The sequence below is a fragment of the Faecalimonas canis genome (assembly GCF_054601575.1).
This window is the reverse complement of record NZ_BAAHSI010000007.1, coordinates 1-56,720: the sequence shown is the minus strand read 5'-3', so window position 1 is coordinate 56,720 and position 56,720 is coordinate 1. Positions and strand designations below refer to the sequence as shown.

Annotated in this window: 59 protein-coding genes, 8 tRNA genes and 1 other annotated feature (1 of these 68 running past the window's edge); of the genes, 49 read left to right on the top strand and 18 right to left on the bottom strand. The window is 37.7% G+C overall.

Features of this window, described 5'->3' with window-relative positions:
* The 18 genes from ACYPXO_RS02240 to ACYPXO_RS02155 all read left to right on the top strand — a co-directional run.
* A protein-coding gene (locus ACYPXO_RS02240; protein WP_459639065.1) for a diacylglycerol/lipid kinase family protein crosses the window boundary here: on the top strand, window positions 1-620 show its 3' portion. The gene continues 310 nt to the left of window position 1, outside the view; the window shows 620 of its 930 coding nt (coding positions 311-930); its start codon lies off the left edge, out of view; its stop codon occupies window positions 618-620.
* 19 nt (window positions 621-639) lie between these two features.
* Window positions 640-2,010, top strand: coding sequence for a sodium-dependent transporter (locus ACYPXO_RS02235; RefSeq protein WP_459639064.1), 1,371 nt, complete (start codon window positions 640-642; stop codon window positions 2,008-2,010).
* 104 nt (window positions 2,011-2,114) lie between these two features.
* Window positions 2,115-2,186 (top strand) — tRNA-Glu (locus ACYPXO_RS02230).
* 240 nt (window positions 2,187-2,426) lie between these two features.
* Window positions 2,427-8,066 (top strand): NPCBM/NEW2 domain-containing protein, encoded by a 5,640-nt coding sequence (locus tag ACYPXO_RS02225; RefSeq protein ID WP_459639063.1) that lies wholly within the window; start codon window positions 2,427-2,429, stop codon window positions 8,064-8,066.
* A 111-nt stretch (window positions 8,067-8,177) separates the two neighbouring features.
* A complete protein-coding gene (gene fba, locus ACYPXO_RS02220) occupies window positions 8,178-9,041 on the top strand; it encodes a class II fructose-1,6-bisphosphate aldolase (protein WP_459639062.1) in 864 nt (287 codons plus the stop codon).
* 142 nt (window positions 9,042-9,183) lie between these two features.
* Window positions 9,184-11,295 carry a glutamine synthetase III family protein gene (locus ACYPXO_RS02215; RefSeq protein ID WP_459639061.1) on the top strand — a complete coding sequence of 704 codons (2,112 nt, stop codon included), beginning with the start codon at window positions 9,184-9,186 and terminating at the stop codon, window positions 11,293-11,295.
* An 18-nt stretch (window positions 11,296-11,313) separates the two neighbouring features.
* Window positions 11,314-11,751: a DUF1700 domain-containing protein gene (locus ACYPXO_RS02210; protein WP_459639060.1), complete on the top strand. Its 438-nt coding sequence runs from the start codon at window positions 11,314-11,316 to the stop codon at window positions 11,749-11,751.
* Between the two features lie 332 nt (window positions 11,752-12,083).
* Entirely contained in the window at window positions 12,084-12,239 is a 156-nt protein-coding gene (locus ACYPXO_RS02205; protein WP_459639059.1) for a hypothetical protein, read from the top strand.
* Between the two features lie 93 nt (window positions 12,240-12,332).
* The gene (locus ACYPXO_RS02200) at window positions 12,333-13,496 is read left to right on the top strand and encodes a THUMP domain-containing class I SAM-dependent RNA methyltransferase (protein WP_459639058.1); all 1,164 of its coding nucleotides are present in this window, start codon (window positions 12,333-12,335) and stop codon (window positions 13,494-13,496) included.
* Window positions 13,489-14,088 (top strand): XTP/dITP diphosphatase, encoded by a 600-nt coding sequence (locus ACYPXO_RS02195; RefSeq protein ID WP_459639057.1) that lies wholly within the window; start codon window positions 13,489-13,491, stop codon window positions 14,086-14,088. Before ACYPXO_RS02200 ends, ACYPXO_RS02195 begins: the two co-directional genes overlap by 8 nt.
* 4 nt (window positions 14,089-14,092) lie before the next feature.
* On the top strand, window positions 14,093-14,572 hold the full coding sequence (locus ACYPXO_RS02190) for a metallophosphoesterase family protein (RefSeq protein WP_459639056.1): 480 nt from the start codon (window positions 14,093-14,095) through the stop codon (window positions 14,570-14,572).
* Between the two features lie 200 nt (window positions 14,573-14,772).
* Window positions 14,773-14,847: transfer RNA gene (locus ACYPXO_RS02185), tRNA-Pro, on the top strand.
* 4 nt (window positions 14,848-14,851) lie between these two features.
* Window positions 14,852-14,922: transfer RNA gene (locus ACYPXO_RS02180), tRNA-Gly, on the top strand.
* 49 nt (window positions 14,923-14,971) lie between these two features.
* Window positions 14,972-15,045: transfer RNA gene (locus ACYPXO_RS02175), tRNA-Arg, on the top strand.
* A 7-nt stretch (window positions 15,046-15,052) separates the two neighbouring features.
* Window positions 15,053-15,126: transfer RNA gene (locus ACYPXO_RS02170), tRNA-His, on the top strand.
* Between the two features lie 11 nt (window positions 15,127-15,137).
* Window positions 15,138-15,209, top strand: a tRNA-Gln gene (locus tag ACYPXO_RS02165).
* 9 nt (window positions 15,210-15,218) lie between these two features.
* Window positions 15,219-15,291, top strand: a tRNA-Lys gene (locus tag ACYPXO_RS02160).
* A gap of 64 nt (window positions 15,292-15,355) precedes the next feature.
* A tRNA-Leu gene (locus ACYPXO_RS02155) sits at window positions 15,356-15,435 on the top strand.
* A 100-nt stretch (window positions 15,436-15,535) separates the two neighbouring features.
* On the opposite strand, the gene ACYPXO_RS02150 is transcribed toward ACYPXO_RS02155, so the two are convergent.
* Window positions 15,536-15,775 (bottom strand): helix-turn-helix domain-containing protein, encoded by a 240-nt coding sequence (locus tag ACYPXO_RS02150; RefSeq protein WP_459639055.1) that lies wholly within the window; start codon window positions 15,773-15,775, stop codon window positions 15,536-15,538.
* A 114-nt stretch (window positions 15,776-15,889) separates the two neighbouring features.
* On the opposite strand from ACYPXO_RS02150, the gene ACYPXO_RS02145 reads away from it, so the two are divergent.
* Window positions 15,890-16,048 carry a hypothetical protein gene (locus tag ACYPXO_RS02145; RefSeq protein WP_459639054.1) on the top strand — a complete coding sequence of 53 codons (159 nt, stop codon included), beginning with the start codon at window positions 15,890-15,892 and terminating at the stop codon, window positions 16,046-16,048.
* Between the two features lie 44 nt (window positions 16,049-16,092).
* Window positions 16,093-16,527, top strand: coding sequence for an NfeD family protein (locus ACYPXO_RS02140; RefSeq protein WP_459639053.1), 435 nt, complete (start codon window positions 16,093-16,095; stop codon window positions 16,525-16,527).
* An 18-nt stretch (window positions 16,528-16,545) separates the two neighbouring features.
* Here ACYPXO_RS02140 and ACYPXO_RS02135 read toward each other — a convergent pair whose 3' ends face one another.
* On the bottom strand, window positions 16,546-17,538 hold the full coding sequence (locus ACYPXO_RS02135; RefSeq protein WP_459639052.1) for an aromatic acid exporter family protein: 993 nt from the start codon (window positions 17,536-17,538) through the stop codon (window positions 16,546-16,548).
* 167 nt (window positions 17,539-17,705) lie between these two features.
* Between ACYPXO_RS02135 and ACYPXO_RS02130 the strand changes: the two genes are divergently transcribed.
* The 12 genes from ACYPXO_RS02130 (at window position 17,706) to ACYPXO_RS02075 (ending at window position 28,273) form a co-directional block, all read left to right on the top strand.
* The gene (locus ACYPXO_RS02130) at window positions 17,706-18,629 is read left to right on the top strand and encodes a beta-ketoacyl-ACP synthase III (protein ID WP_459639051.1); all 924 of its coding nucleotides are present in this window, start codon (window positions 17,706-17,708) and stop codon (window positions 18,627-18,629) included.
* 48 nt (window positions 18,630-18,677) lie between these two features.
* On the top strand, window positions 18,678-18,896 hold the full coding sequence (acpP, locus tag ACYPXO_RS02125; RefSeq protein WP_459639050.1) for an acyl carrier protein: 219 nt from the start codon (window positions 18,678-18,680) through the stop codon (window positions 18,894-18,896).
* A 107-nt stretch (window positions 18,897-19,003) separates the two neighbouring features.
* Window positions 19,004-19,942 (top strand): enoyl-[acyl-carrier-protein] reductase FabK, encoded by a 939-nt coding sequence (gene fabK / locus ACYPXO_RS02120; RefSeq protein ID WP_459639049.1) that lies wholly within the window; start codon window positions 19,004-19,006, stop codon window positions 19,940-19,942.
* Window positions 19,935-20,870, top strand: a complete 936-nt coding sequence (gene fabD / locus ACYPXO_RS02115; RefSeq protein ID WP_459639048.1) for an ACP S-malonyltransferase — start codon at window positions 19,935-19,937, stop codon at window positions 20,868-20,870. Before fabK ends, fabD begins: the two co-directional genes overlap by 8 nt.
* Window positions 20,864-21,604: a 3-oxoacyl-[acyl-carrier-protein] reductase gene (gene fabG, locus ACYPXO_RS02110; RefSeq protein ID WP_459639047.1), complete on the top strand. Its 741-nt coding sequence runs from the start codon at window positions 20,864-20,866 to the stop codon at window positions 21,602-21,604. Before fabD ends, fabG begins: the two co-directional genes overlap by 7 nt.
* A gap of 12 nt (window positions 21,605-21,616) precedes the next feature.
* The gene (fabF, locus tag ACYPXO_RS02105; protein ID WP_459639046.1) at window positions 21,617-22,861 is read left to right on the top strand and encodes a beta-ketoacyl-ACP synthase II; all 1,245 of its coding nucleotides are present in this window, start codon (window positions 21,617-21,619) and stop codon (window positions 22,859-22,861) included.
* Window positions 22,862-22,863: 2 nt separating this feature from the next.
* Complete coding sequence (gene accB / locus ACYPXO_RS02100; protein ID WP_459639045.1) at window positions 22,864-23,292, top strand: acetyl-CoA carboxylase biotin carboxyl carrier protein; 429 nt, start codon at window positions 22,864-22,866, stop codon at window positions 23,290-23,292.
* Window positions 23,293-23,307: 15 nt separating this feature from the next.
* Entirely contained in the window at window positions 23,308-23,736 is a 429-nt protein-coding gene (fabZ, locus tag ACYPXO_RS02095; RefSeq protein ID WP_459639044.1) for a 3-hydroxyacyl-ACP dehydratase FabZ, read from the top strand.
* 9 nt (window positions 23,737-23,745) lie between these two features.
* Entirely contained in the window at window positions 23,746-25,011 is a 1,266-nt protein-coding gene (gene accC / locus ACYPXO_RS02090) for an acetyl-CoA carboxylase biotin carboxylase subunit (protein ID WP_459639043.1), read from the top strand.
* Between the two features lie 5 nt (window positions 25,012-25,016).
* Window positions 25,017-26,708: an acetyl-CoA carboxylase carboxyltransferase subunit alpha gene (locus tag ACYPXO_RS02085; protein ID WP_459639042.1), complete on the top strand. Its 1,692-nt coding sequence runs from the start codon at window positions 25,017-25,019 to the stop codon at window positions 26,706-26,708.
* Between the two features lie 12 nt (window positions 26,709-26,720).
* Window positions 26,721-27,788 carry an NAD(P)H-dependent flavin oxidoreductase gene (locus tag ACYPXO_RS02080; RefSeq protein WP_459639041.1) on the top strand — a complete coding sequence of 356 codons (1,068 nt, stop codon included), beginning with the start codon at window positions 26,721-26,723 and terminating at the stop codon, window positions 27,786-27,788.
* Between the two features lie 47 nt (window positions 27,789-27,835).
* Window positions 27,836-28,273, top strand: a complete 438-nt coding sequence (locus ACYPXO_RS02075) for a MarR family winged helix-turn-helix transcriptional regulator (RefSeq protein WP_459639040.1) — start codon at window positions 27,836-27,838, stop codon at window positions 28,271-28,273.
* A gap of 71 nt (window positions 28,274-28,344) precedes the next feature.
* Here ACYPXO_RS02075 and ACYPXO_RS02070 read toward each other — a convergent pair whose 3' ends face one another.
* Window positions 28,345-28,758, bottom strand: coding sequence for an EamA family transporter (locus tag ACYPXO_RS02070; protein WP_459639039.1), 414 nt, complete (start codon window positions 28,756-28,758; stop codon window positions 28,345-28,347).
* Between the two features lie 134 nt (window positions 28,759-28,892).
* Here ACYPXO_RS02070 and ACYPXO_RS02065 point away from each other — a divergent pair, with 134 nt between their 5' ends.
* From ACYPXO_RS02065 to ACYPXO_RS02045, 5 genes are all read left to right on the top strand, one after another.
* On the top strand, window positions 28,893-29,450 hold the full coding sequence (locus ACYPXO_RS02065) for a GNAT family N-acetyltransferase (protein WP_459639038.1): 558 nt from the start codon (window positions 28,893-28,895) through the stop codon (window positions 29,448-29,450).
* 23 nt (window positions 29,451-29,473) lie between these two features.
* A complete protein-coding gene (locus ACYPXO_RS02060; RefSeq protein WP_459639037.1) occupies window positions 29,474-29,899 on the top strand; it encodes an N-acetyltransferase in 426 nt (141 codons plus the stop codon).
* Between the two features lie 368 nt (window positions 29,900-30,267).
* Window positions 30,268-30,810: a phosphodiesterase gene (yfcE, locus tag ACYPXO_RS02055; protein WP_459639036.1), complete on the top strand. Its 543-nt coding sequence runs from the start codon at window positions 30,268-30,270 to the stop codon at window positions 30,808-30,810.
* Entirely contained in the window at window positions 30,810-31,529 is a 720-nt protein-coding gene (locus ACYPXO_RS02050) for an NAD-dependent protein deacylase (protein WP_459639035.1), read from the top strand. Before yfcE ends, ACYPXO_RS02050 begins: the two co-directional genes overlap by 1 nt.
* Window positions 31,526-32,356, top strand: coding sequence for a hypothetical protein (locus ACYPXO_RS02045; protein WP_459639034.1), 831 nt, complete (start codon window positions 31,526-31,528; stop codon window positions 32,354-32,356). Before ACYPXO_RS02050 ends, ACYPXO_RS02045 begins: the two co-directional genes overlap by 4 nt.
* Window positions 32,357-32,392: 36 nt before the next feature.
* Here the strand turns inward: ACYPXO_RS02045 and sdaAA are convergent, their stop codons facing one another.
* Both sdaAA and sdaAB read right to left on the bottom strand, forming a co-directional pair.
* On the bottom strand, window positions 32,393-33,265 hold the full coding sequence (gene sdaAA / locus ACYPXO_RS02040) for an L-serine ammonia-lyase, iron-sulfur-dependent, subunit alpha (RefSeq protein WP_459639033.1): 873 nt from the start codon (window positions 33,263-33,265) through the stop codon (window positions 32,393-32,395).
* A 12-nt stretch (window positions 33,266-33,277) separates the two neighbouring features.
* Window positions 33,278-33,946: an L-serine ammonia-lyase, iron-sulfur-dependent subunit beta gene (gene sdaAB, locus ACYPXO_RS02035; RefSeq protein WP_459639032.1), complete on the bottom strand. Its 669-nt coding sequence runs from the start codon at window positions 33,944-33,946 to the stop codon at window positions 33,278-33,280.
* Window positions 33,947-34,029: 83 nt separating this feature from the next.
* On the opposite strand from sdaAB, the gene ACYPXO_RS02030 reads away from it, so the two are divergent.
* Window positions 34,030-34,287 (top strand): DUF1294 domain-containing protein, encoded by a 258-nt coding sequence (locus ACYPXO_RS02030; RefSeq protein ID WP_459639031.1) that lies wholly within the window; start codon window positions 34,030-34,032, stop codon window positions 34,285-34,287.
* A gap of 59 nt (window positions 34,288-34,346) precedes the next feature.
* Here ACYPXO_RS02030 and hydF read toward each other — a convergent pair whose 3' ends face one another.
* The 4 genes from hydF to ACYPXO_RS02010 are packed head-to-tail and all read right to left on the bottom strand — an operon-like array spanning window position 34,347 to window position 38,288.
* Window positions 34,347-35,534 carry a [FeFe] hydrogenase H-cluster maturation GTPase HydF gene (hydF, locus tag ACYPXO_RS02025; protein ID WP_459639030.1) on the bottom strand — a complete coding sequence of 396 codons (1,188 nt, stop codon included), beginning with the start codon at window positions 35,532-35,534 and terminating at the stop codon, window positions 34,347-34,349.
* A 10-nt stretch (window positions 35,535-35,544) separates the two neighbouring features.
* Window positions 35,545-36,966 (bottom strand): [FeFe] hydrogenase H-cluster radical SAM maturase HydG, encoded by a 1,422-nt coding sequence (gene hydG, locus ACYPXO_RS02020; RefSeq protein ID WP_459639029.1) that lies wholly within the window; start codon window positions 36,964-36,966, stop codon window positions 35,545-35,547.
* A 23-nt stretch (window positions 36,967-36,989) separates the two neighbouring features.
* Entirely contained in the window at window positions 36,990-38,027 is a 1,038-nt protein-coding gene (gene hydE / locus ACYPXO_RS02015) for a [FeFe] hydrogenase H-cluster radical SAM maturase HydE (protein WP_459639028.1), read from the bottom strand.
* A gap of 9 nt (window positions 38,028-38,036) precedes the next feature.
* The gene (locus ACYPXO_RS02010; RefSeq protein WP_459639027.1) at window positions 38,037-38,288 is read right to left on the bottom strand and encodes a TM1266 family iron-only hydrogenase system putative regulator; all 252 of its coding nucleotides are present in this window, start codon (window positions 38,286-38,288) and stop codon (window positions 38,037-38,039) included.
* Window positions 38,289-38,524: 236 nt separating this feature from the next.
* Here ACYPXO_RS02010 and yaaA point away from each other — a divergent pair, with 236 nt between their 5' ends.
* Complete coding sequence (gene yaaA / locus ACYPXO_RS02005) at window positions 38,525-39,262, top strand: peroxide stress protein YaaA (RefSeq protein WP_459639026.1); 738 nt, start codon at window positions 38,525-38,527, stop codon at window positions 39,260-39,262.
* Window positions 39,263-39,342: 80 nt separating this feature from the next.
* Here yaaA and ACYPXO_RS02000 read toward each other — a convergent pair whose 3' ends face one another.
* The 9 genes from ACYPXO_RS02000 to ACYPXO_RS01960 all read right to left on the bottom strand — a co-directional run bounded on the left by ACYPXO_RS02000 (window position 39,343) and on the right by ACYPXO_RS01960 (window position 45,293).
* Window positions 39,343-39,600 carry a hypothetical protein gene (locus ACYPXO_RS02000; protein ID WP_459639025.1) on the bottom strand — a complete coding sequence of 86 codons (258 nt, stop codon included), beginning with the start codon at window positions 39,598-39,600 and terminating at the stop codon, window positions 39,343-39,345.
* Between the two features lie 42 nt (window positions 39,601-39,642).
* Entirely contained in the window at window positions 39,643-39,894 is a 252-nt protein-coding gene (locus ACYPXO_RS01995) for a hypothetical protein (RefSeq protein ID WP_459639024.1), read from the bottom strand.
* A gap of 35 nt (window positions 39,895-39,929) precedes the next feature.
* Window positions 39,930-40,097, bottom strand: a complete 168-nt coding sequence (locus tag ACYPXO_RS01990) for a DUF6019 family protein (protein WP_459639023.1) — start codon at window positions 40,095-40,097, stop codon at window positions 39,930-39,932.
* A gap of 328 nt (window positions 40,098-40,425) precedes the next feature.
* A complete protein-coding gene (locus tag ACYPXO_RS01985; RefSeq protein WP_459639022.1) occupies window positions 40,426-40,692 on the bottom strand; it encodes a hypothetical protein in 267 nt (88 codons plus the stop codon).
* 381 nt (window positions 40,693-41,073) lie between these two features.
* A complete protein-coding gene (locus tag ACYPXO_RS01980) occupies window positions 41,074-41,298 on the bottom strand; it encodes a hypothetical protein (protein WP_459639021.1) in 225 nt (74 codons plus the stop codon).
* 129 nt (window positions 41,299-41,427) lie between these two features.
* Window positions 41,428-43,035: an IS1/IS1595 family N-terminal zinc-binding domain-containing protein gene (locus tag ACYPXO_RS01975; protein ID WP_459639020.1), complete on the bottom strand. Its 1,608-nt coding sequence runs from the start codon at window positions 43,033-43,035 to the stop codon at window positions 41,428-41,430.
* 469 nt (window positions 43,036-43,504) lie between these two features.
* Window positions 43,505-44,188: a DUF4367 domain-containing protein gene (locus ACYPXO_RS01970; protein ID WP_459639019.1), complete on the bottom strand. Its 684-nt coding sequence runs from the start codon at window positions 44,186-44,188 to the stop codon at window positions 43,505-43,507.
* Window positions 44,181-44,759, bottom strand: coding sequence for an RNA polymerase sigma factor (locus ACYPXO_RS01965; RefSeq protein WP_459639018.1), 579 nt, complete (start codon window positions 44,757-44,759; stop codon window positions 44,181-44,183). Before ACYPXO_RS01965 ends, ACYPXO_RS01970 begins: the two co-directional genes overlap by 8 nt.
* 15 nt (window positions 44,760-44,774) lie before the next feature.
* Complete coding sequence (locus tag ACYPXO_RS01960) at window positions 44,775-45,293, bottom strand: peptidylprolyl isomerase (RefSeq protein WP_459639017.1); 519 nt, start codon at window positions 45,291-45,293, stop codon at window positions 44,775-44,777.
* Window positions 45,294-45,435: 142 nt separating this feature from the next.
* On the opposite strand from ACYPXO_RS01960, the gene ACYPXO_RS01955 reads away from it, so the two are divergent.
* The 10 genes from ACYPXO_RS01955 to tyrS all read left to right on the top strand — a co-directional run bounded on the left by ACYPXO_RS01955 (window position 45,436) and on the right by tyrS (window position 56,655).
* Window positions 45,436-46,368: a DMT family transporter gene (locus ACYPXO_RS01955; RefSeq protein ID WP_459639016.1), complete on the top strand. Its 933-nt coding sequence runs from the start codon at window positions 45,436-45,438 to the stop codon at window positions 46,366-46,368.
* A 52-nt stretch (window positions 46,369-46,420) separates the two neighbouring features.
* Window positions 46,421-47,272 carry an energy-coupling factor transporter ATPase gene (locus ACYPXO_RS01950; RefSeq protein WP_459639015.1) on the top strand — a complete coding sequence of 284 codons (852 nt, stop codon included), beginning with the start codon at window positions 46,421-46,423 and terminating at the stop codon, window positions 47,270-47,272.
* Entirely contained in the window at window positions 47,257-48,099 is an 843-nt protein-coding gene (locus tag ACYPXO_RS01945) for an energy-coupling factor transporter ATPase (protein WP_459639014.1), read from the top strand. The genes ACYPXO_RS01950 and ACYPXO_RS01945 overlap by 16 nt, the downstream gene beginning before the upstream one ends.
* Window positions 48,096-48,920, top strand: coding sequence for an energy-coupling factor transporter transmembrane component T family protein (locus ACYPXO_RS01940; protein ID WP_459639013.1), 825 nt, complete (start codon window positions 48,096-48,098; stop codon window positions 48,918-48,920). The genes ACYPXO_RS01945 and ACYPXO_RS01940 overlap by 4 nt, the downstream gene beginning before the upstream one ends.
* Before the next feature lie 84 nt (window positions 48,921-49,004).
* Entirely contained in the window at window positions 49,005-49,742 is a 738-nt protein-coding gene (gene truA, locus ACYPXO_RS01935; protein WP_459639012.1) for a tRNA pseudouridine(38-40) synthase TruA, read from the top strand.
* Between the two features lie 231 nt (window positions 49,743-49,973).
* Window positions 49,974-50,933, top strand: coding sequence for a reverse transcriptase family protein (locus tag ACYPXO_RS01930; protein WP_459639011.1), 960 nt, complete (start codon window positions 49,974-49,976; stop codon window positions 50,931-50,933).
* Between the two features lie 10 nt (window positions 50,934-50,943).
* Window positions 50,944-53,052, top strand: a complete 2,109-nt coding sequence (locus ACYPXO_RS01925; RefSeq protein WP_459639010.1) for a DNA topoisomerase III — start codon at window positions 50,944-50,946, stop codon at window positions 53,050-53,052.
* Window positions 53,053-53,202: 150 nt separating this feature from the next.
* Complete coding sequence (gene nagB / locus ACYPXO_RS01920; protein WP_459639009.1) at window positions 53,203-53,934, top strand: glucosamine-6-phosphate deaminase; 732 nt, start codon at window positions 53,203-53,205, stop codon at window positions 53,932-53,934.
* Between the two features lie 11 nt (window positions 53,935-53,945).
* Complete coding sequence (gene nagA / locus ACYPXO_RS01915) at window positions 53,946-55,052, top strand: N-acetylglucosamine-6-phosphate deacetylase (protein ID WP_459639008.1); 1,107 nt, start codon at window positions 53,946-53,948, stop codon at window positions 55,050-55,052.
* 55 nt (window positions 55,053-55,107) lie between these two features.
* Window positions 55,108-55,353: a binding site (T-box leader), on the top strand.
* Between the two features lie 78 nt (window positions 55,354-55,431).
* Window positions 55,432-56,655, top strand: coding sequence for a tyrosine--tRNA ligase (tyrS, locus tag ACYPXO_RS01910; protein ID WP_459639007.1), 1,224 nt, complete (start codon window positions 55,432-55,434; stop codon window positions 56,653-56,655).
* The last annotated feature ends 65 nt before the right edge of the window (window positions 56,656-56,720 follow it).

The following is a 56,720-nucleotide window of genomic DNA, read 5'->3' as shown; positions in this document are numbered from 1 at the left end:
GGGAATTGTTAAAAGCTGCCGATGTTGCCGTAAACGGAGAAGTATTTTCCTGTGATGTGGGAAGATTTAACAAAGATATTTTCGTCTATATTGCTGCGTTTGGCCTGTTTACAGACGTTTCTTATCAGACAAAGCAGGAAGTTAAAAATGTTCTCGGACATTTAGCCTATGTTTTAGAAGGGACTAAGAGGTTATTTAACATACCGTCTTATCATATTAAAGTGACGCATGACGGAGAAGTTATCGAAGATGATTTTATTTTCGGTATGGTGACAAATTCACGTTCCGTAGGCGGATTTAAAAATATGGTTGGTAAAAGTGTTGTTTTCGATGACGGAGAATTTGAAGCAACATTGATTAAACGGCCGAAAAATCCTTTAGAACTACAGGGGATTATGTTGGCGCTTGTTTCAGAGCAGCAGGATTCAAAATATATGTACTCATTCAAAACAAAGGAAGTTACATTTGAATCTTTTGAAGAAATTTCGTGGACTCTTGACGGAGAATTTGGGGGCGAGCATGATAATGTTGTTATCAGAAATGCTCAAAAAGAGTTACAGATTATGGTAGATGCGGAGTGCAAATCATCATTGATGGCACATCCGAAAGACACAGAATAGGAATAAAGGGAGGATACATATGGAAAAGAGAGAAAAGTTTTCTTCGAGGTTGGGATTTATTTTAATCTCGGCGGGGTGTGCAATCGGGTTAGGAAATGTATGGAGATTTCCATACATTACAGGACAGTATGGAGGCGGTGCGTTCGTATTGATATACCTGTTCTTTTTAGTAGTTTTAGGTTTACCGATTGTTATTATGGAGTTTGCAGTGGGAAGAGCAAGTCAGAAAAGTGTTGCCCGCTCTTATGAAGTGCTTGAACCGAAAGGCACGAAGTGGCATATCCACAAATATTTTGCTATTGCCGGAAATTATTTGCTGATGATGTTCTATACAACAGTAGGTGGCTGGATGGTAGCTTATTTTGTGAAAATGGCAAAAGGCGAATTTGTCGGAGCAAATGCAAAAGAAATTTCAGATGTTTTTTCAGCATTGACATCTAATAGAAATGAAATGTTGTTTTGGATGCTGTTAATTTCTGTTATCGGTTTGATTGTATGCTCCTTTGGTTTGGAAAAAGGGGTTGAAAAGATTACAAAAACAATGATGGTCAGTCTGTTTTTGATTATGGTTGTACTTGTTGTTCGTGCAGTTACACTGCCAAATGCGTTAGAAGGACTTTCGTTCTATCTAAAACCGGATTTGAGTAAGATGAAGGAAGTGGGAATCGGAACAACTGTATTTGCGGCGATGGGACAATCTTTCTTTACGCTTAGTATCGGTATCGGTGCACTGGCGATTTTCGGAAGTTACATCGGAAAAGAAAGAACGTTGGCAGGTGAAGCAATCAGTGTAACATTGTTAGACACATTTGTGGCGATTATGTCCGGATTAATTATTTTTCCGGCGTGTTTTGCTTTTGGCATCAATCCGGGCGAAGGACCGGGGCTTGTTTTCGTAACATTGCCAAATGTATTTAACGAGATGGCAGGCGGACGTTTATGGGGGACATTATTCTTCTTGTTTATGACATTTGCAGCGTTGTCTACAATTATTGCGGTATTTCAAAATGTAATTACCTGTGCAAGAGAGTTGTGGGGATGGTCGTTGAAGAAGTCTACGTTGATTAACGGTATTTTGCTTGTGATTTTGGGAATCCCTTGTGTTCTTGGAATGACAGATTGGTCTGCATTTACAGCTGCAGGAAAGAATATTATGGATTTAGAAGATTTTATTGTCAGCAATAATCTTCTTCCGCTTGGCTCTCTTGTCTATCTGTTGTTCTGTGTGACAAGATATGGCTGGGGATGGGATAATTTCCTGAAAGAAGCAAATACGGGAACAGGATTGAAATTTCCAAAGAATAAAGCAGTGAAATTCTATCTGACATTTATTTTACCGCTTGTTGTATTGTTTATTTTCGTGCAGGGATATTGGACGATGATGAAATAAGATAAGTTTAATATATTTTCTTTTATCTCAGAAAAACAAATGATTTCAAAATTTGTACTTGTATATTAGAGAAAAATGTTCTATAATATACAAGTACGAAAAAAGGCTCCATGGTCAAGCGGTCAAGACGCTAGCCTCTCACGCTGGAATCAGGGGTTCGATTCCCCTTGGAGTCATTAATAAAAAACTGTCAAGTTCCTTGAAAAAGGAATTTGGCAGTTTTTTTGTTATTTTTTATTCTTTAAATTCTACTGTATTTCATTTTAATAGTAAAAGTATACAAAAAATAAAAGGAATTTTCCTTGTAAAGCGGAGGATAATGTATAAAATAACGAAAAGTACAAAAAGCATACGAGAATGTTGAAAAAATCAGTAAAAACATACAAAATAAAAAGATAAAGAGAAGGAGGAATATCATGAGAAAGAACAAAAAACGAAGTACAATCATGAGTTTGCTGCTTGTATTCGCTTTATTGCTTCAGCCAACAGTCAGTTTGGCAAAAAATGGAGAGAAAAGCACTAAGAAAAATAGCGATGTTGTAATTGATGTGCGTGATTTTGGTGCAGATCCGACCGGAGTCAGTGATAGTGCGGAGGCAATTTGGAAAGCGTTAGAAGAAGCAAAAAAGGTATCAGATGGAGGAAAGAAATCAGTTACATTGAACTTTCCAAAAGGGGAATACCATATTTACAAAGACAAAGCACAGAAAAGGGAGTATCATACTTCTAATACAAACAGTATTGAAAATCCGGTAAAAACAATCGGAATTTTAATCGAAGAGCAGAAGAACCTGACTATTGAAGGAAATGGTTCTTTATTTATGATGCATGGGAATATGATGGCTTTAGCGGTAGCAAAGTCAGAAGATATTACTTTGCATAATTTTTCGTGGGATTTTGCGGTGCCGACAGTATCTGAGATGACAGTTACCAATATGGGTAAAAACGGAGTGCAAGATTATACAGATTTTTATATTCCAAATTGTTTCCCATATGAAATTAAGGGAAATACGATCCTCTGGAAAAGCGAAAATAGTCCGTATACAAATCAGCCGTATTGGACAGAAGAGGGAATACATAATTCTTATGCAGTAGTTGCGTATCAACCTGATGATGAGATGACAAGAAATTACTATACTTTTCAAGGACCGTTTCAAAATGCAACTAAAATAGAAAAATTAGAAAATAACCAAGTGAGAGTTCATTATGCCTTAACACGTCCTGCTATGCAGAAAAAAGGAATGGTTTTTGAACTGGCAAGCAGTGCTGTGAGAGAAACAGCAGGTGCATTTACCTGGGAGAGTAAGAATGTCCGTGCAGAAAAAGTAAATGTTCACTTTATGCATGGATTTGGATGGTTAATTCAGATGAGTGAAAATGTATACTACAAAGATTGCAATCTTATGCCAAGAGAAAATTCAGGTCATTTGACGGTAAGTTACGCTGATGGTATCCATGCGTCAGGTGCTTCAGGAGAAATTGTGATTGAAAATTGTAATTTTGCAAATACGCATGATGATCCGATTAACTTGCATGGAACTTTTACAAGGGTAGAGAAAAGAATAGATTCTCACACATTGGAGTTAAAGTATATCCACAATCAGCAGGGAGGATTTCCACAGTATCATGTAGGGGATAAGGTACAGTTCTTCACGAGAGATTTGCTTTCTTCAACAGATGGAGAAAAACAGTATGAAGTAGCAGAAGTTGTTGCCAATCCGGGTGAAAACGGAAATGATCTTCGTACAATGAAGATTAAATTTAAAGAAGAGTTGCCGGAAAATTTATCGGATAAAATTGGTCTTCAGCCTAAATATGTGGCAGAAAATGTAACATATGCACCGAAAGTTACGATTAGAAATTGCACATTCAGAAATGTACCTACACGAGGAATACTTTGCACGACAAGAAAAGAAGTCATTATTGAAAATAATACTTTTTATAATATGTCTATGGCAACCATTTTTCTTTCTAACGACTCAAATGACTGGTATGAGTCGGGCCCTATCCGTGATATGAAAATTCGAAATAATACTTTTTATATCAAGGATGTAGGAAGGACGAGTTGGGAATATGCACCGGCAATCTATATTCATCCGGTAACAAAAGGCGGACAATTCCCTGATGCGTCAAATCCAATTCATAAGAATATCAGTATTGAGGGAAATACGTTCTATATGGATGAGGATACGGTGGTAAAAGCGGAAAGTGTAGAAAACCTGACATTTAAAAATAACAAAGTATTTCGTATGAATCCTGACGTGACAGTCGGAATTACATTAGATAACAAAACCATTCAGAAAGGGCAGGCTGTACAGTTAAAAACAGATGCCAAAGGAAATACAAACAATAAAAAAGTAGACAATGTTTTTGAATTTACAAAATCAAAAAATGTTAAGATTGAAAACAATGTGTATGATGATGGATTGAAACTGTATGCAGTGGCAGAAGACGATGCAACAGAAAAGAATATTTCAATCAAAGGTGATGATATTAAAGTTATTCGTAATAAAAATCAAGCGCCTGTAGAACCGATGCGAAATATTTGCTATGCAAGCACCAATCCGGAGATTGCAACTGTAGATGAAAATGGACAGATTTTAGGAATAAAATCGGGAAAAACAACTGTTTTTGCGTATTATCGCTGGAATGATACGATTGTAAAATCAAACGAGATTGAAGTTACGGTTGGTGAAGAGTCAGCAGAAGCAGAGAAAATCGAAATTAAAGAAGAGGATAATAAAGAAGTAAAAGTAAACGAAAAAGTGCAGTTTACACTAAAAGAGGGAAATGGGGCAACATGGTCTGTAACAGACTTCCTTACAGGCAGAGAAACGGACATGGCAACTATTTCTTCCACAGGAGAATTTACGGCAAAGGCAAACGGTGTTGTCTGGGTAAATGCAGTAAAAGGAACGGCCAAAGATAGAAAAGCAGTTGTTATTTACGGTGGAGAAGTGAAAGCGCTTAATACTGATTTTGAGATTAAGCGTGAAGATAAGGCAAAATATAAATTAACAAATGACTCTATTGAAGTGACAATGCAGTCAGGTGATTTATATACGAATACAAATACAGTGAAGAACCTATTCTTATATAATCCTAAGAATGTGGATAAAAACAACCTCCGTGCAGTTGTAAAAGTAGATGGATTACCAATAAAGGAAAATAATCAGTGGGATACAGCATCATTTATTTTATACCATGATGATGACAATTATGTGACAGTAGGAAAGAAGTCACATTATAACGGAATTGCTACTGTAGAAGAGAAAAATGCCACTGCACAAGAATATCATGGAAATGAAGCAGACAACAATGTAACTTCTGCATATTTGGGAATAACGAAAAAGAATGACAAAATTATACTTTCTTATAAAAAAGAAAATGGGGAATGGCAGACAGCAAAAGAGTTTGTAAACGCATCATTTGGAAATGATTATAAAATCGGTATGGCTTGTTGGGAGTCAAACACAAGAGCAAAGAAAGTAACGTTTTCGGATTTACATGTGGGAAGCGCCGATACAGAGTTCAACAAGTTGTTGGAAGAAAAGACAATTTCTGTCCAGCAATCCAAAACAGCACGTCCGACTGTGTCTGATGTAAAGACAAAACTGGCAAACGGTAAGGCAAAAGTAGAATATAAATTTACAGACACACAAGGTGCAAAAGAGGGCGAAACTGTATGCAGATGGTACTGGAAAGAGGGCGAAACAGAAAAGACAATCGTAACAAAGGAAAAAGAACTTTCAGTTGTAGGTAAAAAGGATATTTTCTGTCAGATATATCCAAAAGACCAGTATGGTATCGCAGGAACACCGAGCGAGAAAACGAAGGTAGAAGTTTCTTCTGAACAGACAGACGAATTACAGGAAATTTCTGTAAATAATGGCATTGTATATAAACGTGGCGATAACAAAGAACAGAATATACTTGTACCACAATCGTTAAAGAAAATAAGATTATCTTATGTTTCCGTAAATGATAGTGTAGGTAAAACACAGGTATATAAAAATGGGGTAGAAATTGCAGGAAAAATAAGTAATACAGATAATCTTATTTTAGATGTGCAGGATAAAGATGAGATTCGGATTGTGCGTGGAGAAAATACATATGTACTAATAGTACAGTTGAAAGGTGACAGTGCAATTCAGGTAAATAAATTGAGTATGCCACAACTTCAGTTTGAACAGAACGAACCGATAGAAACAAAGAGTTTTTATATGAATGCAGATAGCAGTAAAGCAACATCTGACATTGTAGTAGAAACAGAGGGTAAAATCGGAAAAGTGGAAGTACTTGTAGGAGAATATAGAACGCCATTGAAAGTTTCAAATGAAGGAAACAGATATATGGCAAAAGCAGATTTTAGAAATGGTTTAAATAGTTTCTATGTTCGTGTCTATGCAGAAGACCATACAACATATGAGCAATATATTTTAAATGTAACTTATATGCCTTCAGCAGAAATGCAGATAAGCGGTATTCTATTAAATGGTAAAGGTTTAGAAAACTTTGATGCAACTAAAGAAGAATATTTCTTTGCATTGGATAAAAGAGAAAAAGACTTAAATGTAAAAGTCAATACAAATGCCTCAGCAGTTAGAATTTCTTTAAATGGAGATGTAAAGAATGGTACAGAAGCCACATTTAGCAAATTAAAAGCAGGAGAAAATACACTTCTTATACAATGCGTGGCAGGAGATAAACTGCTTAAGAAAAATTATCGTATAACAGTTTATAAACACTTTGATACAAATGCAGGCATTCAGGAAGTGATTTTAGGAGATAAAAATATTACTTCTGATTTGTTAAATGAAAAGAAAACAAGTGAGCAGTTTGTAGATAGTGATAAGACAACATTAAAAGTAACTGCGATTGATCCGGATGCGACCGTGGAAGTGAAACAGACAAGGGAAAAGACAGTGAAGGGAAATGTTTTCGAGGGAGAACTAAATGTTTACTCTGGACTGCAAAATGTAGATATTGTTGTAACGGCGGCAGATGGAAAAACAAAGGAAACTTATCGTATTGAACTGAGAAAAGGTGCATATCTGTCCGACTTAGAGTGGGAGAGTGCAACGGTCGGTTACGGTACGCAGGTAAATCGTGATAAAAACCATTTAGGTAGTACAATTCAATTGGCAAATGAAAAAGGTGAACCTGTAGCGTTTAAAAAAGGTTTAGGAACCCATGCTGAATCTGTAATTGTATATGACATTACAGACAAAGATTACAAAGCATTAGAAGGATTTGTTGGAATTGACTATTGTCAGTATAATGCAGATGACGGAAAAGTACAGTTTTGTATTGAAGTAGACGGTCAGACAGTATTTGACAGCGGTGAAATGTTACAGAAAACGCCAATGAAAAAATTTGCTATAGAATTGCCTGAAAATGCAAAGAAAGTTACACTTAAAGCGTTAAAAGGTGAAAACAACTTTAATGACCATGCAGACTGGGCAGATGCCAGATTTTTAGGAGGATTTCCAGAGAAAACATATACAATTACTACAAATGTAAATGATGATAAAATGGGTGTAGTGGAAATTATTCCTGAAAAAGATGTCTATGAAATCGGAGAAGAAGTAAAAATAATAGCAAATGCAAATGAGGGATATAAATTTGTCGGATGGTTAGAAAATAATGAGATAATCAGCACAGAAAAAGAATATGCATTTACGGTAGATAAGAATAGAGAACTGACAGCACAGTTTGAAAAAGAAGAAAAACCGATAGAGCCAGAGAAACCGGAAAAACCGGAGAAACCGGAAGAACCGAATAAACCGGAAGAACCAGAGAAGCCGGAGAAACCGGAAGAGCCGAATAAACCGGTAGCACCAGAGAAGCCGGAAAAACCGATGGTTCCAGAAATTCCACAGACACCATCTAAACCAAATAGACCGAATGAAACAAAACCGTCGCAGAATGGAAATGGAGGACAAACACAAAAACCGGTAAAAACAGGAGATGACAATCAAGGGACAGTAGCGTTATTTGGTTTTGGAGTTTCAGCAATTGCTTTAGCATATGTACTAGGAAGAAAGCGAAAATAAGTGTTTATTTTGTCATGTAGTTGGAAAACGGAATTTAGGGTTTCCATTTTCAATAATTTAGGGTATAATTATCTTATTCTAAAAATAGATTAACAAACGGAGGAATGAATTATGTTAGTATCAGCAAAAGATATGCTTCAGAAAGCAAAAGCAGGACACTATGCAGTAGGACAGTTCAATATCAATAACCTTGAATGGACAAAAGCAATTTTACTTACAGCACAGGAAAACAATTCACCTGTAATTTTAGGTGTTTCAGAAGGTGCAGGAAAATACATGGGTGGATATAAAACAATCGTTGGAATGGTAAACGGATTGTTAGAAGAATTAAACATCACAGTACCTGTAGCACTTCACTTAGACCACGGTAGTTATGAAGGATGTTTAAAATGTATTGATGCAGGATTTTCATCAATTATGTTTGATGGTTCACATTACCCAATCGAAGAAAACGTTGCTAAAACAAAAGAATTAGTAGCAATCGTTAAAGAAAAAGGAATGTCACTTGAAGCAGAAGTTGGTTCAATCGGTGGAGAAGAAGACGGTGTTGTAGGTGCAGGTGAATGTGCAGATCCAGCAGAATGTAAAATGGTAGCAGATTTAGGAATCGATTTCCTTGCAGCAGGAATTGGTAACATTCATGGTAAATATCCTGAAAACTGGCAGGGACTTAGCTTTGAAACATTAGATGCTATTCAGCAGTTGACAGGAGATCTTCCATTAGTTCTTCACGGAGGAACAGGAATCCCTGCAGATATGATTAAAAAAGCAATCGATTTAGGTGTATCTAAAATCAACGTAAACACAGAATGTCAGTTAGCATTTGCAGCAGCAACTCGTGAATATGTTGAAGCAGGAAAAGATTTAGAAGGTAAAGGATTTGACCCTCGTAAATTATTAGCGCCTGGTTTTGAAGCAATCAAAGCAACAGTAAAAGAAAAAATGGAATTGTTCGGTTCAGTAAACAGAGCATAAGAAAGAACATGAATGGAAAGAGATGCAGTTTAGGCTGCATCTCTTTTTCTATCCCTTTTTCCTTGAAGAAAACCTTGCAAAATGAAAAAAAGTAAGGTATCGTATAAGTAAATTTGCGTATACGTTGGAGGAAGAGGAGAAAATGAGCGAGTTTATTAATGTAGCAGAGATTTTTGGGGAAAATGTATTTAATGATACGGTTATGCAGGAGAGGCTGCCGAAGAAAGTATATAAAGATTTAAAGAAAACAATCGAGGATGGGAAAGAGTTGGATCTTGCAACTGCGGATGTTATTGCACATGAGATGAAAGAATGGGCGATTGAAAAAGGAGCAACCCATTATACACACTGGTTTCAACCTTTGACAGGGGTAACTGCGGAAAAGCATGATTCTTTTATTTCCGCACCAATGTCGAATGGAAAAGTTCTTATGAGTTTTTCGGGAAAAGAATTAATCAAGGGAGAGCCTGATGCATCTTCTTTCCCATCGGGCGGACTTCGCGCCACATTTGAGGCAAGAGGCTATACAGCGTGGGATTGTACATCACCGGCATTTGTACGTCAGGATGCGGGAGGAGCAACATTGTGTATTCCTACGGCATTTTGTTCATATACAGGGGAGGCGCTTGACCAGAAAACTCCACTGCTTCGTTCTATGGAAGCATTAAACAAACAGACGTTACGTTTGCTCCGTTTATTTGGAAATACAACATCAAAAAGAGTGATTGCATCCGTAGGTCCGGAACAGGAATATTTCTTAGTTGACAGAGAAAAGTATTTAAAAAGAAAAGATTTAGTGTTTACGGGAAGAACATTATTTGGGGCAATGCCGCCGAAGGGACAGGAATTAGACGATCACTATTTTGGAAGTATCCGTGAGAGAATTGCGGCATATATGAAGGATGTCAATGAAGAATTATGGAAACTGGGTGTTTCCGCAAAGACACAGCATAATGAAGCTGCACCTGCACAGCATGAATTGGCACCGATTTATGCACAGTGCAATGTGGCGGTAGACCATAATCAGTTGATTATGGAAGTGTTGAAAAAGGTAGCGGCTAGACATGGTTTGCACTGTCTTCTTCATGAGAAACCATTTGCAGGCGTAAATGGTTCAGGTAAGCATAATAACTGGTCTTTGACAACGGACGATGGAAAGAATTTACTTGAACCGGGAAAAACTCCTCATGATAATATTCAGTTCCTCTTTATTTTAATGTGTGTATTAAAAGCGGTAGATACATATGCGGAATTATTGAGAGAATCTGCGGCAGATCCGGGAAATGATCATCGTTTGGGAGCAGCAGAAGCACCACCTGCAATCATTTCTGTATTTTTAGGTGAGCAATTAGAAGATGTATTAGAACAACTTGTATCTACTGGATCCGCTACACACAGTTTGAAGTCAGGGAAATTAGAAACAGGTGTACGTACTCTTCCAAATCTGGCTAAAGATGCAACAGACAGAAACAGAACATCGCCGTTTGCGTTTACAAATAATAAATTTGAATTCCGTATGGTAGGATCAAGGGATTCTGTTGCCGCACCAAATGTAGTGATAAATACAATCGTGGCAGATGCGTTTTGTGATGCCTGTGATATTTTAGAACAGGCAGAAGACTTTGATTTGGCAGTACATGATTTGATTAAGGAATATGCGATTAAACACCAGAGAATCGTATTTAATGGAAACGGTTATTCAGAAGAATGGGTGGAAGAGGCGAAGAGAAGAGGACTTCCTAATTTGAAATCAATGGTGGAATCTATTGATGCCATAGTTTCTGACAAGGCAGTAAAATTATTTGAAAAATTTAATGTATTTACGAGAGCAGAATTGGAGTCCCGTGCGGAAATTCAATATGAAACATATGCGAAAGCTATTAATATCGAGGCAAGAGCTATGATTGATATTGCGAGCAAACATATCCTTCCTGCTGTTGTGAAATATACAAAACAGTTGGCTGATACAGTTATTGCAGTAAGAGAAGCGGGAGCGGACGCAGAAGTACAGTCTGAGGTATTAGATGAAGTTTCCAGACTATTGAAAGAAGCAAAGGAAGCGCTTGTCAAACTTGGTGAAGTGACAAATCAGGCACAGGAAAAAGAGGAAGGAAAAGAGCAGGCATTTTGGTTTTATGAGGAAGTATCTCCGGCAATGCAGGAGCTTCGAGATCCGGTGGACAAGTTAGAAATGATAGTGGCGAAAGATGTTTGGCCAATGCCTTCATATGGTGACTTAATGTTTGAAGTATAAAAGAAAGTGAGTTAAAGAATGTATCACAATAAGTTTTTAAGCAGTCTTCGGGAAGCTCTCGAAGGAAATATGAGTGAACAGGCGATAAAAGATAATATACAGTACTATAGGACGTATATTGAAGATGAAGTGAAAAAGGGAAGAACAGAGAAGGAAGTTATAGACGAACTGGGAGAGCCATGGATTATTGCCAAGACTTTAATTGAATCTCCGGGTGGCGAGCAGACGTACGAAGGTACAGCAGAAGAGAATGTGAGCCAATACGAAGAGCAAGGAAGAAAAGTACATATTTTCGGTTTAGATACATGGTGGAAGAAGGCATTGCTTATCCTTATCGTTTTAGGTATTGGATTTCTTATTGGGACAATTATGGTTGGTGTAGTGCGGATTGTATTGCCTATACTTATACCATTCTTGGCAATTATGTTTTTGGTTAAATTTTTTCGTAAGAAATAAAAAGACGGCAGGTCGTATCGTTTTGATATGACCTGCCGTTTTTCCATAGCACATTATACTCTCGTGTTATGTAAAAGACCGATAGGGGAGCTATCGGTCTTTCGAGGGGAGTATAAATAATTAATAAGGGGTTGTAGAAATAATTTCTACATGGGTTAGTATAATATAAATTGGTAAAAAAAGCAAGAAAAACTTAAAAAAAAGTTAAGGTTCTTATTTTTTATGTAATGAATAGAAAGAGTAATTTAAAGCCATAATATTTTTGTAATCAAAGTACAACGTGATTTACAGGATGTACTTTGAAAAACAAAAAGGATGAGGAGGAAGTAATAATGGCAAAAACAAATTCAACAAACAACAAAACAAAAAATGCATATTCATCAGAGGCGGATTATCAGAGTAAGAAAAACAAAACTTCAAACAAAAACACAAACGCAGCAAAAAACAAAATGAACAACGCACAGTCAAACGATTATAACAACAACTAATCTTCAAATGGGGACGCTAAAAATATGGCGTCCCCATTTGACATATAGGGCAAATTCAAATAATATAGAAAGTAGAGAACATTGGAGGTATATATGAAAAAAATAGAGTTAATTGCCCCTTGTCATTTTGGACTGGAGTCTGTCCTAAAACGAGAAGTACAGGATTTGGGATATGAAATATCAGTTGTGGAAGACGGAAGGGTTTCATTTTATGGTGATGTGGAAGCCATTTGCCGTGCAAATATTTTCTTGAGAACGGCAGAGAGAGTTTTATTGAAAGTTGGGTCGTTTAAGGCGACCACGTTTGAAGAACTATTTCAAAAGACAAAACAAATTGAATGGGAGAAATATATAGCCGAGGACGGCAAATTTTGGGTGACAAAAGCGGCGTCCGTTAAAAGCAAATTGTTTAGCCCATCGGATATTCAATCTATTATGAAAAAGGCGATGGTAAACCGTTTGAAAGAGCATTATCATGTCGATTGGTTTGAAGAAAGCGGAGCATCTTATCCTGTGCGTGTGTTTATTAAAAAGGATATGGTGACGGTAGGCTTGGACACATCGGGCGTTTCTTTACATAAAAGAGGATACAGACAGTTATCAAGTAAAGCGCCTATTACAGAAACGCTGGCGGCAGCACTTATTATGCTGACACCATGGAAAAAGGATAGAATTCTTGTTGACCCGTTTTGCGGAAGCGGTACATTTCCGATTGAGGCAGCAATGATTGCGGCGAATATCGCACCGGGGATGAATCGTTCCTTTACGGCGGAAGAATGGACAAACTTTATTCCGAGGAAGGCGTGGTACAATGCCGTTAATGAGGCGAATGATTTGGTAAATGATGATGTTGAAGTTGATATTCAAGGTTATGATATAGATAAATCCGTTATTAAGGCAGCAAGAGAAAATGCGAGAGAAGCGGGAGTGGAACATCTGATACATTTTCAAGAAAGGGAAGTTAAAGATTTACGTCATCCGAAAAAGTACGGTTTCATTATTACCAATCCACCATATGGGGAAAGGCTGGAAGAAAAGAAAGATTTGCCAAAACTATATGGAGAGTTTGGAGAAAGTTTTAGAAAGTTGGATAGTTGGTCTGCGTATATGATTACGAGTTATGAAGATACAGAAAAATATTTCGGGCGTAAGGCAGATAAAAACAGAAAAATTTATAATGGTATGTTAAAAACATATTTCTATCAGTTTTTAGGACCAAGGCCGCCGAAAAAACAGAAGGAGGATACAAATGAGTAATGGAATTTTATTTGCCACAGGAAATGAAAATAAAATGAAAGAAATCCGTATGATTTTAGCGGATTTAGGAATGCCGATTCGTTCTATGAAAGAGGCAGGTATTGACATTGACATTGTGGAAGACGGCAGTACATTTGAGGAAAATGCAATTATTAAGGCAACAGAGATTGCAAAATTGACGGGGGACATTGTGCTGGCAGATGATTCAGGGTTGGAAATTGATTATCTGAACAAAGAGCCGGGGATTTATTCGGCGAGATATGCCGGAGTGGATACTTCGTATGATATTAAAAATCAGATGTTACTGGATCGTTTGGAAGGAGTGGCTGATGAAAAACGTACTGCACGTTTTGTGTGCGTTATTGCCTGTGTATTTCCGGATGGAACGGTAGAAACGGCAAGAGGTACGATTGAAGGTATTATCGGTCATGAAATAGCGGGAGAAAACGGATTTGGTTATGATCCTATTTTTTACTTGCCGGAATATGAATGTACTACGGCAGAGTTAGAACCGGAGAAAAAGAACGAATTAAGTCACAGAGGAAAAGCGCTTCGTGCCATGCGTGCGATTATAGAGAAAAAGTTGGGATAATAGAATGAGAGTTTTGATTGTAAGTGATACACACAGATTACATAAAAATTTAGACATTGCGTTAGAACAGGCGGGGAAAATAGATTTACTTCTGCATATGGGAGATGTAGAAGGCGGTGAAGATTATATTGAGGCTGTTGCAGGCTGCCCTGTACGGATTGTAGCAGGAAATAATGATTTCTTTTCACAGTTGAATAGAGAAGAAGAAATTCAATTAGGAAATCACCGTATTTTTATGACACATGGGCATTATTATTATGTGTCTGTCGGAATGGAAAGAATTAAGGAAGAAGGGCTTGCAAGAGGTGTGGACATTGTTATGTTTGGACATACGCATAGACCTTACCTTGATATAGGCGAGAAGATTACGGTGCTGAATCCGGGAAGTCTTTCTTATCCAAGACAGGAAGGACGTAGAGCGAGTTATATGATTATGGAAATTCATGATGATGATTCTGTAGAATATGAATTGCATTATATTTAAAATCAAATAATTTATTAAAACTGAAATCGGCATAAAGGCCCGAAATCCCTGTAAATATGCGGTTTTCGGGTGTCGATTCTAGTGTTGCAAAAGTTTGAAATTAAAAAAATTAAAAAAAATAAAAAAAGTTGTTGACATTTCTTGTAGGAGCATATATAATAACCATTGTGTCACGGAGATGACAACAAAAAACTTCACATCGGGGTGTGGCTCAGCTTGGCTAGAGCGCCTGGTTTGGGACCAGGAGGTCGCAGGTTCGAATCCTGTCACCCCGATTTTGCGGGTGTAGTTCAATGGTAGAACACCAGCCTTCCAAGCTGGATACGTGGGTTCGATTCCCATCACCCGCTTTCTTAAAGCCAATTTAATATAAGAAATTACTTTAAGACAAAAGCATATGTGTTTGTAGCTCAGTTGGATAGAGCAACGGCCTTCTAAGCCGTGGGTCAGGGGTTCGAATCCCTTCAAGCACGCTTTGTGGTGGGTATGGTGCAGTTGGTTAGCGCGCCAGATTGTGGTTCTGGATATCGTGGGTTCGAGTCCCACTATCCACCCTCAAATATAGTGGGCTATCGCCAAGCGGTAAGGCACAGGACTTTGACTCCTGCATTCGTTGGTTCGAATCCAACTAGCCCAGATAAAATATGGAGCATTAGCTCAGTCGGTAGAGCACTTGACTTTTAATCAAGTTGTCCGGGGTTCGAATCCCCGATGCTTCACTTGATGAACAAGCGAAAGTTTGTTCATATTTATTTTAAGGAGAAATTCTTAAAAATATAGTATGCGGATGTGGCGGAACTGGCAGACGCGCTAGACTTAGGATCTAGTGGGAGACCGTGCAGGTTCGATTCCTGTCATCCGCAGTATAGAGGTCGTAATTCTTGAGAAATCAGGGGTTGCGGCTTTTTTGTAATAATTATATTTGTGTTCAATTCTTTCGTTTTTTCCATGAAACTTGTCGATTTATTTTTGCTTTCCGTCTTTTTTCGGTGGATAAGGCGTTTTCACATCGGTCAATTCCAGCAGATAATCTGTGCTGGTGTTATAATATTTGGCTATCGTGACAAGATAATCAATAGGAAGTGTACGAACTCCGCTTTCATATCTTCTATAAACTTCACGATGACATTTTAAAATATCAGCCATATTTTCCTGTGTCAAATCATGGTCATTTCTTAAATCTTTCAAACGTTTTAAATACATAAAATCACCTCTTGATAAGGCTATCATTTAGTGGCATAATAAAAGCAGAAATGCAACTATATGGTTGCAAAAACACAACTTGAATGAAGAAAAGTTTAAGTTAGAGGTAAGCAAATGAAAAATAATTTAGAAGAAAAACAAATGATGAAAGCAATACATATACTGTTGCAGGATGATAAAGAATATAATGCCCGGATAATGAGGGATTTAACCGAGGAAGAGTTCAAAAGATTTTTACAGCAATGTCCTGAATTTCTTGATGAGATTCCATAACATGAAAAAATGTTTTCGGGCAAATGAAAACAGGAGGGATTTTTATGGAAAATGTAGTTTGGTTAGGTTTAATAATCATTTTTTTAATTATTGAAATTATTACAGTCGGACTTACTTCCATATGGCTGGCCGGAGGTGCATTAGTGGCACTGATTTTGAATTGTTTTGGAGTAAATCTTGTTTGGCAGATAGTTGCATTTTTTGTAGTGTCAGTTATACTAATGGTATTTACACGTCCTTTTGCCAAAAAATATATTAATTCAGGACGGACGAAAACAAACTATGAAAGTAATATCGGAAAGATGGCAAAAGTGACGGAGAGAATTGATAATCTGAATGAAACCGGAACTGCTCTTGTGGACGGGCAGGAATGGACTGCAAGAGCAAAAAATCCTGTGGAAGTTATAGAGAAAGACGAGATTGTCAGAGTTACCGATATTATTGGAGTAAAATTAATTGTAGAGAAATTAGAAAAATAGGATGTGCATTTGCGCATCCTATTTTTCTGTCCAGAATATTTCAATTTGATGTGGTGATAGGTTTTTTGTAAAATCTCTTTTTAAAATTAACATTTCTCGTAATTCATTTATGATTTCATAAAGAACGGCACGAGATTCAAATTCCTGTCTGGAGGAAGGGAGAGAAGCAGAGCGAAATTTTTGGCGCAACAGAGATAGATATTTTAATAAATCCTCAGCATTGTCATAATTTTCCATAGAAATAGCAACGATACGCATAAATTTAGATACTAAATTTGTCTGCATATAAGATTCTTGCAGGCGTGGGAGATTGCGCTGGATTTGTTTGAGTAAAACAGTCTGTTCAGAACGCATATGAATATAAGCAACATAGTAACTCATATCTTTGAAAAAGAAATTTTTTTGTGTATATTGTGCGTGAGCAAGCGAAGTGGAAAGAAGACTCTCCAATTTGGTTAGGCTTTTTGTGATATCTTCGCTTAAATATTCCTGAAAAATGGCGCGTGACATTGTAAATAAAATCTGAGCCATTTTTTCTTCGATTTCCTTTTGCGCTTTTCGGATTTTTTTAACTTTATTTGGCATATAGAGGTTCATTAAAATTCCCATGGAAATACCGATTAACATAAGACAAAGTTCATTGGTAAGGAGAGGAATAGACATTTTATGGTTTTTCCAAAGATGCAGCATAAGAACAGTACTCATAGAAAATCCTTCGGTCAAATGCAAAAACTGACAGAAAAGTTGATAAAAAGCGAGATAAAATCCAAGACTTAGCAGAGAATAATTGAGTAGGGGAAAAAGTAATATCGCGGTAAGTACAGCAATCAAAAATGATAGAAGACGTTTTCCTGCGATGAGAAAAGTATCTTTTTTGGTGTTTAAAATACTAAGGAGAGTGATTGTAATAACGGATGTGGAATAATTTAGAGAAAATGTTTCTGCGATAAAAAAGGCGATACAGCATCCGAGGGAAATTTTAAAAGTTTTAATATAATCTAGAGATTTCATAAATGCCTCCTTTTCCGTAAGTTTCGGCTTTTTTCTACTATAGTATGGCTGAAAGAATGTATTTTATAGATAAGAAAAGAAAAAATTTTGTTGACAAATATTTTTTTAGTAGTATACTTTGAATATCAAAGTATTTGAAACTCAAAACAAAATATGGAGAAAAGAAAATGATAGGAAAAATATGTGGGACAGGAGCGTATGTTCCGCCTAATGTTATGGATAATGATGATTTGGCAAATCTGGTGAAGACAAGTGATGAATGGATTAAGGAGAGAACGGGAATTGCAAGACGTCATATTGCACAGGAAGAAAATACAGTAAGTATGGCAGTAAAATCTGCAGAAAGAGCATTGGAGAATGCAAAAATATCTGTGGAAGAAATTGATTTTATTATTGTATCGACTATATCTTCAAACGTAATTCTTCCTTGTGCTGCCTGCGAGGTACAGAAAGAAATCGGTGCAGTCAACGCAACTTGTTTTGATTTGAATGCGGCGTGCAGTGGTTTTCTGTTTGCATACAATACAGCGCAGGCTTACATCTCAAGTGGAATATATCAAACCGGAATTGTGATTGGTGCAGAATGTCTTTCTAATCTGGTTGATTGGAAAGACCGTGGAACATGTATTTTATTTGGAGATGGCGCCGGTGCGGTTGTTTTGAAATCCGAGGAGGGAACAAAACTTCCGATAGTAACACATTCAGACGGTAAAAAGGCAAATGCGCTTACCTGTGGACAGAATGATTTCATTCATATGGATGGTCAGGAAGTCTTTAAGTTTGCCGTAAAACAAGTGCCGCAATGTATTTGTGAATTGTTAGAAGAAAGCCATTTGCAAAAAGAGAAAATAGATTATTTTATATTACATCAGGCGAATAAAAGAATTGTGGAAGCCGTTGCAAAAAGGTTAAAAATAGAAATAGAAAAGTTTCCTATGAATTTACAGGAATATGGAAATACCTCTTCGGCAAGTATCCCGATTTTATTAGATGAGATGAACCAAAAAGGTTTACTGAAAAGGGGAATGAAAATTATTATATCGGGATTTGGAGCAGGATTATCATGGGGAGCAAGTTTAGTTGAATGGTAATATCCAATTTGGATTACATAAATTTAAGAAAATAAAGGAGAAAATAAGATGTTAGAAAAAGTAAAAGAAATTGTAGCAGATTCATTAGGAACAGAGGTAGAGGAATTAACACCGGCAACTTCATTTAAAGAAGATTTAGGTGCAGATTCTTTAGATTTATTTGAAATGGTAATGGCGTTTGAAGAAGAATTTGAAAAAGAAATTCCTACGGAAGACTTGGAAAAACTTACGACAATTGGAGATGTAGTATCATATTTAGAAGCGTAGGGCAAAAAAGGGACAGGGCAAAAGCCAAAAAGGGACATAGTAAAAGTCAATTGGGGACGTAGTCAAATCTAATTTGACTACGTCCCCAATTGAAGAAAGGTTATCATATGAAAACAAGAGTGACTGAATTACTGAAAATCGAATATCCGATTATTCAAGGCGGTATGGCATGGGTTGCCGAATATCATCTTGCAGCAAGCGTATCCAAAGCGGGAGGTCTGGGAATGATTGGGGCAGCAAATGCACCGGCGGAATGGGTGCGTGAACAGATTAGGGAAGTAAAGAAACTGACAGATAAACCATTTGGTGTAAATATTATGTTGATGAGTCCGAATGCGGATGAAGTAGCAAAAGTAGTTGTGGAAGAGAACATTCCGGTGGTAACAACGGGAGCGGGAAATCCTGAGAAATATATCAAAATGTGGAAGGAAGCAGGAATAAAAGTAATTCCGGTTGTGGCTTCCGTGGCAATGGCAAAGCGTATGGAACGGTGTGGTGCAGATGCAATTGTGGCAGAAGGCACGGAGGCAGGCGGTCATATCGGAGAAAATACAACAATGGTACTTGTTCCTCAAATTGTTGATGCAGTGGAAATTCCGGTTATTTCTGCAGGCGGCATAGGGGACGGCAGAGGAATGGCAGCGGCTTTTATGCTAGGAGCGGAAGCAGTACAACTTGGCACTTGTTTTGTTGTGACGAACGAATCTATTGTTCATGAAAATTATAAGAAATGTATTATTAAAGCGAAAGATATCGATTCTAGAGTAACGGGAAGAACGACAGGTCATCCGGTACGTGCATTGCGAAATCAGATGACAAAAGAATATTTGAAATTAGAAAAGGAAGGTGCGTCTTTAGAAGAACTGGAACTTTTAACTCTGGGAGGGTTGAGAAAGGCAGTTATTGAAGGCGATGTGATAAATGGAAGTATAATGGCAGGGCAGATAGCAGGGCTTGTGAAAGAAGAAATGTCATGCAAGGTGTTTATAGAAAAGTTGGTAACAGAAACCATTGAGTTGATGAAAGGAAAGGTTTTTTATGAATAAAATCGCATTTGTTTTTTCCGGACAGGGAGCACAGAAAGTGGGGATGGGAAAAGATTTTTATGAAAACAGTGAAATCTCCAAGAATATATTTGATACTGCTTCAGAGAAAATAGGATTAGATTTAAGAGCATTGTGTTTTGAAGAGAATGATTTGTTAGACAAAACAGAGTATACCCAGGCTGCTTTAGTGACAACCTGTCTTGCCATTGTAAGAGAGGTAGAGAAAAGAGGGCTTTATGCGGATGTAACGGCAGGATTAAGTTTGGGAGAATATACTGCTATTGCGGTTGCCGGAGGAATGTCTGATATGGATGCCATCTCCGTTGTAAGAGAGAGAGGAAAATTTATGCAGGATGCAGTTCCGGAGGGAGAAGGCGCGATGTCTGCTATTCTTGGAATGACAGGAGAACAAGTAGAAAGTGTTATCGAAGATATGGAAAATGTTTTTGTTGCCAACTATAACTGTCCGGGTCAGATTGTGATTACAGGAAAAACGGAATCTGTACAGGAGGCGAATGAAAAACTTCTGTCTGATGGGGCAAAAAGAGCTATGCTTTTAAATGTAAGCGGTCCGTTTCATTCACCGTTTTTAGTTGGAGTGGGAGAAAAATTAGGTGAATTATTGAAAAAAGTTTCTTTTACAAAGTTGCAGATTCCATATGTGACAAATGTGACGGGACGATATGTTACAGATGTAAAAGAAACAAAAGAGTTACTTTCAAAACAAGTGGCATCTTCAGTTCGCTGGCAGGACAGTGTAGAAAATATGATTGAAGACGGTGTAGATGTATTCGTAGAGATAGGTGTAGGTAAAACATTGTCGGGCTTTATTAGAAAAGTTAATAAAAATGTGAAAACATATAGTATCAGCACTTGGAAAGATATGGAGAAAGTGATTTCTGAACTTGGAGGTGTAGGCAGATGTTAAAAGAACAGACAGCGGTTGTGACAGGTGGAGCAAGAGGAATTGGAAGAGCGATTGCATTGGAACTTGCCAAACAGGGAGCAAATGTCATTATTAATTATCACGGTTCAGTAAAAAAAGCGGAAGAGGTTAAAAAGGAAATAGAGGAAAAAGGCGGAACAGCGGAAATTATGCAGTGTGATGTTGCTGATTTTGCTGCGTGTGAGCGTTTTTTTCAGCAAGTTATTGAAAAGTATAAACGAGTAGATGTTTTAGTAAATAATGCAGGAGTAACCCGTGACGGTTTGTTGATGAAAATGTCAGAGGAAGAATTTGATACAGTTATCAATACGAATTTAAAAGGAACGTTTCACTGTATGCGTTTTGTGACAAGACAGATGATAAAACAGCATTATGGAAGAATTATTAATATTTCTTCAGTTGTGGGGGTTGCAGGAAACGCAGGTCAGGCAAATTATGCGGCATCTAAAGCGGGTGTGATTGGATTGACAAAGTCGGCGGCAAGGGAATTGGCATCAAGAAAGATTACGGTAAATGCAATTGCGCCGGGATTTATTGAAACAGACATGACAAAAGATTTGCCGGATAAAGTAAAAGAGGAATCTATAGCAAAAATACCGCTTGGATATTATGGGAAGCCGGAAGATGTGGCTGGGGCAGTTTCCTTTTTGGCATCGGAAAAGGCAGGTTATATTACAGGACAGGTGCTTCATGTGGACGGCGGAATGGTGATATAAGGAGAGTATGTAATGAAAAGAAGAGTTGTTGTTACAGGTATGGGAGCGATTACCCCGATTGGAAATTCTGTGGAAGAGTTTTGGGCAGGAATTAAAGCGGGTAAGGTTGGTATCGGAGAGATTACGAAATTTGATACCACGGAATATAAGGTGAAATTGGCAGCGGAAGTAAAGGATTTTGTAGCCAAAGAAAGAATGGATTTTAAGACAGCAAAGAGAATGGAAACATTTTCGCAGTATGCAGTCGCGGCGGGGAAAGAAGCGTTTGAAGATGCGGGACTGTGTATGGAAAAAGAAGATCCGTTTCGTGTAGGTGTGATTGTCGGTTCTGGAATTGGGAGTCTTCAGGTTGTGGAGAGAGAGTACGATAAAATTCAGAAGAAAGGACCGTCAAGAGTAAATCCGCTTATGGTTCCGCTTATGATTTCTAATATGGCAGCGGGAAATGTGGCGATTCAACTTGGATTAAAAGGGAAATGCACAAGTGTTACAACAGCCTGTGCAACTGGTACACACGCTATCGGCGATGCTTTTCGTGCCATTCAATGTGGCGATGCGGATGTAATGCTTGCAGGAGGGACGGAAAGTTCCATTTGCCCTACGGCAGTGGCTGGATTTTCTGCTTTGACTGCGCTGACGGTAAGTACAGATGCTCATAGAGCGTCCATCCCATTTGATAAAGACAGAAGTGGATTTGTTATCGGTGAAGGTGCGGGAGTTGTTGTTTTGGAAGAATTAGAACACGCTAAAGCACGAGGAGCAAAAATTTACGGTGAAGTTGTAGGATATGGTGCAACCTGTGATGCATACCACATTACTTCTCCTGCAGAAGACGGAAGTGGAGCGGCAAAGGCGATGGAATTGGCAATCAAAGAAGCAGGTATCTTTCCAAGAGATGTAGAGTACATAAATGCACATGGAACAAGCACACATCATAACGATTTGTTTGAAACGAGAGCAATTTCCCTTGTATTTGGGGAAGATGCACAGAAACCGATAATTAATTCTACAAAGTCGATGATAGGACATTTGCTTGGAGCAGCAGGAGCAGTAGAGTTTATTACTTGTGTAAAAACCATTCAGGAAGGATTTATTCATCGGACGATGGGAACAGAAAATCTGGATGAAGAATGTACATTAAACTATGCGATACATTCTCCAATAGAGAAAGAAGTGAACTATGCTCTTAGCAACTCTCTTGGATTTGGTGGACACAATGCAACAATTTTACTCAAAAAATATAGGGAGGACGAGTAAAAATGGAAAAAGAACAGTTAATTGATTTGATACACACCGTGTCTTCCTCAAATTTGACGGAGTTTCAATATGAAGAAAACGGAATCAAAATCGGTATGAAAAAAGAATGTCAGATTATATATGGTGACGAGAAAAAGGTGTCTGTTCCGCAGATAAATGTACAGGAAGTGCAAGAAGAGGAAGAGAACATTCGGGAAGGAAAGATTATAACTTCTTTGTTGGTAGGAACGTTTTACGCAGCGCCTTCTGAAGATGCGGAGCCGTTTGTACATATAGGAGATCAGGTAACAAAAGGACAGACTTTGGCGATTGTAGAAGCAATGAAACTGATGAATGAGGTTGAAAGTGAATTTGACGGTGTTGTAGCGGAAATTTTTGTGGAAAACGGTCAGGCAGTGGAATATGGTCAGCCTTTGTTTCGTTTAAAATAGGGTAAAGGAGAGCGTATGAAAGGATTAACAGTTCAGGAAATCTGTGAGATTATTCCTCACAGACATCCGTTTTTACTTGTAGATTATATAGAGGATTACGAGGCAGGGGTGTTTGCAATCGGATATAAATGTGTGACATATAGGGAAGACTTTTTTAAAGGACATTTTCCACAGGAACCGATTATGCCCGGAGTACTTACGGTAGAAGCATTGGCACAGGTTGGGGCAGTTGCCATTTTATCAAAAGAGGAGAACAGAGGGAAAATTGCTTATTTTGGCGGAATACAGAAATGTAAATTTAAAGGAAAAGTTGTGCCGGGAGATAAGTTGAAGTTAGAAACGAGAATAATCAAACAGAAAGGACCGCTTGGAATCGGAGAAGCAGTTGCCAGTGTGGATGGAAAAGTGGTGGTAAGTGCTGAATTGACCTTTATGATTGGATAGGTGAAAGACATGATAAAAAAAGTGTTAATTGCAAACAGAGGCGAAATCGCAGTGCGGATTATCCGAGCCTGTAGAGAAATGGGAATTGAAACGGTGGCGGTATATTCTGAGGCAGACAGGGAAGCACTTCATACGCAGTTGGCGGATGAGGCAATCTGCATCGGACCTGCGCCTTCTCAGGAAAGTTATTTGAATATGGAAAGAATCATTAGTGCAACAATTACCTCGGGAGCAGATGCCATTCATACAGGATTTGGTTTTTTGTCGGAGAACAGTAAATTTGCAGAATTGTGTGAGAAATGCCATATTACATTTATCGGACCGAAAGCAGAAGTCATTCGGAAAATGGGAAATAAATCTCAGGCGAGAAATACAATGATTGAGGCGGGTATACCGGTTATTCCGGGCAGCAGTGAAATTGTTTTGGACATGGAACGAGGAAGAGAAATTGCTGCGGAAGTAGGTTATCCTGTTATCATTAAAGCGGTTCTCGGCGGAGGCGGAAAAGGAATGCGTGTGGCTTACAGCGAGGAGGAATTTTTGAACAGTTTTCAGACGGCACAGAAAGAAGCACAAGTATCTTTTGGGGATAATTCCATGTATATCGAACATTTTGTGGAAAATCCAAGACATATTGAATTTCAGATATTGGCGGATAAATATGGAAATGTAGTTCATCTCGGAGAGAGAGATTGTTCTATTCAGGAAAATCATCAGAAACTCATAGAAGAATCGCCTTGTCCGGTACTTTCCGAAGAACTCCGCAGAGAAATGGGAGCAGTGGCAGTAAAAGCCGCAAAGGCAGTGCAGTATGAAAATGCGGGGACCATTGAATTTCTGCTTGAAAATGATAAGCAGTTTTATTTTATGGAAATGAATACGAGAATACAGGTAGAACATCCGGTAACGGAATGGGTGACGGGTCTGGACTTGATTAAGGAGCAGATAAGAATTGCTTCGGGAATGTCGCTTTCATATAGACAGGATGATATTCAGATAAATGGTCATGCCATTGAATGTAGAATTAATGCAAAATCTTCAGGGAAAATTACGGATATACATTTTCCGGGAGGAGAGGGTGTGCGGATTGATACGGCAGTGTATCATGGGTATATCGTTCCGCCGTACTATGATTCTATGTTGGCAAAACTGATTGTTCATGGAAAAACTAGGGAAGATGCTATTGCAAAAATGCGGAGTGCATTGGGTGAAGTGATAATAGAGGGCATCGGTACGAACATTGATTATCAGTATGATATTATAGAAAAGATGTGAGCAAAATGAATTTAAAAAAGATGTTTAAAAAAACAAGTTATATTTCCTTAAAAGAATCGTCAAAAAAAGAACAGACTCCAGAAGTGCCGGAAGGTATTCTGAAAAAATGTAATGCCTGTAAATCTGCTATTTTTACGGAAGATGTGAAAAACGGATACTATATATGTCCGAAATGCCATAATTATTTTCGAGTTCATGCAAAACACAGATTAGAAATGGTTGCAGACGATGGAAGTTTTGAAGAATGGGACAGAGGACTATGTACAAAAAATCCAATGCAATATAAAGGATATGAAGAAAAAATCCGATTGGCACAGGAAAAGACAGGACTTGAGGAAGCGGTTATTACCGGAAAGGCGAAAATCGGGGGCAAATCAGTTGCTCTCGGTATATGTGACAGCCGTTTTATTATGGCTAGTATGGGGGAAGTTGTAGGGGAAAAAATCACCCGTATGGTTGAACGTGCCACGGAAGAAAAACTTCCGGTAATTATGTTTGCCTGTTCAGGCGGCGCAAGAATGCAGGAAGGAATTACTTCTCTGATGCAAATGGCAAAAACGGCTGCAGCATTAAAACGACACAGTGATGTCGGCGGATTTTATATTTCTATTCTTACTAATCCGACAACAGGCGGGGTGACGGCGAGTTTTGCAATGTTGGGTGATGTGATTTTGGCAGAACCAAATGCACTAATCGGTTTTGCAGGACCGAGAGTCATTGAGCAGACAATCGGGCAAAAATTACCTAAAGGTTTCCAACGTTCAGAGTTTCTATTGGAGCATGGTTTTATTGATGCTATTGTAGAGAGAGAAAATTTGAAAAAAGTTCTTTTTCAATTAATTGATTTGCATGAGCAGAAAAAAATCGATGAAAAGATAAATGATATATATACAGAAGAAATCATGCAAAAACAGATGAAAACAGCGTGGGATTGTGTAATAAAATCCCGTATGAAAGACCGACCGGTCGGATCGGATTATATTAGCAGACTTTTTACGGATTTTATAGAATTACATGGGGATAGATATTTTCAAGATGATAAAGCAATTATTGGAGGAATAGCTAAATTCCATGGTGTTCCGGTGACGGTTATCGCACAGGAAAAAGGGAAGACGATAAAAGAAAATTTGGAAAGAAATTTCGGAATGCCTTCCCCTGAGGGATATAGAAAGGCTTTGCGTTTAATGAAGCAGGCGGAAAAATTTCATCGTCCGGTAATTTGCCTTGTAGATACTCCGGGTGCATTTTGCGGAATTGAGGCGGAAGAACGCGGTCAGGGAGAGGCAATTGCAAAAAATATTTATGAAATGTCAGCATTAAAAGTTCCGATACTTTCGGTTATTATAGGGGAGGGGGGAAGTGGCGGAGCGTTGGCTATGGCTACTGCAAATGAAGTGTGGATATTGGAAAATGCCATTTATTCTATTCTTTCTCCTGAAGGATTTGCTTCAATTTTATGGAAAGACAGTAAAAGAGCAAAAGAGGCGGCGGAAGTAATGAAATTGACAGCGAGAGAATTGAAAGAGGCGGGGATTGTAGAAGAAGTTATCGAAGAACCAAAACATTTTACAGTGGAGAATTTGTCTTCTGTCTGTGATAACTTAGAGAAGAAAATAAAGAGTTTTTTGTGGAAATATAGAGAAAAATCAGAAATAGACATTGCAGAAGAACGTTATCGGCGTTTCCGAAAAATGTAGAGAGGAGCGGTTATGGAAAAAGAACAGGTGTCTTTTGCAGTTGGAGAAAAAAAAGCATATATTCCCATTGTGCAGGGGGGAATGGGTGTTGGAATAAGTCTACATCGGCTTGCCGGTGCAGTTGCGAGCGAAGGCGGAGTGGGATTGATTTCCACTGCACAGATAGGATTTCGTGAAAATAATTTTGACAGTAATCCTTTGCAGGCAAACTTGCACGCTATGGGTAAGGAATTAAAATATGCAAGAAAACTTGCACCTAATGGTATTATCGGTTTCAACATAATGGTAGCGACAAGGCATTATGAGGAATATATTAAAGAAGCAGTCAGACTGGGGGCAGATTTGATTGTTTCAGGGGCAGGATTGCCAACAGACCTCCCATTATATACGAAAGAAACGAATACAAGCATTGCTCCTATTGTATCAACAGAAAAATCTGCTCATGTTATTTTGAAATATTGGGATAAAAAGTATAATGTTGCGGCAGATATGGTTGTGATAGAAGGCTGGAAAGCGGGAGGACATCTGGGATTTCATTTGGATGAATTGGAAAAATGGAACGACATTTCTTACGAAACAGAAGTGGGGAAAATTATTAACATTGTACGATTTTATGAGGAAAAATACGAAAAGAAAATTCCGATTATACTGGCAGGCGGAATGTATTCGGCAAAAGATTTGAAAAGAGCAAAAGAGTTGGGGGCGGACGGTATTCAGGTTGGAAGCCGATTTGTTACAACAAAAGAGTGTGACGCAGATATACGTTACAAAGAAGCCCATATAAATGCTCAAAAAGAAGACATTCAAATTGTAAAAAGTCCTGTAGGAATGCCGGCACGGGCAATCCGTAACACGCTAATAAGACGAATACAAAATGGAGAAAAGTTACCGCCTACACTTTGTCATCAATGTATAAAAAAATGTAATCCAAAAGAAATTCCATATTGCATTACGGATAAACTCATTGAGGCGGTGAAAGGAAATGTGGACAATGGTCTTGTTTTCTGTGGCGCTGAAACGTATCGTGCCACAAAAATAGAAACAGTGAAAGAGGTAATTGCTTCTTTTCTTTTCTCATAAGAATGTGTATAATGAACTTAATATCATTCTGGTGAAGGAGGAAATAAATGAATACATATGAAACCATTAATGATATTTTAGTGCATTTGTTTAATGAAATCTGGGAACTGGAAGAGAAGGCAATTATTACGGAAGAATTTAAAGACATCACAAATAATGATATGCACATCATTGAGGCAATCGGTTGTGGGGATGGAACTCCAATGTCTGCGATTGCAAAGAAAATGAATGTAACGGCAGGGACGCTGACAACTTCAATGAACAGTCTTGTAAATAAAAAATATGCTGTTCGTGAGAGAAGTGAAGAAGATAGGCGTGTTGTTTATATCAAATTGACGGAAAAAGGGAAGAGAGCATATGAACATCATGCACAGTTTCATCATCAGATGACAGATGCGGTCATCAAAAAATTAAATGAGGAAGAAATTCCCGTGTTGTTAAAAACATTGGAGGGGCTTTCGGAGTTTTTTAGAAATTATCATTAATTTCATTCCGAAAAGCCCCTTTTTCATGTTATAAAGATTAAATCTGTTGTACATAGCATATAGGAGAATAATTAAAGAACCATTATTAATGAGCCGATACCAATAAATATGCAACCTATTAAGGATTTAACAGTGAATTTTTCATGTAATAAAACAAAAGCTAAAATCAGTGTAATGACTACACTTAATTTATCAATAGGAACAACTTTTGATACATCACCGATTTGTAATGCCTTATAATAACATAGCCATGAAGCACCGGTTGCTAATCCGGAGAGGATCAAAAATATCCAACTTTTTCTGCCAATTTCGGAAATACCGTTTTGTGCGTGAGTGAGAAAAACTATACCCCATGCCATAATTACTGCAACAACCGTTCGAATAGCGGTTGCGAGATTGGAATTAATACCGTCAATCCCCATTTTTGCAAATATAGATGTGAGTGCTGCAAATATTGCAGATAGTAACGCAAACACAAACCACATATTATACCACCTCGATAAATCTTTAAATTTATTAGTTATTTATAGAAATTATATCATAAAAGAAAAACATTGTTTAGTGAAAAAGATAGAGGTATAATATCGCCATATTTATAAATGGAAAGGACTGGAAATGTATGGAACACAAAGGGACAGTAAGATTAGAAACGGAAAGATTGATTTTGAGGAGATTTACAGATAATGATATAGAAAGTTCCTATCGTAATTGGACAAGTGATGATAAAACGACAAAGTATTTAACTTGGCCTACACACGAAAATGTAGAAGTGACAAGACAGATACTTCAAAGTTGGATAGAGGATTACAAAAAGGCATCTTTTTATCAGTGGGCAATTGAATTAAAAGAAATAAAAGAACCGATTGGAACAATCAGTGTTGTGAGAAGTAATGAATCAATAGATATGGTTGAGATTGGCTATTGTATAGGAAGTAAATGGTGGAATAAGGGTATTGTGACAGAGGCCTTTAAAAAGGTAATTATTTTTTTATTTGAGGAAGTAAAGGTAAATAAAATTCAGTCACATCATGATGCAGAAAATGTGGGTTCAGGAAGAGTAATGAGTAAATGCGGAATGATTTATGAGGGAACTCTTCGGGAGGCTGACAGAAACAATCGAGGAATTGTAGATAAGGTTACTTATGGCATTTTGGCGAAGGAGTATTTTAAGAAATAGAATAAAGAAAGGGAGAATATAGTATGATTAGAAATTTGGAAAAAACAGATGTAGATAACGTGGCAGAAATATGGCTGGATACGAATATAAAAGCACATGATTTTATTTCAGCGGAGTATTGGAAAAGTAATTTTGCAGTTGTAAAAGAAATGTTTTTGCAAGCAGAAATCTATATCTATGAAGAGGAACAGACAAAACAGATACTTGGTTTTGTCGGGCTGAATGATAATTACATAGAAGGGATTTTTGTTTGCAGTGAATCACAGTCACGAGGAGTCGGTAAACAATTATTGGATTTTATAAAAGAAAGAAAATCGTCTTTGCAACTAAGTGTGTATCAAAAAAATGAACGTGCGATACAATTTTATAAAAGAGAAGGATTTCAAATACAGAATGAAAAGGTAGATGAAGATACGGGCGAGAAAGAATATGTCATGGTGTGGAAATGATAGTTTATCCTAATATCATCAGATAGTAAGTGTTCTTTATATAACTAAATATACGAAAAGCAATGAAACGTTGCGAGGTTGTAACATAATTGAGTATTGAAGTAACAGATGTGTTATTGAAGAAGAGTATTGATATTAAAGATACAATAATAAAGATAGTAGGTTACTGGAAGAAAGAAAAAAGGGTTATGAAGAAATGAGCGTCGTTTCTTCATAATGAACAGTACGATATAGTTGTGCTGGAACAACGTATTTCTACAAAGACAGAAAAGTAATTCCTTCCTCTAAAAACGAAAAGTCCTTGAGCCTTTGGGGTGATTTATGTTACAGTTAAGATAGAGATTGGAACAAGGGAAGAGGACAGAAAAATGAAATTAATGATAGCATCAGATATACATGGTTCGGCGTATTATTGTGAGAAGATGATAGATGCATTTCATCGGGAAAAAGCAGACAAATTGTTGCTTTTAGGGGACATTTTATATCACGGTCCGAGAAATGATTTACCGAAAGCATATGAACCGAAAAAGGTAATTGAAATGTTAAACAATATGAAAGAAGAATTGCTTTGTGTCAGGGGAAATTGTGATACGGAAGTCGACCAAATGGTGTTAGAGTTTCCGATATTGGCAGATTACGCAATTCTTTATGTAAATGACAGAATGATTTTTGCCACACACGGTCATCAGTTTAACAGAGAAAATCTTCCTATGTTGAAGAAAGGGGATATTTTACTGAATGGGCATTTTCATGTACCGTCAGGAGAGTGGATTGGAGAATATATCTATCTGAATCCCGGCTCGGTATCTATTCCGAAAGAAAACTCAGAACACAGTTATATGATAATTGAGGAAGATATATATTTATGGAAAAATTTAGAAGGAGAAGTATATAAGAAGGAGGTTTTCTAATGGAAAAGTTAGTTCTACTTCAAAAAATGGTAGATGAGAGTCAGCGAATTGTATTTTTCGGAGGGGCAGGAGTATCTACAGAGAGTAATATTCCTGATTTCCGCAGTAGTGACGGTATTTATCAGGAAAAATATACATATCCTCCGGAGCAGGTTGTCAGTCATACATTTTTTCAAAAGAAACCGGAATTGTTTTATGAGTTTTATAAATCGAAAATGATGTTTTTAGATGCGAAACCGAATAAGGCACATTTAAAATTGGCAGAAATGGAAGAAAAAGGGAAATTAAGTGCTGTCATCACGCAGAATATAGACGGTTTACACCAACTGGCAGGAAGTAAAAATGTGTTGGAACTGCACGGAAGTATTCACCGCAATTATTGTCAGAAATGCGGGAAATTTTATGATGCAAAATATGTAAAAGGTTCGGAGGGTATTCCGACTTGTGATTGTGGAGGCAGAATAAAACCGGATGTTGTTCTTTATGAGGAAAGTCTGGATAATACAGTTATTCAGAAATCTGTAAGAGAGATTGCGGAGGCAGATATGCTGATTATTGGAGGGACTTCTCTGGTTGTCTATCCGGCGGCAAGTTTTATTGATTATTTTAGAGGAAAATATCTTGTTGTGATCAATAAGAGTGCAACGCCGAGAGATGAACAGTCAGATTTGTGCATTCAGAAATCAATAGGAGAAATATTAGAAGGGATTACGGTATGAGAAAAAAAGCGGGAATAAGTTTACTAATTATATTAATACTTTTCTGTGTTTGCCTGACAGGATGTAAAAAGGAAGAGCAAAAGGCAAAACAAAAAGGTACGGAAGAAAATAATAAGCCTATAGAAGCAATGTATGTGCCATGTGGGGATGACGGCTATATCTTTTTTGACAGAAGCACGGAATCACCATTTTATGCGATTATTCCGGAAGACAAACTGTATGATGAGAATGAGAAAAAGATAAAGCAAAAAGATCTGAATGCGGGAGATATGATTGCCTGCTACGGTGATGGGAAAATGTTGGAGTCTTATCCGGGACAGTATCCGGGAGTGACGAAAATGATTCGTGTGAAAAAAGGAACTGTGGAAGATACGAAGAAATATGAGCAGGAAGTTTCTAAATTCGTACAGAAACCTAGTAAAGCGGATATTCCATACTTAGACATTGAAAATACGCAAAAAAATGCGTTGGTTACAACGGCTGCTACTGAGGGGAATTACGAGTGGACATACAAAGACATGAACGGAAATCAGCAGTTAGAAAAAGTGGAAGATATTTCTTTTTTGGAAAAGGAAGGATTGGCAGATGTTGTGTGTGACAAAGAAAATTCGGAATTGAAGTTGATTTTTTCTGCTGAGCCAAACCATATTAAAGTGACAAGATGGCCTGTGGGAACATCAAAAGAAAAGGGATCTCACGGACAGCGTGTGCGGGCGACATTGGATGGCAATATAGGATACATAAAAAGAGCGAAAAAATCTTATATTTATGAAGTGACTGCGACATGGGAAAACGGAAAAGTACATTATGGATTTTATATCCCATAAAAATAAGGTCTGTTTCATTTGAAACAGACCTTATTTTTATTTACATATACTGCAGCCTAAACTACATCCGGTTGGTGTGCCAGCACATCCTCCCATAGCAGTTTCTCGAAGTTCAAATGGAAGACTTTTTCCTACACGGAACATCGCCTCTGCCATTTCGTCAAATGGAATTGGATGAGTAACTCCACTGAGTGCAAGTTCAGCGGAAGTAATTGCGTTGGCAACTCCGATTGCGTTTCGGCTCTGGCAAGGTGATTCAACAAGTCCGGCGATTGGGTCGCACACAAGACCAAGAAGATTTGAAAGGGCAATGCTGGCAGCAGTTAAGCACATTTCAGGAGTTCCACCCATCATTTCAACTACTGCAGAGGCAGCCATTGCAGAGGCAGCGCCCACTTCCGCCTGACATCCAGCCTCAGCGCCGGAAACGGAGGCATTTCTCATTAAAATATATCCTATAGAACTTGCATTTAAAAGTCCGTTAAAAAGAAGGGCATCTGACAATGCTTTTTCTTCTTGAAGTGCTAGTAATGTTCCGGGAACAACACCCGATGAGCCGGCAGTTGGAGCAGCAACAATCAGCCCCATAGATGCATTGACTTCCAAAACAGCCATACTATAAGAAATGGCTTTTGATAGCATGGAACCACATACACTTTTATTCGTTTTTGCGTGGTCGGCAACTTGTTTCGCTTCGCCACCGATAAGACCGCCAATAGATTTTCCGGGATTTTGTATCGGTTTGTGAGCGGAATTTTTCATAATTGTAAGTACTTCAGCTAATTTTCCATCTACCTCTTCAGATGAAAGGCTTCCCATGGTGATTTCACGCTCTTTCATAGCGGTGGAGATAGAAATTTCTTCTTTTTCGCATAAGTTTAATAAAGTTTGTCCATTAAAAAAATCCATTTTTATATCCTCCTACATCTGAATGAGCATTAAATCTTTAACGTGCTTATTTACGCGGATTTTATCTAAAATTTCTGACGGAATTTCTTCATCGGATTCCACAATCGTAAATGCAGTAGCGCCTTTATCTTCACGGAATAAACGCATAAATGCAATGTTTACATTTTCTTCACTTAAGCATTGTGTAATATGAGCTACTACACCAGGTTTATCGATTTGTTGTACGATTAATGTACTGTATTCTCCGGTAAATTCTACATCAATATTGTTAATACGGACGATTTTCATTTTTCCTCCGCCAATGGATTCTCCACGAATGGAAAGTGTGTGTCCCGCTTTATTTTCCAATACAATATCGGCAGTGTTCGGATGATCTGTTATCGTTTCTTCGTCGATAATGTAGTGATATTCCAATCCCTCTTTTTCGGCTATGGCAAAGGCATCACGGATTCTTTCATCATCGGTGGCAAAACCTAAAGTGCCTCCAAGTAATGCTTTGTCTGTTCCGTGACCACGATACGTTTTGGCAAAAGAGCCGTATAATGTAAATGTGACTTTATCTATTGGTTGTGCAAACATCTTTCGTGCAAGAAGTGCAATGGCGACAGCACCGGCAGTGTGTGAACTGGACGGACCAATCATATTTGGTCCGATTACATCGAAAATGCTTAGAAAATTCATGACATTCCTCCTGATATATTTACAAATTTGTTGTGGATATTATATCATAATAAGAAGATGAAACATAGTAGAAGGAGAGGAAAATGAAAACTTTCGTGATTTATCTGATATTGATAAATTTTATTACGTTTTTTATGTATGGGATAGATAAAAGAAAGGCAATAAAAGGACATTGGAGAATTGCAGAAAATATTCTTCTAGGTATGACTTTGGCAGGAGGCTCTGTGGGGGCAGTAATTGGAATGTATATATTTCATCATAAAACAAGAAAAATAAAATTCTATGTTGGAGTACCGTTGATTTTATTAACACAGGCGTTACTTTTAGTGATATGTAAATAAAAATCTTCCTTTAGAAACTCTAGTTTCAATCCGTGAGTTTCTAGAGGAAGTATTTTTTATTATTGAGCGAATGGTTTTAAACTTCTTTCTAAAATTCCGTTCATTTTCGCAATGGCAATACCATAATTGGTTATTGGAATATTCATATCTTTGGCGCAGCGAAGTCGATATTTCATTTCACGTTCATTTAACATACAGCCACCGCAGTGGATAATCAGATTATATTTCTTTAAATCTGAAGGAAATTCCTTCCCGCTTGTAAAGGCAAAATGTAAATTTTTTTGCGTATATTTTTTCAATAAATTCGGTAATTTTACAGTACCAATATCTCCACATTGACGATGGTGAGTACAACCTTCGGAAATCAGTACGGTATCGCCATCTTTTAACAGGTCAATGGCAGATGCTCCTTGAGTTACTATATCTAAATTTCCCTTATATCTGGCAAACAAAATAGAGAAAGAAGTCAGTAAAATATGTTCGGGAACAATTTTTGCGACCTGTTTAAATGCCTGACTGTCTGTGATAACAAGTCGGGGTGTCTTTCCTAAGTTTTTAAGCGTTTCTTTTAATTCTGTATCCTTGATAACAATAGAAACAGCATTGGCGTCCAAAATATCCCGAATCGTCTGTTGTTGCGGTAGAATTAACCGTCCTTTCGGTGCGGAAGAGTCAATCGGTACAACGAGAACAACAAAGTCATTCGGTGAGAGTAAATCTCGAACAATCGGTCTTTGATTGACACTATTCGGAATGAGGGAAGTTATTTTTTCTTTTAATTCCGGTATATGAAACCCCGTTTCTGCACTGACCTCTATATTATTTTCTGCTAGTTCAATTGAAAGTTTTTCCGTTAAATCGCATTTGTTTTGCACAATCAGATATGGAATTTGCTTCTGTTGAATTTTTTCTAAAATATTCTTATCTTCCGCAGTCATACCCACAGAGCTATCTATAACAAGCAGGGCGATGTCGGTTTTATTCAACATTTGGTATGTCTTCGCAATTCGTAATTGTCCAAGTTCTCCTTCATCATCTAGTCCGGCGGTGTCGATAAATACGACGGGACCTATGGGAAGAAGTTCCATTGATTTTAAGACGGGATCGGTTGTTGTCCCTTTTGTGTCGGATACAATGGAAAGTGTCTGACCGGTTAATGCGTTGATTAAACTGGATTTTCCACAGTTTCTTCTGCCGAAAATACCGATGTGTATTCGGCTGGCTGAAGGAGTGTTATTTAAACTCATGTATTTCCTCCTAAAATCTAAAATCTCTTCGATTTTCATTTTCAATTTCTTTTAAATTTTCAATAACAATTTGACGAACTTTTTCATTTGGGATGTGATTGATTTCCTCTTGTATTACTTTCTCTCCGACTTTTTTTGTTGCTTCGGAAGCATAGTCCATGAGATATTCTTTTAACGTCATCAATGCGTTTGGCTGACAGCAGTTTTGAATTTGTCCGCTTTTACAAAGTGACATAAATCTATCTCCGGTTCGTCCTTCACGGTAGCAGGCAGTACAGAAACTTGGGATATACCCCAAATCCATAAGCCATTTTACCACTTCGTCCAGAGTTCTTGTATCACTTACATCAAACTGTTCAGATTTATTATCTTCAGGTTCAGGTTCAGCGTAACCGCCTACGCTTGTTTTAGAACCGCCGCTAATCTGAGATACACCTAAATGCAGTACACGTTCACGACACGCTTTACTTTCTCTTGTGGAAATAATCATTCCCGTATATGGTACAGCAATTCGGATACAGGCAACAATTTTGGCAAAAGTATCGTCGTCAATACCATTATCGAATGAATCAGCATCAATATCGTCGGCATGGCGAAGACGAGGAACGCTGATAGTATGTGGACCAACTCCGAAAACTGCTTCCAAATGTTCTGCGTGCATCAAAAGACCTGCAAGTTCGTAACGGTATTTATCCAAACCGAAAAGAACTCCAATTCCAACATCGTCAATACCGCCTTGCATTGCTCTGTCCATAGCAGTGGTGTGGTAATCGTAATCATGTTTCGGTCCGGTCGGGTGCAACTGGAGATAACTTTCTTTGTGATATGTTTCCTGAAAGAGAATATAAGTGCCGATTCCGGCCTCTTTCAATTTACGGTAATTTTCTACTGTGGTTGCGGCAATATTTACATTTACACGGCGGATTGCACCGTTTTTATGTTTGATACTATAAATGGTTTTAATGGATTCCAGTACATATTCAATCGGTGAATTTACAGGGTCTTCGCCGGTTTCCAATGCCAGACGTTTATGTCCCATATCCTGAAGGGCAATTACTTCCTTTCGGATTTCTTCCTGCGTTAGTTTTTTTCTGGCAATATGTTTATTTTTCATGTGATAAGGACAATATGTACAACCGTTTACACAATAGTTGGAAAGGTAAAGCGGGGCAAACATAACGATACGGTTTCCATAAAAATCTTTTTTTATTTGTTCTGCCAAAGCATAAATTTCTTGATTTTTTTCCTCAATATTGCAATCTAATAAGACTAATGCTTCGCGATGTGTAAGACCTTTGCGAAGTTTTGCTTTTTCGATAATATGGTCGATGAGTTCCGCATTATGTTTGTTTTTTTCGGCGAACTCCAGTGTATCGAGAATTTCTTCGTGATTAATAAATTCTTCCGGTTTTTCTGATAAAATATTGTACATGGTAATTACCTCCCTTTTAGCAGTTAGCTAAGCGAATCCCCTCTGGAAACGCTGATTTCGTATCCGATTGTTCGGAGTTGTGTTTTTAGTTGTTCAATTCCCTCGGCAGCCTCACTATCTGTACAGATTTTGTTATCGTAGAGCAGATAGTTTTTCCGTACACTTTTAGGTGAAAGATTTGGCATCACGACATTTGCTCCTGCGAGTATTCCCTGTTCCCGTCCGTCAGGTGCGATTGTCCCCAAAGCAGTTGTAGAGGGAAGAAGTACTTTAGGTAACATAAGGCGGATAAGTGCCAGCATAAACAGGGTAAGTTCTAAACTTCCCTGTGGAAAACTTTTAAATGGCGTATCGTGGTGGGGGATAAATGGTCCGATGCCAACCATTTGAGGATTTAATGTTTTTAAAAACAGCATATCTTCCGCTAAATTTTCAGTGGTCTGATAAGGTGAACCGACCATAAAACCTGTTCCAACCTGATAGCCGATGTCTTTTAAATTCCACAGACATTGTTGACGATTTTTGGCACTGAGCGTATGAGGGTGCAATTTTCCATAATGCCCTGCAGCATATGTTTCGTGCCGAAGCAGATAGCGGTCAGCGCCTGCTTCAAAAAATGCCTTATAACTGTCATAAGATTTTTCCCCAATAGACAGAGTAATGGCACAATCCGGATAAGCGGATTTTATGGAAGAAATCATATCCATCATTTTTTCATCAGTGAAGTAGCCGTCCTCACCACCCTGTAGGACAAATGTACGAAATCCAAGTGAATAGCCGATTTGACAACATTCTAAAATATCCTCTTTTGTTAATCGGTATCGACAGGCATTTTGATTACTTTTGCGAATGCCACAGTAAAAACAATCATTCTTACAAATGTTTGTAAATTCAATTAGCCCCCGAATATATATTTTGTTTCCATAATAAAGTTTTTGTATTTCCCGTGCTTGTGAAAAAAGATATTTTGCCAGTTCGGGTGTGCGATGGTCGATAAGGGTTATCCACTCGTCTTTTGTCAATGTCTGTGTGTCTTTTAATTTTTGAATAAGTTGTTTCATAAATTCCTCTTAAACTGATGTTTTTGCATAAGTTGTTTTTGTATTAATGCCGGAAAGCATTCCGAGTTTTCCAGAAAGTGAACTGATAATATCGTTTGGAGCGTCAATTGCTATGCTGATAATGGAAATATTTTTTTCTCGATAAGGAATCCCCATACGTCCGATAATGTATTGACTATGTTCGCTTAATAGCCGATTGAGTTCACCTACAGGCTCATTACTCTCAACAATAATGCCGATAAGTGCAATTCTTGTATTCATAAAGCCTCCTTTTACAGTGGGATTACAAAAGAAAAGTGCCGGAAGGCACACATAAAAAAGGGTAGAAAATCCCCTTGAGATTGAAATGTCATGCCTTCTTACGCAGGTGTAATCCTTTGTAATCAGTACGTTTTTCTTAGTATATCATAATTAGATAATAGGGACAAGAAACGTTTATTTTTTGACAAATATATGGTAAAAACAGTATAATAATGTCACAGAAAAGGAGAAGAAAAATGCTGACAATTATTTCACCTGCAAAAAATATGAAAATACGAAAAAGAGATGATTTATTACTGAGCAAAGTTGCATTTCCCGAAGAAACGGAAGAAATTATAAAAGAGCTAAAGAAATATCAGCCTTATGAATTGGAAACATTAATGAAAATCAATGAAAAATTGGCAATACAGACGTTTATGGACATACAAAATTTTGATTTACAGAAGGAAGGAACACCTGCGATTTTAACTTATGACGGTCTTGTGTTTAAAAATATAGATGCGGAAACATTTTCGACAAAGGAAATGGCGTTTATCAATATGCATTTGCGTATTTTGAGTGCCTGCTATGGAGCAGTCAGACCGTTAGATGAAATTTTACCGTATCGCTTAGAAATGCAATGTAAATTGAAAATAGATGACAAGAGTTTGTATCAGTTTTGGGGAGATTTGCTGTACGGAGAAGTTTATAGAGAAAATCAGGTTGTGTTAAACTTGGCATCGGAGGAGTATGCAAAGACTATTCGGAAATATGCAAAACATGACCGGTTTATTGATGTAGAATTTCTGACTTATCATAAAGGGAAACTGCGTACAATTACGACTTCGGCAAAAATGGCAAGAGGACAGATGGTACGGTTTATTGTGCAAAACAGAATTGATAAGCCGGAACAGATTAAAGCGTTTGATTGGAATGATTATGAATTTGAAGAAAGTATGTCAAATGAGAAAAAATATGTATTTATACAACGATAAAGGAGGGGATTTCCCCTCCTAATTTATTCTCATACGCCATATTCTACGATATAAAAGTCGTTTTTGTCTTGGTTGCCAATTTACATATAAAGTCCGGCAACGATAAAGGCAAATATACAGAGAATAAGTATCTGTTTTTTACGGTTGACAGAAGCCTCTAAATATTGTTTTTCCCGCTCAGAACAGTAGGCAGCAGGAACAACAGCGATAATAATACACCATAACAAAGCGAATAAGGAAATCATGTTGGAGTCGATACCTGTAAGAGCGAACCAATTCCAAAGGCTTTTGAAAAACAATGCAAAGTTTAGAAAAATAAGTATAATGGATATAAACATAAAATTCCCCCTTCTTTTAGTTAGAGTAAACAAAATTAAAAGTTAAAAAAGAGAAATAATCATTGTAATGATAATGAAAATAACAAGTCCCTTTTCCACAAGTGAAAAATCATAGTCTTTCGGTCTTAATTTGATAAGGATACAGGTGAAGATGAACTGTGCCGTATCAAATACAGAAGTTGATGTGCTATGATTCACTCCTTTAGGTAAAGCAAACATCATGTATGCGAGAACAAAGGTCATCATAAACCAAATGACTTTTAAAACATTAAATTGCTTTGTTGATAGAGTCATAGGCAAATCCTCCTGTAAAGTTTCGATTAAAAGGTCTAGTTGTTTTTATTTTTCTTTGCTAAAGAGTCTTGGTATTCTTGTAGCCCTTTCTTAACAGCGAATTTAATCACAAAGTATAATACGATTATTGTAATTAAAAATGCAGGAAGTGACTTTGCAAACATAATCAAATCAAATAGTACATCATTAAAAAAATCCATCATAAATGTTCCCTCCTTTAAATGTTTAAATGATTAATTCAATGTGGAAGAAATTTTGTTTCCACAGTTGCTACAATAATAAGTCTTTAAATTCCATTGGCATGGTAAGACAGTCTTTTTACAGTATGGACACCGTAAAAGAAAGAGAGGCAGCACATAAGAAAATAAAAACACTATGCTGAAAATGCTAAACCATATCAGACATATATCGGGTGGGAAAATATTCTGTGCGAAAACGTTGATGAAAATACCACAACCATTGATGATTAGAAGAATAAAACACAGTCGAGATTTTTGTTTTAACGTCAAGGTATTCCCTCCCTGATATTCGTTATGAAAAAAAGAGAAGTTTTATCATAATTACAATAATCATAATAAATCCAATTAGTTTTTCGATTTTAGGTACATGATAATCTTTTGGTTCAAAATATGAAGCAATAAAAGCCAGTATGAAATATATAATGTCAAATATAAAAAAGCCGGTATTATACGTGACTAAAATTTCATCAGGAACAAATAGCATATTTGCCCAAAAGATAAACGTCATTATAATTGCAATAATTCTTAAAAAACGAAAAGTTTTATTAGGTATTATCATAGCTAACCCTCCTTTAGTAAGTTCAGTGTATTAGGTGTTCACTGTATTGTCAATGCGTATGGAAGTTATTTCCAAAAGTTAAGCAAACCTTAAGGAATGGTGAATTGTTTATTCTTTTTCATAGAAAAATCCTCCTTGAATTGTTTTATATAATTAGTAACAATCCAAGGAGGAAAATGTGACAAAATATTTTAAAAAATTTCGACTTTTTCTAAATTCGGGGATGGCAGTTTACCCCGTAATATAAGCACTTTATAAGATTTTCGCCATTGTGAAACCAAAACAAGAATAACTTCAGTGTGTTTGACTTCTATTTTTCCTTTTGCCACGAAAAAAGCAGGGTCCGAAAACCCTGCTTCTATTCGACAAATTAAAACTTGATTACTTATCTTTTGAGGTTATTTCATTGAAACATATAACTGCTCCCAGAACAAATAAGACAACGCATACAATAAGAGGGACTATCAATTCCAATCCCAGCAAACTACCTAAAATGCCAGTTATCCCCATATAGTCCCATTTATGCGGTGCTGCAAAGCATAAGATAATAATCGCACCAAGAAATCCTAATATCTGCCATGCTACTCCCAATATCATTTTTTTCATACAATCACACTCCTTTGTCAAATTCAAGTTTGTCTAATACTTATTATATTCGGAGTGTAGGGGAAAATCAATTCCCCTGTACTCCTTATTTACACTATCAATATAGACGGAAAAAGAACAATCTTACAATCAAGATGCTTTCTTCGGTCTACCACGCTTCCTTTTCTCAGGAAGTTTGTTAAATGCGTTCTTCATATCTTCAACAGAGCCATATCGCTCAATCGCAATCTCGTTGAAGATGATATCGTCAGCCTCTGGCAGGTCCGACAACCGACGAATACGGTCTGCCTTGGTTTCTTTTCTGTCGTATACTCCGTATAGTTTGGCAAGCTCGTTAAGCCTTGTAGTGCCGATACTGCGGAAGAACTTGCTGTGATTGAAGATAATGTCGGTGCTTTCACCTTCATAAGCGTTGCCATCACCAGCGTGGGCTTTAGGTTCCACAATCACGCTTCGTGCTGACTTCATACGCTTTCTTGCCTCTGTAATCGTTCTCTTGGAAGGGCGAGGCAGTCTGTTAATGCTCTGACCACTAATGTCTGCAAGGGTGGGAGACCACTTTTTCTTGATGGTGTATTCAACCATCTCAGCAAGGACATTACCTGCATCCTTCTTATTGAAGGAGCGAATGTGGTTCTTGCTCTTGTAGTTCTTGATATACACGAAAGAGCCGATATAAGCTGCCACATACTCACTGGAGATGCCTTGAACGGCATTCAGGAGCCTTTGGATGTCGCTGTGGAAGCTGTTTACACCATTGACCGTCAAACCGAACTTGTTCTTAATCTGGGTCAGTTCGTGGAACGAGAGGTCTCTGCCAGAGTTCTCAACATAGGGGTAAATTTTCTCCTTATAGAGTTGCTGGTTGATACCCTCGTTCTTGTCGTACTCCTCTTGTGTTAAAGTATGATAGACATCATCTGCATCCACATAACCACGAGCCTTACGAACCTGTAAATACTTGGACGGAACCACATAATGTTTAAAACTGTGCTTCTTGCTAAACTCGGAATATGCACCGTAGTTGTCGGAACATAGATAGCTGACATTTATGAGATTGCTTCTCAGTTCACGGTCAAGGATGTCGCAATCCATAGGACCCAAGCAGACACATTTAGCCCAATAGTGACCGTGTTCATCTACGGCACAGAGGACATTGACGAACTCAGGACCGAAGATGCCACACTCGGAGCGGTAATTGTGCTTTCTTGCTCGTCTGCTCTGTGTGGGGTCAAGGTAGGACACCAGAGAGCGAGAACCCTTCTGAGCCTCACGGACATACTTTTCATCTACCTGAACGATGCCAGATAAATGAGGCATAGGCATATCAGCCAAGGTGTGTCTGATTTTCTGCATCAGGAGCCAAGCAACGCTGGTGCTCTGAGTAGTGCTTTTGGTGTTCTCGGACATATAGACGGTAGTATCGCCATTCAGAACCGCATGGACAGCATTGATAACTTCATCAACGGAATAGGAACTGCCTTCAAAGATAGTATTTGTGACGATTGAGTATCCTTTGCCACAATCCTTGCACTTATATCGGGTGATACCGCTATCGTTTGTGCCGTTTTTAACCTTCTTCGGGGATAAACATTTAGGACATCTGATGGTGATGTTATGCTCAATGAAAAAGTCTTCTACTGTGCGGCTTTTCGCCACTCCAAGAGCTTTCGAAGATGCGGATTTAGACCTGAGATATTCAATAATCTGCTGTTCGTTCATTTTCTCAATTTCCATAAAAATACCTCAAAAGTTAAGAAAATAATTCTTATTTGTATATATTATAGCAATTTTTATCGAAAAGCTCAAGCATTTTACCCATATATTGTATCAAAAAGCACAAAATTTACAATTTATACATTATTTAGGGGGGAAATATAGCATCTCCCTGATTTAGAAAAAGTCGAAAAATTTTAGATTTAGAAAAAAATGCTAATAATCAATCCGAGCATAAGTATTCCGGCAGCAATTTTTTGCTTGGAAGAAACTGTAAAATTTTTAGGCATCAACCAAATCAAAACAATACTGTAAACGCAATAGACGAAATTAAGTGCGAAAAATACACTGCTGTAGTTGTACTCAATCTCGGCAGGCAGGAAAAGGGCTTTACACCAAGACAGTATACACATAATTTCCCAAATGAATACTAAAGGTTTGTAAGTTTTTAGAGATAGTTTCATAAAATGCCTCCTTTATTACAAGTGATTTATTCTTTTTGTAGACTTTGTATCATTTTAATTAATTCTTCTGCGTTTATTTTTCCACCTACATAGAAAATATAATTATCAGTAATATAAATAAGAGAATATACTCCGTGTTCATCAGAAAGTAAATAACCGGGAAAACCACCAATATCTAATGTTTTGGCTGGTACTCCATCAGAGGTGATTGAATTAGGAGAATTTTCCCATTGCTCTGGAAGGGATTGGGTGTAGTGTAAGGTATCCCCGTTTTCATTTACGAAAGATAGAATGTATTCCTGTGTTTGTTTAGTATATGTTTTTTCTATCTGTGTGTACCCTTCCGGAATATAAGTCGGTTTCACTTTCACAAACTCTTTTTCCTTATGATTTTCGGGAACGTCCAATGATACATCTGTATGGTCATCAAATAACTGTTCAAAATATTTCCCAATGCGTTCCCGAACATCAGGGTTGGCGAGAACGGTCATTCCGCTAAAAAGAAGAATGAGGACAGCCACAAGCAGATAACGGAATTTCAGACGTTTGCGGTATCTGACAGGAGATTTTGACTGTAATAATGGTTGCATTTTCTCCTCAAACGCAGGGGAAAAAGTATGAATATCTTTGTCCGAAAAATCAGTTACTTCCTTTTGGTAATCTTTTTCAACAGCAATTTTTACGGCATCTTTTAATAATTTATCATTCACTTTGAATCCCCCTTTTTAATAATTCCTCTTTCAACATTGCCTTTGCCCGCTGGGAGATTTTGCGAACGTGGGCAGGTGTTTTATCGATAAATTTAGCGATTTCCTCACCGGAAAGTGCATTGTAGTATTGCAAGTATAAAACTTCCTTATAAGGAAAGGGTAAGCTGCAAATTAATTCTGCAAGAATTTCTGCGACTTCTCGTTTCTCCGTTACCTCTTCCGGTGTAAAGTTCATTTCCACCTCAGTCCAGTCCTCATAGGAGGAGGTTTCATGGTGTTTTTTCTTCTGATAAAGTGTAAATGATTTGTTCTTTACAATAGTAACAATGTAGTTCCATGTTTTGTGACAGGAAATATCATTTATTTTTTCAAAATTTTCAATAATCGTCTTGAACGACTCGTGGACAATGTCCTCTGCATCATTTTCATTATGTAGAATCTTAAAGGCGACAGCATACATTTTATCTCTGTAGAGGAAATATAACTGTTCAAATTTTAGTTTTTCCTCCGGTGTTTCAAGCATTTCTAAGTAAACAAGCATAGTATCTCCAATTTCTAAAAAAGGCGGCAAACTTGCCGCCTTATATTACATTTTATTCGGTTCAGGATAATTTTCTCCGAATGTTTCTACAGTTACTGTTTTCATTCGCTGTGTTTCTAATGGTCTATCATTGTAATCTGTTGCTGTTTCCGCAATTTTATTTACAATATCCATTCCTTCTGTCACTTTACCGAATGCTGCGTAAGAGCCGTCTAAGTGAGGAGAAGTTTCGTGCATGATAAAGAATTGTGAACCTGCAGAATCAGGGTGCATTGCACGAGCCATAGAAAGTACGCCCGGTTCATGTTTTAAATGATTTGTAAATCCGTTCTGATTAAATTCTCCCTTAATTGTGTATCCAGGACCACCCATTCCTGTTCCGTCAGGACAACCGCCCTGAATCATAAAACCGCGAATAACACGGTGGAAAATTAATCCGTCATAATATCCGGAATTTACAAGAGATACAAAGTTATTTACTGTATTTGGAGCAATTTCAGGATATAATTCTGCTTTAATTATATCTCCGTTCTCCATTTCAAATGTTACGATTGGATTTGCCATTTGATTACTTCCTTTCTTCTGAAAAAATAATGTTATATCCTATTGTAATGTGGGAGAAATATTTTGTCAACGCACGGTTTTTACTTTACGAATGGGAGAAACTTCGTTACAATAGAGAAATGAAAAAATGGAGTGTGAGAAAATGGAAAAAACAATGAGAAAGACAAGTGTCGTTGCGATTTTGGCACTTATTTGCTGTGCACTTTGGGGAAGTGCATTTCCGGCAGTAAAGATAGGGTATGAATTATTTGAAATTAAGACGGTGGGAAGTCAGATTTTATTTGCAGGATACAGATTTTTGTTAGCAGGTGTTTTAACGCTTTTGCTGGCGTGTGTATATGAGAAACGTTTTGTCTGTTTGAAGAAATCATCTGTTCCTTATGTATTTGCACAGGGAATGCTGCAGACAACGATACAATATCTTTTCTTTTATATAGGAATGGCAAATACATCGGGCGCAAAAGGCTCTGTTATCAATGCATCAAACGGCTTTATTGCGATTATTGTTGCGTCAATGCTTATTCCGGCAGAGAAAATGACTTGGAGAAAGGCACTCGGTTGTATTGTAGGATTTGCCGGGGTTATTTTTATTAATTTGTCGCCGGGAGCGTGGGGAAGTGGGTTTTCTCTTCAGGGAGAAGGAATGGTTATGCTTTGTTCTATTGCTTACGGTACAAGTTCGGTGACATTGAAATTGATTTCACATAGGGAAAAACCGATGACCTTAACGGCATATCAACTGTTATTTGGCGGGGCGGTATTGACGTTTATCGGTATGTTTGCAGGTGGAAACATTACAAACTTTACTGTAAAATCTACTTTATTATTATTTTATATGGCGTTGCTTTCTACGGTTGCATTTAGTTTGTGGACAGTATTATTGAAATATAATCCGGTTGGCAAAGTTGCAATTTTTGGATTTAGTATTCCAATTTTTGGTGTGTTGTTGTCAGGTATTTTCTTAGGGGAAGAAATTTTTTCCGTAAAGAATATAATTGCATTGCTGTGCGTATGTGCGGGAATTATAATTGTAAATCGTGAAGGGAGAAGGAAAGAGCAGGTTGTTGCAAATTAAAGTGAGATGAAGTACAATAACACACAGTGACAAGACGAAAAGAGGTTTGCGTATGAGTATGATAAAAACAGAACACCTTGTGTTTGAATATGATAAATTAGATGAGATGGGAAATGTTGTGGGAAAACACCGTGCCATTGACGGCGTGAACTTAAATATAGAAGAGGGACAGTTTATTGCGATTTTGGGACACAACGGCTCGGGGAAATCTACATTGGCAAAACATATTAATGCCATTTTGACATCTACAGAAGGAACAATGTGGGTTGACGGAAAGGATACAAAGGATTTAGAAAAACTTTGGGAAATTAGACAATCGGCAGGAATGGTATTTCAAAATCCGGATAATCAGATTATCGGAACGGTTGTGGAAGAAGATGTGGGATTTGGACCTGAAAATTTGGGAGTTCCTACAGAGGAAATATGGCAACGTGTGGATAAGAGTCTTCATGCAGTCGGTATGACAGAGTATCGTCATCATTCACCGAATAAATTGTCAGGTGGACAAAAACAACGTGTTGCAATCGCAGGCGTAATTGCCATGTGTCCGAAATGTATCGTACTGGACGAACCTACGGCTATGCTTGACCCAATCGGAAGAAAGGAAGTTTTGCATACAGTAGAGGAACTTCGTAAAAGAGAAAAGGTGACTGTCATTCTCATTACGCATTATATGGAAGAAGTTATCGGGGCGGACAGAGTGTTTGTTATGGAGCAGGGACGCATTGTCATGGATGGGACGCCGAGAGAAATATTTTCACAGGTAGACGAGTTGAAAAAATATAGGTTAGATGTTCCTCAAGTAACTATGTTGGCACATGAATTAAGAAAAAAAGGAGTAAAACTTCCGAAGGATATTCTTAAGACAGAAGAGTTAGTGGAGGCATTATGTCAATTAAATTAGAGCATATCAATTATATATACGGAGAGGGAACGGCGTATCGCAAACAGGCGTTAAAGGACGTTTCGCTGGAAATTCCTCACGGACAGTTTGTGGGGGTTATCGGACATACAGGTTCGGGAAAATCTACGTTAATTCAACATTTGAACGGATTAATCAGGGCTACGGACGGAAAATTTTATTTTAATGGCGAGGATGTATATGCAGATGGATATTCTATGAGAAATCTTAGAAATGAAGTCGGACTTGTTTTCCAATATCCTGAACATCAGTTATTTGAAGTGGATGTGTTGACTGATGTTTGTTTTGGACCGAAAAATCAGGGACTTTCAAAGGAAGAGTGTGAAAAGCGGGCGAAAGAAGCATTGGAGGCGGTAGGATTTCCGGAAAAATATTATGGGCAATCGCCGTTTGATTTATCAGGAGGACAGAAAAGACGAGTGGCAATCGCAGGTGTTTTGGCGATGCACCCAAAAGTTCTTGTTTTAGATGAACCAACCGCGGGACTTGATCCAAAAGGAAGAGATGAGATTTTAGATCAGATTGCACAATTACATCGTCAAGGTGATATGACGGTAGTTCTCGTATCTCATAGTATGGAAGACATCGCAAAATATGTGGAGAGGCTTATCGTTATGAATAAAGGTGAAAAAATGTTTGACGGAACACCAAAAGAAGTATTTTCCCACTATAAAGAATTGGAACAGATAGGCTTATCAGCGCCTCAGGTCACTTATGTGATGAATGCGTTAAAAGATAAAGGTTTTGAGGTAAGCACAGAGGTAACGACAATTGAGGAAGCGGTAGAGGAGATAATGAAAGCATTATGATTAGAGATATAACAATAGGACAATATTATCCGACGAACAGCATTGTACATAGACTCGACCCAAGAGTAAAAATCATGTGTACGCTATTTTACCTCATTTCACTTTTCCTATTTAAAAGTGTGTTAGGATATGTACTTTGCACGGTATTTTTGTTTACGGTAATAAAATTATCGAAAGTACCGTTTAAATTTATTACAAAAGGTCTTAAACCCATCGTGATTTTATTAATGATTACGGTTTTATTCAATCTGTTTTTGACAAATCAGGGAGAGGTTCTTGTATCTTTTTGGATTTTAAAAATTACGGATGAAGGACTTCGCACAGCGGTATATATGGCGATACGTCTTATTTATCTTATTGTCGGTTCATCATTGATGACACTGACAACAACACCAAATGAATTGACGGACGGAATTGAGCGGCTGCTGAAACCATTTAACAAAATCAAAGTGCCGGTACATGAAATCGCTATGATGATGTCCATTGCACTCCGTTTTATTCCGATTTTACTTGAAGAAACAGACAAAATTATGAAAGCACAGATTGCAAGGGGAGCGGATTTGGAAAACGGAAACATTATTCAGAAGGCAAAAAATATGATTCCGATACTCGTTCCACTGTTTGTATCAGCATTTCGCAGGGCAAATGATCTGGCAATGGCAATGGAGGCAAGGTGTTATCAGGGTGGAGAAGGAAGAACAAAAATGAAACCGCTTGTATATAAAAAAAGAGATTACATTACTTATGCGGTAACAATACTATATATAGTTGTTATGGTTCTGGTAGGACGCTATATCTCCTTCCGGGTGTGGATATTTTAGTTAATTGGGGACGTAGTAAAATTGAGTTTTGCTACGTCCCCAATTAAGAAATACCCCGTCCCTTTTTTAGAATAGAGGTAAAATATGAAAAGAGTGAAGTTGACGATTGCCTATGACGGCACGAATTATTGTGGCTGGCAAATTCAGCCAAATGGGATTACAATAGAAGAAGTAATAAATAAAGCCTTAAGTAAACTGACCGGTGAAAATGTTGTGGTGATTGGGGCGAGCCGAACAGATTCCGGTGTACACGCCATGGGAAATGTAGCAGTGTTTGATACGGAAACGACGATTCCGGCGGATAGGATAGCAATGGCGGTGAACCGTATTTTGCCCGAAGACATTGTAGTAGTAAAATCAGAAGAGGTAGTTTCGGATTTTCATCCGAGATATTGTAATTGTGAAAAGACATATGAGTATCATATTGTCAATACGAGAATTCCAATTCCGACAAAGCGTTTAACAAATTATTTTGTTTCATATGAACTAGATATAGATAAGATGCGAGAAGGTGCAGCGTATCTGGTAGGTGAACATGATTTTGCCAGTTTCTGTAATATTAAGACAGATGTGGATAGTACGGTTCGCACAGTGAAAGAATTAGAGATTTTGAAAAATGGTGATGAGATTACCATTCGGATCAGTGGGAATGGTTTTCTTTATAACATGGTTCGTATTATTGTTGGAACACTTATTAGAGTGGGAAGAGGATTTTATCAGCCGGAACAGGTCAAAGAAATTTTGGAGGCGAAAAACAGAAAGGCAGCAGGGGTAACAGCACCGCCTCACGCATTGATGTTAATGGAAATCAGATATAATTAGGAAATTAAGCAGAAACAATAGCAGAACTGAAAGGATGAAATCCGTTTCAGCAGGGGAGCGAGTCGCTGTCCGGTATGGAAAAGAGAAACATGAAACGGGAAGATGCTGCGAAGTACTATTGCACACATCCGTGTGCATCGGTCGACTTTGCGACCCTCGGTACATCTTCGCACTTCCGGTATCGATGTATTGTATTGTTTCTGCTTTTTTTATAGGAAGAAGGGGTACAGAGTGTGGAGATATTGCACAGATGAAGAGGCGATTCGTTCTTTTCATCTGACAGATGGTCTTCAGTGTAAAGAAGGAAAAGAGATACAGACATTATTTGCAGTCAGCAATCATGCGGAAGTTCATTATCATACAGCCTATATTCCGAAGAAAAAAGGAGGTAGGCGAAAACTCCTTGTTCCTGATGCACTTCTTGGAAGGATACAGAAAAATATTTTGCAGAATGTTTTGGCGGAGAGAAAGGTATCGCCCTATGCAAAAGCCTATATAAAAGGTATGGGGATAGTGGAAAATGCTCTTCCGCACAGTCACGCAGAGATTCTTTTGAAATTAGATATAGAAGACTTTTTTGAGAATATTACATATCTTATGGTTTACCAAAAAGCATTTCCAGAAAAATATTTTCCGGCGTCCATACGGACAATGCTGGCACATCTTTGTTGTTATAACGATTATCTTCCGCAGGGAGCAGTTACTTCGCCGATGATTTCTAATCTGGTTATGTATTCTTTTGATGAATATATAGGAAAATGGTGTGGGGAGCGGAAAATTGCCTATACAAGATACAGTGATGACATGACATTCTCGGGAGATTTTGAAGTGAAAGAAGTTAAACATAAGGTGAGAAGTTTTTTGGGAAAGATGGGATTTTTGCTTAATGAAGAAAAAACAAGAGTGCTGAAACAATATCAAAGACAGACGGTTACGGGGATTGTAGTAAATGAAGGTACAAATATTTCTAAATCGTATAAAAGGTCAATTCGGCAGGAAATATATTACTGTGAAAAATATGGAGTGAAAGGCCACTTGCAGAGAAGAAATCTTTCTGAGAAAGAAGAAGTTCTTTATTTAAAGCAATTGCTTGGAAAGGTGAACTATGTGCTGCAAATCAATCCTGATGACAAAAATTTTCAGGAAGCAAAAAAGAAAATGAAAGAGATGTTACTAAAAATTAAAGGATAGGAAAAAAGAAATGAAATCATTAGTTATTGCAGAAAAGCCATCAGTAGCAAGAGATATTGCGAGAGTTTTACATTGTAAAAAGAATATTTCGGGCGCAATTGAAGGCGAAAAATATATTGTGACTTGGGCGCTGGGACATTTGGTAACCCTTGCAGATCCGGAAGGATATGATAAGAAGTTTAAAGAGTGGAAAATGGATGTTCTTCCGATGATGCCGAAGAAAATGGAACTGGTTGTTATTAAAAAAACGGCAAAGCAGTATAATGCGGTGAAAACTCAGTTGTTCAGAAAAGATGTGGATAAGATTATCATTGCCACAGATGCGGGAAGAGAAGGTGAACTTGTTGCGAGATGGATTTTAGCGAAAGCGAACTGCCATAAACCAATTCAACGTCTATGGATTTCCTCTGTAACAGATAGAGCAATTCAAGACGGATTTGCACACCTCTCAGATGGAAGAAAATATAATGATTTATATATGGCGGCAGTTTCCCGTGCAGAAGCGGATTGGCTTGTGGGTATTAATGCTACCCGTGCATTGACTTGTAAATATAATGCCCAACTTTCATGTGGGCGTGTACAAACGCCGACTCTTGCGATGATTGCCAAGAGGGAAGAGGAAATCAAAACATTTAAACCGCAGGCGTATTACGGGTTGGCAGTTCAGGCAGGGAAAATTAAATGGACATGGCAGGATACAAAATCGGGAAGTTACCGTACATTTTCTAAAGAAAGAATAGAAGAATTGGAAAATGCGGTGAAAAGCGGACGACTTCAAGTGGAAAAGGTAGAAAAAGCAGCGAAGAAATCATTTGCACCGGGACTATATGATTTGACGGAATTACAGAGAGATGCAAACAAACGATTTGGATTTTCGGCAAAGGAAACGCTGAACATTATGCAAAGACTTTATGAAAACCACAAGGTTTTGACGTATCCGCGAACAGATTCAAAATATATAGGAGCGGATATTGTGGATACGATTAAAGACAGACTTCGTGCCTGTGGTGTCGGACCATATAAAAAACTTGCGGGAAGTCTTTTGATGAAACCGCTTCAGACGAATAAATCTTTTGTCGATGATAAAAAAGTGAGCGACCATCACGCGATTATTCCGACAGAACAGTATGTACAGTTAGAGCATATGACGAACGAAGAAAGAAAAATTTATGATTTAGTTGTGAGAAGATTTTTGAGCGTTCTCTATCCGCCGTTTATTTATGAGCAGACAACGCTAAAAGGAAAAGTGGACAAAGAAACATTTGTGGCAAAAGGAAAGACAATTCAGCAAGTTGGCTGGAAGGCAGTATATGAGTATGAGGAAGAGAAAGAAGAAGATTTAGCGGAACAGTCTTTACCACAGATAGATAAAGAAAATGTATTTACAATCGAAAAGGTATCAACTACGGAAGGAAAGACAAAGCCACCTGCAAGGTTTACCGAAGCAGCGTTATTAGCAGCGATGGAAAAAGGCGGTCTTGGTACAGTGGCTACAAGAGCGGATATTATTGATAAACTTTTCAATACATTTCTTATGGAACTGAAAGGGAAAGAAATCTATCTTACTTCAAAAGGAAAACAGTTGTTATCACTTGTCCCAAAAGAATTAAAAAAACCTGAACTGACAGCGGACTGGGAGAGAAAACTTTCACGTATTGCCGAAGGAAGAATGGCAAAAGAAACTTTTATGACAGAGATTGAAGCGTATACGGAAGATATTGTAGAAGAAATCAAACACGGAGAAGGAAATTTCCGACACGATAATGTGACGACAAAGAAATGTCCGAAATGTAATAAGCCGATGTTGGCAGTAAATGGGAAAAATACAAGAATGCTTGTTTGTCAGGACAGAGAATGCGGACATAAAGAAGTGATTGCAAGACTTTCTAATGCGAGATGCCCGAATTGTCACAAGAAAATGGAAATTATTAAAAAGGGTGACGAGGAGCAGTTCGTATGTGTATGCGGACATAGGGAAAAAATGTCTGCATTTAAAGCGAGAAGAGAAAAAGAGGGAGCAGGAGTCAGCAAAAAGGATGTGCAGCGTTATTTGAAACAGCAGAAAGAAGAGCCGGTCAACACTGCATTTGCAGACGCATTTGCCAAATTAAAGTTATAAGAATACAAAATATATCAGTATAAAATAAAAAAAGATAACGAAATGGTTAAATAATCTACAAAATCTTTATATAACGTGATAATATATAAGAAGTATTATCTGATACTCAATAATGTTATAAGTTAGCATAGTAGAAAGGAAGAAACAGACATGAAAATTTGTAAAGCAAAAGATTATGATGAAATGAGCAGAAAGGCAGCAAATATTATTGGAGCACAGGTTATTATGAAACCAAATTGTGTTCTCGGACTTGCAACAGGTTCTTCACCAATCGGTACATATAAAGAATTAATTAAAAGATATGAAGAAGGAGATCTTGATTTTTCTCAGGTAAAATCAGTAAACCTTGATGAATATAAAGGACTTCCAAGAGATAATGACCAGAGTTATTATTACTTTATGAATGATAATTTCTTCAATCACATTAACATTGACAAAGCAAACACAAATGTACCAAACGGTATGGAACCGGATGCTGAAAAAGAATGTGCACGTTATGAAGAATTAATCGCTTCTCTTGGAGGGGTAGATTTACAGTTATTAGGACTTGGACATAACGGACATATCGGATTTAACGAACCTGCACCACAGTTTGATAAAGTTACACACTGTGTAGATTTACAGGAAAGCACAATTGAAGCAAATAAACGTTTCTTTGCATCAGCAGATGATGTTCCAAGACAGGCATACACAATGGGAATTGGAACAATTATGAGTGCTAAGAAAATCGTTGTTGTAGTGAGCGGTGAGGATAAAGCAGAAATCGTTAAGAAAGCATTTTTCGGACCGGTTACTCCTGAAGTACCTGCATCAATCTTACAGATGCATCCTGATGTAACAATTGTTTGTGATGAAGCAGCATATTCTAAAGTTGCTCAATAGAGGTGAAGACAATGATTATTAAAAATGTACAGGTATTTACGGAAGAAGGAAAATTTGAACCGGGAGAAATTATCATTGAAAACGGTGTTTTTCAGGATGTTGCGTCAAATCAGGACGAAGTGATAGACGGGCAGGGAGGATATGCTATTCCGGGACTCGTTGACGTACATTTTCACGGTGCAGTAGGACACGATTTCTGTGACGGAACAGAGGAAGCAATCCGTGAGATTGCCAAATATGAGGCATCACAGGGAATTACAACAATCGTTCCTGCAACAATGACATTATCTGAAGAAGAATTAATGAGTATTTCTAAGACAGCGGGAGCATATAAAAATGAAGAAGGCGCTGTTCTTGCGGGAATTAACATGGAAGGACCTTTTATTTCACCGGGGAAAAAGGGTGCTCAGGCAGGAACACATATTGTAAAACCTGATGTAGAAATGTTCCATAGATTGCAGGAAGCGGCAAACGGATTGTATCGTCTTGTTGACATTGCACCTGAAGTGGAAGGAGCAATGGAATTTATCGAAGAGTTGAAAGACGAAGTACATATTTCTTTTGCACATACATTAGCAGATTATGATACTGCAAAAAAAGGATATGATTTAGGTGCAGACCATGCGACACATTTATATAACGCGATGCCTGCATTTACACATCGTGCACCGGGAGTTATCGGTGCGGCACATGACAGTAGTCATTGTTTTGTAGAATTGATTACAGACGGTGTTCATATTCATCCATCAGTTGTCAGAACGACATTTGATATGTTTAAAGACAGAGTGGTTTTAATCAGTGACAGTATGCGTGCCACAGGTCTTGAAGACGGTGAATATACGCTTGGCGGTCAGGCAGTAAAGGTAGAAGGAAATGTGGCTACTCTTGTTTCTGACGGTGCTCTGGCAGGTTCTGTTACAAACTTAATGGATTGTGTGAGAGTTGCAGTACAGCAAATGGATATTCCATTAGAAACAGCAGTTGCGGCTGCTACAATTAATCCGGCAAAAAGTGTTGGTTTGGATGACAAATACGGTTCAATCAAAGCGGGAAAAGTCGGTAATGTTGTATTGTTAAACAAAGATTTATCTTTAAAAGAAGTTATTTTAAACGGTTAATAAGGAAACCGCACTTGACAAAATTAAGTGAATACGTTACCATTTCAAATATATAATGAAAGCGAAGAAAAGAAAAAGTAGTAATTGAAAATGCCATACAGAGAGCAGCCGGATGCTGAGAGGCGCATGGACTATCAGTTATGAATACATCTTGGAGCAGTACACCGAATACGAATGTTAGTAGGCTGTAACGGAGTGGCACTCGTTATCGTGCTGAAAGTATTGATAGATACTTGCTGAGGCATTCAATGTGAGTTGAATGTGAATTAAGGTGGTACCGCGAGATATACTCGCCCTTTAGTAATAAGGGGCGAGTTTTTTATTTATATAGAAGTGAAAACCTGTCCCGCATAATATAAAGATTAGAGGAGATAGGAAAATGAAAATTTATGATGAATTGAAAGCAAGAGGATTAATTGCACAGGTAACAGATGAAGAGTTAATCAGTAATTTAATTAATGAAGGAAAAGCAACATTTTACATCGGATTTGACCCTACAGCAGATAGTCTTCATGTAGGACATTTCATGGCGCTTTGCTTAATGAAACGTTTGCAGATGGCAGGTAATAAACCGATTGCTTTGATTGGAGGAGGAACAGGGTATATTGGTGATCCTTCAGGAAGAAGCGATATGCGTTCCATGATGACTCCGGAACAAATTCAGCACAACTGTGACTGCTTCAAAGAACAGATGAGCAAATTCATTGATTTCTCAGAAGGAAAAGCATTGATGGTAAATAACGCAGATTGGTTACTTGGATTAAATTATGTTGATTTACTCCGTGAAGTAGGACCGCATTTTTCTGTAAATCGTATGCTTACTGCTGAGTGTTACAAACAGCGTATGGAAAAAGGATTAAGTTTCCTTGAATTTAACTACATGATTATGCAAGCGTACGATTTCTACGCATTGTACCAGAATTATGGTTGTAATTTACAGTTTGGGGGAGATGACCAGTGGAGTAATATGCTTGCAGGTACAGAATTAATCCGCCGTAAACTTGGTAAAGATGCAAGTGCAATGACAATTACGTTGTTATTAAATTCAGAAGGAAAGAAAATGGGTAAAACACAGTCAGGTGCTGTTTGGTTAGACCCGAATAAGACATCTCCATTTGAATTTTACCAGTACTGGAGAAATGTTGCGGACAACGATGTATTAAAATGTATTCGTATGCTTACATTCCTTCCGTTAGAAGAAATTGATGAAATGGATAAATGGGAAGGAAGCCAGCTAAATAAAGCAAAAGAAATTCTTGCGTTTGAATTGACAAAACTTGTACATGGTGAGGAAGAAGCGATAAAAGCACAAGAAAGTTCAAGAGAACTCTTCACAAGCGGTGCGGCTGCAAATATGCCTACAGCAGAATTAGAGGAAGGAGATTTTGTTGACGGAAATATCGACATTTTAACAATGCTTGTAAAAAGTGGGTTAGTACCATCTAAATCGGAAGCAAGACGTGCGGTGCAGCAGGGCGGTGTTGCCGTAGACGGAGAAAAAGTGGAAGATATTAAGAAAGAATATACACTGGATGATTTAAGCGGAGAAGGTGTTGTCTTAAGAAGAGGAAAGAAAAATTTCCGAAAAGTAATTGTAAAATAATAAAGAAAAAGGAAAGTGTTTCAAAAGACGGACACTTTCCTTTTTCTTTTATTATGGACTTTAGT

What these genes read in the sequence shown, in the direction of transcription:
- ACYPXO_RS02235 (WP_459639064.1), top strand. Translation starts at nt 640, where the DNA reads ATGGAAAAGAGAGAAAAGTTTTCTTCGAGGTTGGGATTTATTTTAATC.
- ACYPXO_RS02225 (WP_459639063.1), top strand. Translation starts at nt 2,427, where the DNA reads ATGAGAAAGAACAAAAAACGAAGTACAATCATGAGTTTGCTGCTTGTA.
- fba (WP_459639062.1), top strand. Translation starts at nt 8,178, where the DNA reads ATGTTAGTATCAGCAAAAGATATGCTTCAGAAAGCAAAAGCAGGACAC.
- ACYPXO_RS02215 (WP_459639061.1), top strand. Translation starts at nt 9,184, where the DNA reads ATGAGCGAGTTTATTAATGTAGCAGAGATTTTTGGGGAAAATGTATTT.
- ACYPXO_RS02210 (WP_459639060.1), top strand. Translation starts at nt 11,314, where the DNA reads ATGTATCACAATAAGTTTTTAAGCAGTCTTCGGGAAGCTCTCGAAGGA.
- ACYPXO_RS02205 (WP_459639059.1), top strand. Translation starts at nt 12,084, where the DNA reads ATGGCAAAAACAAATTCAACAAACAACAAAACAAAAAATGCATATTCA.
- ACYPXO_RS02200 (WP_459639058.1), top strand. Translation starts at nt 12,333, where the DNA reads ATGAAAAAAATAGAGTTAATTGCCCCTTGTCATTTTGGACTGGAGTCT.
- ACYPXO_RS02195 (WP_459639057.1), top strand. Translation starts at nt 13,489, where the DNA reads ATGAGTAATGGAATTTTATTTGCCACAGGAAATGAAAATAAAATGAAA.
- ACYPXO_RS02190 (WP_459639056.1), top strand. Translation starts at nt 14,093, where the DNA reads ATGAGAGTTTTGATTGTAAGTGATACACACAGATTACATAAAAATTTA.
- ACYPXO_RS02150 (WP_459639055.1), bottom strand. Translation starts at nt 15,775, where the DNA reads ATGTATTTAAAACGTTTGAAAGATTTAAGAAATGACCATGATTTGACA.
- ACYPXO_RS02145 (WP_459639054.1), top strand. Translation starts at nt 15,890, where the DNA reads ATGAAAAATAATTTAGAAGAAAAACAAATGATGAAAGCAATACATATA.
- ACYPXO_RS02140 (WP_459639053.1), top strand. Translation starts at nt 16,093, where the DNA reads ATGGAAAATGTAGTTTGGTTAGGTTTAATAATCATTTTTTTAATTATT.
- ACYPXO_RS02135 (WP_459639052.1), bottom strand. Translation starts at nt 17,538, where the DNA reads ATGAAATCTCTAGATTATATTAAAACTTTTAAAATTTCCCTCGGATGC.
- ACYPXO_RS02130 (WP_459639051.1), top strand. Translation starts at nt 17,706, where the DNA reads ATGATAGGAAAAATATGTGGGACAGGAGCGTATGTTCCGCCTAATGTT.
- acpP (WP_459639050.1), top strand. Translation starts at nt 18,678, where the DNA reads ATGTTAGAAAAAGTAAAAGAAATTGTAGCAGATTCATTAGGAACAGAG.
- fabK (WP_459639049.1), top strand. Translation starts at nt 19,004, where the DNA reads ATGAAAACAAGAGTGACTGAATTACTGAAAATCGAATATCCGATTATT.
- fabD (WP_459639048.1), top strand. Translation starts at nt 19,935, where the DNA reads ATGAATAAAATCGCATTTGTTTTTTCCGGACAGGGAGCACAGAAAGTG.
- fabG (WP_459639047.1), top strand. Translation starts at nt 20,864, where the DNA reads ATGTTAAAAGAACAGACAGCGGTTGTGACAGGTGGAGCAAGAGGAATT.
- fabF (WP_459639046.1), top strand. Translation starts at nt 21,617, where the DNA reads ATGAAAAGAAGAGTTGTTGTTACAGGTATGGGAGCGATTACCCCGATT.
- accB (WP_459639045.1), top strand. Translation starts at nt 22,864, where the DNA reads ATGGAAAAAGAACAGTTAATTGATTTGATACACACCGTGTCTTCCTCA.
- fabZ (WP_459639044.1), top strand. Translation starts at nt 23,308, where the DNA reads ATGAAAGGATTAACAGTTCAGGAAATCTGTGAGATTATTCCTCACAGA.
- accC (WP_459639043.1), top strand. Translation starts at nt 23,746, where the DNA reads ATGATAAAAAAAGTGTTAATTGCAAACAGAGGCGAAATCGCAGTGCGG.
- ACYPXO_RS02085 (WP_459639042.1), top strand. Translation starts at nt 25,017, where the DNA reads ATGAATTTAAAAAAGATGTTTAAAAAAACAAGTTATATTTCCTTAAAA.
- ACYPXO_RS02080 (WP_459639041.1), top strand. Translation starts at nt 26,721, where the DNA reads ATGGAAAAAGAACAGGTGTCTTTTGCAGTTGGAGAAAAAAAAGCATAT.
- ACYPXO_RS02075 (WP_459639040.1), top strand. Translation starts at nt 27,836, where the DNA reads ATGAATACATATGAAACCATTAATGATATTTTAGTGCATTTGTTTAAT.
- ACYPXO_RS02070 (WP_459639039.1), bottom strand. Translation starts at nt 28,758, where the DNA reads ATGTGGTTTGTGTTTGCGTTACTATCTGCAATATTTGCAGCACTCACA.
- ACYPXO_RS02065 (WP_459639038.1), top strand. Translation starts at nt 28,893, where the DNA reads ATGGAACACAAAGGGACAGTAAGATTAGAAACGGAAAGATTGATTTTG.
- ACYPXO_RS02060 (WP_459639037.1), top strand. Translation starts at nt 29,474, where the DNA reads ATGATTAGAAATTTGGAAAAAACAGATGTAGATAACGTGGCAGAAATA.
- yfcE (WP_459639036.1), top strand. Translation starts at nt 30,268, where the DNA reads ATGAAATTAATGATAGCATCAGATATACATGGTTCGGCGTATTATTGT.
- ACYPXO_RS02050 (WP_459639035.1), top strand. Translation starts at nt 30,810, where the DNA reads ATGGAAAAGTTAGTTCTACTTCAAAAAATGGTAGATGAGAGTCAGCGA.
- ACYPXO_RS02045 (WP_459639034.1), top strand. Translation starts at nt 31,526, where the DNA reads ATGAGAAAAAAAGCGGGAATAAGTTTACTAATTATATTAATACTTTTC.
- sdaAA (WP_459639033.1), bottom strand. Translation starts at nt 33,265, where the DNA reads ATGGATTTTTTTAATGGACAAACTTTATTAAACTTATGCGAAAAAGAA.
- sdaAB (WP_459639032.1), bottom strand. Translation starts at nt 33,946, where the DNA reads ATGAATTTTCTAAGCATTTTCGATGTAATCGGACCAAATATGATTGGT.
- ACYPXO_RS02030 (WP_459639031.1), top strand. Translation starts at nt 34,030, where the DNA reads ATGAAAACTTTCGTGATTTATCTGATATTGATAAATTTTATTACGTTT.
- hydF (WP_459639030.1), bottom strand. Translation starts at nt 35,534, where the DNA reads ATGAGTTTAAATAACACTCCTTCAGCCAGCCGAATACACATCGGTATT.
- hydG (WP_459639029.1), bottom strand. Translation starts at nt 36,966, where the DNA reads ATGTACAATATTTTATCAGAAAAACCGGAAGAATTTATTAATCACGAA.
- hydE (WP_459639028.1), bottom strand. Translation starts at nt 38,027, where the DNA reads ATGAAACAACTTATTCAAAAATTAAAAGACACACAGACATTGACAAAA.
- ACYPXO_RS02010 (WP_459639027.1), bottom strand. Translation starts at nt 38,288, where the DNA reads ATGAATACAAGAATTGCACTTATCGGCATTATTGTTGAGAGTAATGAG.
- yaaA (WP_459639026.1), top strand. Translation starts at nt 38,525, where the DNA reads ATGCTGACAATTATTTCACCTGCAAAAAATATGAAAATACGAAAAAGA.
- ACYPXO_RS02000 (WP_459639025.1), bottom strand. Translation starts at nt 39,600, where the DNA reads ATGTTTATATCCATTATACTTATTTTTCTAAACTTTGCATTGTTTTTC.
- ACYPXO_RS01995 (WP_459639024.1), bottom strand. Translation starts at nt 39,894, where the DNA reads ATGACTCTATCAACAAAGCAATTTAATGTTTTAAAAGTCATTTGGTTT.
- ACYPXO_RS01990 (WP_459639023.1), bottom strand. Translation starts at nt 40,097, where the DNA reads ATGATGGATTTTTTTAATGATGTACTATTTGATTTGATTATGTTTGCA.
- ACYPXO_RS01985 (WP_459639022.1), bottom strand. Translation starts at nt 40,692, where the DNA reads ATGATAATACCTAATAAAACTTTTCGTTTTTTAAGAATTATTGCAATT.
- ACYPXO_RS01980 (WP_459639021.1), bottom strand. Translation starts at nt 41,298, where the DNA reads ATGAAAAAAATGATATTGGGAGTAGCATGGCAGATATTAGGATTTCTT.
- ACYPXO_RS01975 (WP_459639020.1), bottom strand. Translation starts at nt 43,035, where the DNA reads ATGGAAATTGAGAAAATGAACGAACAGCAGATTATTGAATATCTCAGG.
- ACYPXO_RS01960 (WP_459639017.1), bottom strand. Translation starts at nt 45,293, where the DNA reads ATGGCAAATCCAATCGTAACATTTGAAATGGAGAACGGAGATATAATT.
- ACYPXO_RS01955 (WP_459639016.1), top strand. Translation starts at nt 45,436, where the DNA reads ATGGAAAAAACAATGAGAAAGACAAGTGTCGTTGCGATTTTGGCACTT.
- ACYPXO_RS01950 (WP_459639015.1), top strand. Translation starts at nt 46,421, where the DNA reads ATGAGTATGATAAAAACAGAACACCTTGTGTTTGAATATGATAAATTA.
- ACYPXO_RS01945 (WP_459639014.1), top strand. Translation starts at nt 47,257, where the DNA reads ATGTCAATTAAATTAGAGCATATCAATTATATATACGGAGAGGGAACG.
- ACYPXO_RS01940 (WP_459639013.1), top strand. Translation starts at nt 48,096, where the DNA reads ATGATTAGAGATATAACAATAGGACAATATTATCCGACGAACAGCATT.
- truA (WP_459639012.1), top strand. Translation starts at nt 49,005, where the DNA reads ATGAAAAGAGTGAAGTTGACGATTGCCTATGACGGCACGAATTATTGT.
- ACYPXO_RS01925 (WP_459639010.1), top strand. Translation starts at nt 50,944, where the DNA reads ATGAAATCATTAGTTATTGCAGAAAAGCCATCAGTAGCAAGAGATATT.
- nagB (WP_459639009.1), top strand. Translation starts at nt 53,203, where the DNA reads ATGAAAATTTGTAAAGCAAAAGATTATGATGAAATGAGCAGAAAGGCA.
- nagA (WP_459639008.1), top strand. Translation starts at nt 53,946, where the DNA reads ATGATTATTAAAAATGTACAGGTATTTACGGAAGAAGGAAAATTTGAA.
- tyrS (WP_459639007.1), top strand. Translation starts at nt 55,432, where the DNA reads ATGAAAATTTATGATGAATTGAAAGCAAGAGGATTAATTGCACAGGTA.